We start from the raw sequence: 57,671 nt of genomic DNA on the forward strand, positions 1-57,671 counted from the left end.
TTTCTTTTGGGTTAAAATAGAGAGCAAGAGTGTACATCCTGTAAAAAAAGATCCTATTGAATTACTCAGGGAAGCTAGGTCTAAAAATTGTTTTTCAGAAAAGGACTATGATTGGATTATTGATGTAATGCTTGAAAACCAAAAAAGACTTATAGAAAATAAATTTAAAAAAAATTACTCTATCATAAAGCATCAGTTCTCTGAACAACTTGAAGAGCCTCTAGTTGTTTACAAAGATTTAAATAATAAAATTTATATAAAACCTGCGAAAGAAATTTATTCAAGCATAGAGAAACTAAGGAAATTTAACTCAGAAGATAGTGCTTGTATAGGTAATATTGTTGGTGGTCATGAAGCTGAGCAAGAATATAGACTGCGCAATAAAAGCAAAAATAGTAACGTGATTAAGTTCGATACCTCGCTCTTATCTGGTTAATAGGAATAATATTCCTATCTGGAATAGTAACTTCTTTTTGGATATGTTTTTTTACTAAACTTACTAGATAGGCATTAGGAATACAAATTATAAATGAGTATGCCATTTTTAGGATGTAATCTGAAATAATAATATTTGTTGTATCTATTAGACTTGCTGTGCTAAGCATATGAAAAGTAATTAGATTAGTAGATATTGTGAAAAGTAACTCTCCTACAGCCGTGGCTCCTAGACTTCTCCTAAAAAAGCCTGTTCCAAACCACTTTATTCCCCATTTATCCAGTACATAAGTATTTGCAAAAAAACCAATTGCTAAAGAAATAGAGTCAGCAATAGCAATATGAATAAAACCCGTCGTTAAAATAGGATATAAATCCTGATTTTGCCAATGAGAAGGTGATGGCAAAACTGCTAAAGCATGGGTAATGAAGCTAAACATAAACTCACAAATGATTATCGCGACAATCATTAAATATGAGATTTTTGCCCCAAGCAGTTCGGTTATTGAGTCATTAATCGGGAAAAGCAAAGGAAAAACAAATACGGAAGAACATAAAATTCTACCATATATATCAACTGTCTTATATCCCATAACAAATGAACAAAAGAAGATTGTAGCATACAGCATACCTATTAGAACTAAGTATGTACCTCTATCAATATTAATAAAATAAGATGCTATTTTATTGAAAAACAGATTTTTCAAAACATTCCACTTGTCTTTTCATTTTTTAAAATCATAAATTACATCATCATAATTTCTATTTGAACTAGGGGTGCCAAAATCAAATAGATTAGTTCTATAGTGAACTATAACTCCAATAAAAAAATAATTTTTTAAATTAATTTTCTTTAATTCGACAGGGAAATTTGAATTTAATACTTTTAAATAAAAATCATCTCCATCAGAAATAATTTGCCTAATTATCGGCTTTTCATTTTTGCTTTTATAAGTAATACAAAATCTTTATTAGTAATTTTACGTTCTGGATCAACGATAACAATGGAATTTACCAAAATGAAAGGCTCCATCATGTTATCTTGAGATAAAGTTGCAAAGCATTTGCTACTCAAAGGGAAATCAATAGGAACACTATCAATTTCAAGGTTTCTATCTTGGGAAGAATCTAAAAAGCAAAATATATCCATAGGTTTAATAAATGGAATTTGTTTGCATCCAATGGGATCTTCTCCGATTAATTGACTTACCGTGACTTGGAAAAAAGAAGATAACTTTTTAGAACATCTATAGTAGGGTTTCCACCTTTATCTTTCAACAATCTATAGATAGTACTAGACGGCACACCTGTAAGTCGCTCTAACTCCAGAGCGTTAAGGTTATATTTTTTTAATAATTCAGATAATACATCACCAATTGACATAATTCGCCATATATAGTAAATTTCCCATATATGGTGAATTCGCTATATATGGAAAAAGTTAATTAACCGAAAGTTTAAACAATTTTGTTATAAGAATAAACCTCAAAGATTGTAAATAATGGTTTTGATTTGAGTAGCAACTGATGGTTTATCAATAAAAATCGTTTGAAAAATAATAAGATTTTTACAGGAGTAAAAATTGGAATCGAAAAGCAATAATAAAAAATATCCAAAAGTTTATATTTCTTTCCAGCTTTCAGAGGAGGCTAATAAGCTTTTATCCGAATCTTGTATGAGATCTGGAAGAAAAAAGATTCCAGAAGCGGCATTACGACTTGAAGATCACCTCATACGATATCGCTCTATCTCCGAATTAAATCAAACCATTCCAAACCAACTAGAAGCAATGGACGCAGATCATGGCAGTACTTCGAATTCATAAAAACAACAAAACTTTGTAATTCTCGATAAGACGTGTCTGAATGATGACTCCTTATCATGGGGGGCTAAAGGACTACATGCCTATCTGATGTCATTACCTGATGATTGGAAGGTGCGGGTTTCTGATTTAAGAGAAAGGGCTACAAATGGAAGGGATGCGGTTCGAGGATTCCTTGGCGAATTAGAACAAGCCGGCTATATTCAAAAATCTGCTTGCCGAGATGATGCAAGTGGTCGTTTTGGTGGGATTGAGTACTTTGTTTTAGAAATTCCAGAGTGCCAAAATCACGATAGAATCCCAGAGCCTGAAAAGCCGTCTTCGGTAAAAAATGAGCAAACAACACCGAGCCCTGAAAACCCGTCTCCGGTAAGCCCGGCGACTGGAAATCCGACGCCGGAAAATCCGACACTAATAAATATTAATAGAATAAGTAATAAGAAACTAAATAATAAAACAGCAGCAGCAAGCAATAGTGCTCCGGGTAAAGCAACGACTATTCACGCTCAACCACAAGCTGCTGCTGTTCTTTTTTCTCAATCATCAAATCATGAAGAGAAACCATTTGCTAAAGTCGTTAAGGAACAACCTCCAGTTGATCGCTTATCGCAAGAGGATGCATTGATTGGCACTGAACTTACTCAAGCCCAGAAACACCGTGTAACCAGCCTGGTTAAAAGCCTCAACTCTCCGCAAAAAGAAGATTTAAGTGCAGAGATTGAATTTTGTTTGCTTAATCCCAAGCATTTCACTGCCTGTGGTAATGACTTTAGTCGAAAACTCAATGCCATTCGTGGGGTCATTTTGAGGGGAGGTTGGCAAACACCTGCGGGTATGGTGCGCGACGTTTCCACAACGAAAAAATCAAACACTTCAATTGTGAAGCAACTTGAAAATGAACTTAAGGAGGCACATGCCGAAGTCAGTCATTTTCAAAAGTTGCTTACAACTGCCAGGGAACATACACGAGCCCATTTTGAAACGATTATTAACCAGACTAAAAACAAAATTCATGACATTGAAGCACAGTTAAGACAAGTGATGTCTTCACAACAAGAGGCACCCTGTTGAGAACCTCTGGGGTGATTCGGGTACAGAAAAGAAAAAAGATAAGGAATAGCATGAAAAAAAACAGCAGAAAGTTATTCAAAGTGTTCGCAGTAAGTTCCGCAGCAGTGATAACAGGTTGTGCTGCAACACAAACAGCATTAGAGCATAGGTCACTGCAAGTCAGTACGAAGCAAAGTGAGACTATCTTTTTAGATCCTGTTTCTAAAGCGCAGAAAACAGTGTATGTGTCAGTGAAAAACACATCAGATGAAGAAATCAATATCGCGCCACAATTAAAAACAGCCTTGATGAAACATGACTACACGGTAGTCAATAATCCAAGTTCGGCGCACTACCTATTGCAAGCTAATGTGCTCAAGGTGGGTAAGATGAGTGTTGCTGCAAGTCAATCTGCACTTGGTGGGGGATATGGTTCAGTGATTGCAGGCGCTGTGGCAGGAACAGCGGCAGGAAGCTTAACCCAAACAGGCACGGGAATGATTGCTGGGGGTCTTACGGGTGGCCTTGTGGGCTTGGCTGCGGATTCGTTAGTGAAAGACGTCAATTACACCATGATTACCGACATTCAAATCAGCGAGAAAGTAGGGAAGGGGATTAAAGTAAGCGAACACTTCCAATCACGTTTAAAAAATGGAAATAGCACAATGACCTCTCAAACCTATTCGCGCAACACGCAATATCAGCGTTATAGAACACGTGTCGTTTCCAATGCAGACAAGGTCAATTTGAAGTTTGCCGATGCCAGGGGGGCATTAGAACAAGGATTAGTTAAAGTCATTTCGGGAATATTCTAATGAACCATCTAACCTAAAAGACGATTTAATTCGCAAAACTTATAACTTTAATTGGTGTTAAAAATTAGGCCATCCAAGTGCTTAAGGGATTTGTACAACCTAAAAACGGAGAAAACAATGAAAGTAGGTAAAAAAAGATTCAGTTTGATGAAGAGAGTAAGCTCAGCTCTTGTCGTTTTTTTGCTGTCAAAAAACGTACTGGCAAATGATTTATTGGCAAAAGCTTTGGAAGGGGATGTCAAAGATTCATTAGGAAGTGGCTCCATGTTTTGGAAAGTTTTTATTTTAGTAGACATCATTTTAGCCACCGCCATGGCTGTGAAGAGTAAAAATCCTATGGTGTTTGTTGGAGTAACTGCTGTTGCTTTTATTCCAGCCTTTTTACTTAAAACGTTTGTATTTTGAGAGGAAGGGAAGAATGAGCAACATGAACTATCAATTCTTAAACCATATTGATGCGCCTAAGAGAATCTTAACGTTAACCATGGACGAACTGGTGGTGGCAGGTATTGGTTTTATGTTGCTCATCATCTCGAATCAAAAAATATTGGTTTCTCTATTTGGATTAAGTTTGTTAAGTGGGTTGCGGTATTTGAAGAAAGGGGAGGGTCCCAAAGCCCTCTTAGTGTTGGCTTACTGGTCTTTGCCAAGCATGGTTACCCAGTTTTTTCTGCCCAAACTCCCTTTATCCCACCAACGTGTGTATGTGGCTTAAGGAGAAAAAAATGGATTTTAAAAGTTATCAAAGCCGCCTAAGCCAACTCTCTGCACGATTTAACTTAATGGTGGTTCTGGTGTTTGGTCTTTTAGTTTCTAATGTCTTGTTGTCCTGCTTTCTTAATAAGGCCTGGAACCATCATACCATCGAAGTAACGCCATTTTCTGGAAATCCGGGTTATTTTAAATCAGCAACCCGTGTCGACGGCCATTACCTAAGTCTGATGGCAGAAAATTTCGTTAATGAGCGTTTAAATGTGACGCCTGAAACGGTTGATGCCAACCACAAGCGCTTACTGTCTTTTGTGAACCATCAAAAGTACACCCAGATACTTAGGCTTTTAACGAATGAGGCGAAAGTCATTAAAGCCAAAAAGATGTCTTCTACGTTTGATATCACCGAAATTAAAACGAACCCCAATCAACTTACCGCTGTTGTTTCTGGGGTATTGAAACGCTATGTGGGGCTTCAATCGCTAAGCGATGAACGTAAAACCTACCTCTTGCAGTTTCAATATAAAGACAGTCGCTTATCCATCATTAAGTTTTCGCCTTTTAAGGATTTCAATCATGCGTAAACCATTAAGTGTCGCATTAGCATTAATATCTACGATGACTATGGGAGCTAATAGTATCCCGGTGAAAGAGAATAGTGACATCGCATTGACGCTTTCTCAAAATAATTACAACCGCATTGTAGTGAAGAACGATAAAATCATAGAAGCAGTATTTCCACCCAATAGCATGGCCATCAAACGCGACGAGCAAGATGGTTCGGTTTATGTGATGTTGTCTGCGACTAATCCATTTACTTTGTTTGTAACTACTGAGAAAGGCACGCATTTTTCAGTCACATTAAATGGTGAAGAGTCATTAGGCAAAACAATTGAGTTGGTTTCACCACCACAACCCAAAGTTGTCGCCTCTCAAGCTAACACTACAAAAGACAATATGAAAACGATAACTCAGGAGGCCGTACCCGAAGCAATTCTTGCTCTACTCACCCACATGGAGCAACATAAACCTTTTGCTGATGTGCGTATAAAACGTCAATTTGGAAAAGCACAGCGCTGGTCAAAAGGATTAACCCTCCTACCTAAAGAGTCCTGGGATGGTAAGCTTTTGAAGGGTGAAACCATCGAGTTATATAACAGGGGCAAGGAGCCTTTGGAGTTGTCTCAAGAATGGTTTGCGAAAGTTGGAACATTAGCGATTAAGTTCTCAAAGCCATCTATTGCGCCTGGTGAAAAAGCCATGTTGTATCGGGTTCAGGGAGTACGTCATGGCTAACTGGCAATTCAATAAAAAGATAAAAGGGCGTCAGGTTCGAACTCTAGTTGGTGTAGGATGCATCGTTTTCTTCATCATCGCCACGATGATTGTCTTGTTGGCAGAGGGTCATCCTAAAAAAACGACCACTACAAAAAATTCAGTCGATTTAACAGGAATCGTAGAGGAATCATTTACCGATGCGGTTGCAGACCAAGCGTTGACCACCCAACAAACAGAACTGGAATCATTAAAAAAACAAATAAGCGAATTAACACAAAACATTAAAACGATGGGGGAAGCACATCAAAAAGAATTGCAAGCACAAAAAGAAGAACTCACAGCACAAGTACACGAGCTAGTTTTAGCCAATCAGGAAAAACAAAGTCATTTGGAACACCAAAACAATCCTTCTGAATTAAACGAAGTACAAAACCCACAACTGTGGCATAACCCCAATACCTATGCCATGAACACGATGATGAATAGTGGCACTACTTTATCGGATGCAGCCCCTCGCATTCACACAGTCTCATTTCGACCTAAACGACGCATGAAAAAACCACACCCTAATTTTTATCTCAACCCTGCTCATTATGTTCCATCCAATACCTCAGTACGCGCAGTGATTTTAGGCGGTGCGGATGCCGATGCATCAGTGAATGGCCAGTCGAAAAACAATGGCGTGATGCTCTTTAAATTTTTGGAAGATGGCACATTGCCTAATGGCCAGCGTTCACGCTTAAGAGGGTGTCGCGTCAGCGCCAATTCCTACGGAGATATTTCCAGTGAGCGTGCGTTTGCCACATTGTATCGTCTGTCGTGTGCTCATCCTGGCCAGCCCATTATTGATAAGGAGGTTACTGGGTGGGTGTTTTTCAATGGCAAGGTTGGAATTAAAGGCAAGCCTTTGATGCGAGATAACAAGGTCATGACTTGGGCGGGTGTAAGTGGTGCCTTATCTGGAGTTGCCTCTGCTGCACAATACGCCCAAAGCGTCCAAGCCATTGGACCGTATGGCGCAACATCAGTTGTACCCAGCAGTCAAATCGCGCCCTTTGCAGCCTATGGAGGTGCCTCCAAAGCAGCAGATACCTTGTCGGCATACTATGTCAAACGCGCAGAGCAATACCATCCTGTCATTCAAGTAGGCTCGGGCAATGTAGTCACCGTGGTCTTTAAAGACGGATTTTACTTAGAGCCCGATGAAGATAAGAGTCAGCACGCAATGAATCAAGTAAAAGCCCAACACGAAACACAAGGATTGATTGCATCTCAAGACGAAAATCCAACTTCTGAGATGAACTTTACAGTTCCTCCCGAAGTCTTGGGGCGTATTGAGCGCCTAAATACCTTAAATCGAAATGAAACAGGAGGTTTACGATGAGGTCTGGTTTACTTTGTTTCATTTCAATACTGAGCGCATTGCTTACAGGATGCAGTACGATGAACTCCAATTTCAGTTGTAATGCTACAGCGGGGGATAGTTGTTTAACAATCGAGCAGGTCGATGCCATGACCCGTTTCGCCGATGATGCAAAACCCAATTCTGTAAGACGCGGCATGATGAAAGCAGAACACACTATCCCAAACCACCAAGGGAAAATCATCCAACAAAATAACAGTCAATCGTTGTGGGTTGCAACACGCCTTAAGGAGCAATCATGGGTTTAGACTTCACTGTTTGGCGTGATAAAGCGCGTCATTTATTGCATCGAACCAGCCAGATGCTGGGAGAAACCTCTGGAATTAAACCCGTTTCTCTTAGTGCCCAGGGTCAAGCGCATGAGTCAGTAACTATGGACTTACCCTCAATCAAAGGACTTCTACCCTATGAAACGGTGAATGAAGCCGGTTTTTTTGTTAATCGCAATTCGATGGGCTTTGGTTTACAGCTTTCGCCGATGTCTGGTGCCGATGAGTCATTAATGAACAGTCTGGCGCAACTTTTTAAGAATAAGCTGACGGTTGATACGGATTGCACCGTATTGATGTATAAACATCCATGGCTTGAGGGACGGCTTTCGCAAAACTACGAGCCCATTTTAAAACAAGGCGGGATTTATGCTGATCTTGCACGACTTAGCCTTAAGTATCATCTTAATGCCATTAAAAAAGGATATAAAAATGGCCGTAATGTGCCAGCGGGTTTGAGTGATTATTGTTGTTATCTTTTTATTTGCAGGCCCATGCAATCCGATGTCAAAGAACAGCTTCACCTGTTGCAAGCCGATTTTGAATCAGAACTTAAAGTGTCAGGATTTGGGTTTAGGCGACTTGATGCAGATGATTTTAAGGTGTTGATGCGTGCATTAATTTCGCCTGATTTCAACACGCTCTCTTGGCCAGTAATTAATGAATCCAATGGATTGATTGCAGAGTCGATACCCACTCCTTCCACGGTAATCGAAATAGAAGATGAGGCCATCGAGGTCTCCATTGCTGATTTAAAAGGAGAAACCCAGAGAACACGCGTCGTGAATTGTGAGGTCAGTAGTTATCCGAGCAAGCCTTTTGCTTTGTGGCAAACACCGGATTTATTCGCCAATCTTCTGGATACGGAGCAGGGCATTCAATGTCCCTTTTTGATTTCTTTTACTATTCGAGGCGTGAATCAGGAAAAGATGAAGGCAAAAGCAAAAGCTCGTGCAAAATCTTTAAGCTCCAATAATAATGCGGTTCAATCCTTTATTAATCCCTCCATTCGTGAGGAAACAGCCGAGTGGCATTTCGTTCACGACCATGCATCTAAGGGCGAATTGTATCTCTTGCCCACTTTTTATAATGTCGTGCTGTATACCACTGAAAGCAAAGAACGAGAACATGTTGCCAAAGCGATTGCGAGTTTCAGGCATTTAGGATTTACTCTCACTCAAAGTCGTTGCAAACAGTGGTTACGTTTCTTAGGTAGTCTTCCTTTTATACTCACTGAGGGACTTTTTTCAAGTCTTGAGCTTTTGGGCATGACTAAAAAACTAAGCCATTTCAATGTCGCTAATCTTCTGCCCGTCGTTGCGGATTTTAAAGGCGCAGGGCAGGGACTCATTGTACCTACGTACCGGCATCAACTGTTTTATTTAAATACCTTTGATGACAGGGCATTGCCGATTACCAATTTCAATCGTCTCACAGTGGCTTCTACGGGTGCTGGTAAATCCTTCTTTGAACAGGCGCAAATTTTAGACGGTTTATCACGGGGACAGCAGATTTTCGTTATTGATTTAGGCGGTTCCTATAAGCATCTATGTAAGATGGTGGGTGGCAGCTATATTGATGCATCCACACTGGCGCTTAATCCATTTACGCTATTTGATTTTGATGGGGTGACGGAGATTAATGGGCAGGCACTCAATGATTCCATTCAAATTAGGAATTTGTTGGCGATTATGGCAAGCCCTCATGAGGCTTTAGGAGAAGTACAAAAGGCGTGGCTGTTGGATGCCGTGACCGAATGTTGGAAAGTGCATGGCCGGCGCGCCAAAATGGACGATGTGTTGAGCGCGCTTCAAAGGATGTCAGAAAGGCCTCAATTTCAAGGTGACCAACGGCTTAAGGATTTGACTGTTTTGCTTGGCAAATATGGGAGTCAAGGAATTTACGGCCATCTATTTAACAGTGATACCCCTCTTTTGAACAGTTCCGATTTCGTGGTTCTGGAAATGGGTGAGCTGGAATCCAATCCAGAACTTCTGACCATCGTGATGTTTGTGATGATTGTGATTATTCAGGGACAATTTTATCACTCAGATAGAAAACGGGAAAAACGCTGCATCATTGATGAAGCGTGGCGGTTTTTGGCGCGTGGTTCGAATCCTGTGTGCGCAAGCTTTATTGAGCAGGGCTTTCGTACCGCAAGAAAACATAGGGGTGGTTTTGCGGTTATTACTCAGAATCTTTTAGATACCATGAATACCCTTCAGGGGCGTGCGATTGCGGCAAGTAGTGATACTAAAATCATGATGCGGCAGGGTTCGTTAAAGCAATACATGGATGAGCATCCAAAACATTTTAGCCCGCTTGAAGCACGTGTTATTGAATCCTTTGGGGAGGCGAAAACGCAAGGATTTTCCAATCTGATGATTCAGTTTGGAAATGTCACTACCTTTCATCGTTATTTTTGCGATCCGTTTTCCAGAGTGCTTTTTTCTACCTCAGGCGAAGAAGTGAGTGACATTGAATCATTAACAAACCAAGGTGTCACGCTAACCGATGCAATCCAGCGCGTGGCGCAAAAATACTATGGGGAGGAATTATGCGATTAATCCCTATTACTGCGAGTTTTGTATTAGCAATCTTTGGTTTTTTTATCCTTTCTTATGGTGTTAAGCCTAAAGAACCGATTGTCATTTTTAATAAAGAGGAAGTTCTGAGCCAATTCATTCGTCAATTGGCAGAAATAAAGGCGACTGAATCTCAGGTGGAGCAATCCACAAGAAGATTTAATGCGTTACTTAATAAGGTATTGGTCGAGCTTGCACAGCAAAAAAAGGTCATCATTTTAAGAAAGAATGATGTTTTTGCTGGAGGTATTGATATCACCGATGAGGTGCGGATTAGGTTAAGTCACGCCATGAGGAATAAATCGTGAACATCCTATGTTGCTTGATTCTTCTTATGATTTCCATGGGTCAGATTCATGCCAAATCCTTTGGAGTGATTGGCGAGGTTTTTCCTGTGGCTGAAAAGAGCTTTTTAAAGATCATTGAAGAGCGATTGACGGCTTTGAATGATAGTGGAGCGCTTGAGGCGATGAACCAGCGCTGGATTCAAACGGCAGCCGAGCATGCAAACAGGCCATCAGCCTTAAATCTTCCACGCACCAATCATTCAATAACACATCATTACGTGCCCGAAATCACTTTAAGCCAAGACATACGCGATGAGCGAGGTCGTGTTTTGTATGTACGCGGTACCCATGTGAATGCACTGTCGCAGTTACCTTCCTATCAACCCTGTTGGTTATTCTTTAATGCGGATGATGAAGCGCAGATAAATTGGGCTCAGCTTCAAAAAACAAGCTGTCCGAATCCTAAATTGATTCTGACGGGTGGCGCCATCAATGCCGCCGAAAAAAAGCTGCACTCAGTCATTTATTTCGACCAGGCTGGGAAAATTACGAGGCAGCTTCGTATCACTCACGTTCCGGCAATCGTTACACGCAAAGGCAATCGTCTTGTCATTGTCGAGCACGCAATCAAGGAGAATGGCGATGTCCTTTAGAGTCTTTTTTGTCGCAATCCTCTTCGTTTTTTCTTATCCGGGATGGAGCAAGCAATGCACAGGACATTTTGTAAATCCCATTCGTGATGTGTGTTGGCGATGCTTATTTCCTTTGTCGATTGGCAACATCAAGGTAGTGAATTCATCCCTACCCGATACAGATAATGCCTCAAGTCCTATCGGTGTATGCCCAAGCCCTATGGGTTTACGCGTAGGACTCAATATTGGTTTTTGGGAGCCAGTTGCGCTCACCGATGTTACCGACACGCCTTATTGCCTGGTGAATCTTGGAGGCATCAAACTCAATTTGGGTTTGAAACAGAGTAGGGGAGGGCGTCATGTGGTTGGTAATGGCCAACAGCGTGCGTTTTTTCACGTCCATTGGTATAAATACCCGCTTATGAGCTGGCTTAATCTCATCACTTCAATGGGTTGTATGCAAGGAGGGGATTTTGATATTGCTTACCTCACCGAACTTGACCCTACCTGGCAAGACTCTGAAATGAGCTTTGTATTAAGTCCTGAGTCGGTGTTGTTTGGCAACCCTGTGGCAGCAAGTTCTTGTGCCGCTGATGCGCTTTCCTCGACGCTGACCAAGAAGCCAATAGACAGTCTTTTTTGGTGTGCAGGTAGTCAAGGAACTCATTATCCGCTGACAGGGCATGTACATGCGCCTATTTCTCCGGTGCAAACGGCACTTTTATTGACTGAACGTATGAACTACAAAATGCACCGTGAATTGTTACTGTCTGATTCGAGTGCCGCATCGGGTGCGATTTGCAAAGAACATCACTATTCAGCAACCCCAAAATCGCGCTACCGCTATGAGATAGTGAATCAGGTAGCTGATGGCAAACATTGCTACCCAGGGGGTTTAAGCACTTTGGCTTGGGAGTTTGGAAAAATTAAACCGCATACGCCCGACCAATATGGGTTTTTAGTATGGCGAAAGAGGAATTGCACCTTTCTTTAAACGGAGATTTAAATGGTTAAAAAAGGATTTTTTTTATTACTCGGATGTCTTGCCAATACAGTACTTTTTGCCGCAACGGTATCGGTATTTGTCAGTTTTTCCATGCCGGGTAGGCTATTGGAGGAGACTCTCAAAGAAAGCAGCCGTTTACACATCCCCGCCTATTTAAATGGACTGCATCACAATTCAATGAAGGATACCGCACTGAAGGTTATGGAGTTGAGCCAGCGAATCCCCGACTTAAATTTGGCCATTGACCCCACCTTATTTGAACGGTTTGGCATTCAGCAAGTACCCGCTTTGGTCGTGGCAGAGGAGAAGAAGTTTGATGTGATTTACGGCCATTTAACGCTCCAAGAAGGATTATCGTGGATTGCAGGACATGGGGAAACCCACTTTACCCTGCATGATGCTCGGAGGATAAGCAGTGAGTAAATTCATTCTCATTTTGTTTTCATCTCTATTCATTACCGCGGGATTCGCTCAAACTCCAGCCGATGCAATAAAAGCACGTGAGCAAGCGTTGCAGGCTTTAAATGGATTTAATCCTGCCAACGTATTGAAGGGGTATACGCAAAATCCAAAAGAGACAGGTCTTCTCCCACAAGAAGGATCGGATACTTTGTCCTCTTCAGGCTTAAACGCACTGGCCAACAATCCGGATGCTTTAGAGGTGTATCAACATGCAGGAACCCGCACGAAGGGACGCTACAATCCGAATAGCCCTGAGATGCGTTACGCAGAACAATTGCTTGAACATCCAGAAGATGCGGTAAATGGCGTCTGCTATAAAGAACCAGGATTCTGTGAATCAACGCATGAGACCAAAACTTGCGAAGAAACCGTGGGCTACAAAAATATCGCCTGTGGGGAAACACTTAAGGTGACTTTAAGGCCACTCACACAAAATTTTACTCGCGAAGTCACGTTTCCTCGTGGAAGTGCAACCTTTAATTTAACCCAATGTGGCAAACATAATAAAGGATGCAGCCAAGCAAATCTTGCCGAAATAAAGCCTTCTTGTGAAGCATTAAACCTTGTAGTGATGTATCACAATAAAGTGCTGCAACTCATAAAAAATCCTACCTGCAAAGACCCCACAGTGACGGTATCTTTAGGAAAAATAATTAAGGCAGCGGTACCTCTTAAGATGACGTTAACACAACAGGTAAGTGAAGAGTCTTGGGTTACTCAAGCCTGTGAAAAAAAACCTTCGGATTCCTGTATTTTAACGAACACCAATTCATGTTTAGAACCTAATGCCACAAAAATTATTGACGGCATTGCCATTACCAGGCCTTGCTGGGGTCATGCTTCGAACTATCAATGCTCTTATTTAGAAAACAGTTATTGCATGTCTTTACTGCAAGGCGGATGTTCGCAAGTGGGTTCGCAGTGTCTTAATGCATCCAATGGATTGTGTACCCGTTTCTTACAAACATTTTCCTGTATGAATCAGGTGTGTTTTCCAGAAAAAACCATTTGTCCTGACAAAATACCCTGCAGCGATGGATCGTGTGACGTGTCATTTGAGGAAGAAAGTGATGATGCGGCGGAGGGATTATCACGCCTAGGGGCTTTGGCTGGTGTGGCATCCGATGTTGCAACCAAGCAAGTTCGCAGTGGTGTGCCTGCCATTTTTACCGGAACCAATTCAACCTGTCGCAAAGTGGTTGCCAATACACGTAATTGTTGTCATGGCAGCCACCAAATGACTCATTGCAGTGAGGATGAGAAGCGGCTTGCCAAAGCAAAGGAAGAGGAAAGGGCATATAAAGTCGGAACTTTTTGTGCTTTAAAAAAGCTAGGGCTTTGTTTGGAAGAAAAGGAGTCGTGGTGTGTTTTCCCCACAAAATTGGCTTCTATTCTGCAAATTCAAGGACGTTTTTATCAGTTAGGCATTCACTTTGGTTGGGCAAAAGATGAAGACAACAAAGCCAATTGCCGTGGTATTACCCCAGAAGAACTGGAACGTATTAATTTCTCTGCTCTTGATTTATCCCCCATTACCCAAGAGCTCATGAATCGTAAAGTACTGCCAGATGATGGGCAAGTCTCTGCAGTCAATCAGTCCCATATCGAGCGCTTAAAACAGATGGGGCGTGCACATGATTAAATGGGGCGTTTTTCTTTTGATAGTATTCCTTAATCCTCTGACCGTGTTCGCCGAGAAACCGGTCGGTTTTCTTTGGTACAGCATCGAAAAGGAACAGAAAAAGACAAAACGACCAAGCCCCCGAGGCACTTCCTTTAACCAACTTAGTTTTACTGAACGCGATGCGGTACTTCGTTTTTATACTATGGAAGCTTTGCATAAGGCACGGTACACCAAAAAGGTCGAGGACATGCGCGTATTTTTAAGCCTACAAGATTATTGGCTTAAAGAATCCTCACGATTTAAATCGTTGTTTCAACAAACGATGTTGGCACATCCTGAATATGATTACGCGGTGACTCATCCAACCTCCAATCTTGGTGCAAAAATCACCGATGAGGTGCGCGAATCCCAAACCGTAGAAATTATAAACCGATTGTCCAAAACGCATGGTTTGTTGTTTTTCTATCGTGGGAAAAGTCCTTATGACTTGAAACAAATCCCTATTATTGTTGATTTTTGTCGGCGATTTAATTTGCCCTTAATGCCGGTTAGTATCGATGGGGTAGTCTCTCCTGAGCTCATGAATTCTCGAATGGATCAAGGGCAAGCTAACCGACTTGGTGTTCGTTATTTTCCAGCATTACTTTTGGCTAATCCTCAAAGTCAACATGTTTCCCCTATAGCTTATGGTCTAATCACTCAGGATGTCTTGATGGAGCGCATCAAGCAAGTAGCCACCCAATTTAAAGGAGGGGAATGATGAGTACACGCATATTTTTAGGATTAGCTTTAGCCTTTATTGTTTTGGGTGCTCATGCCGAAGGGCCTCAATGGCTAACCAACATGATTGCTGAGCATGAACAGTCTTCTGAACAGGAAGTTGCGAAGGGTAGTAATAAAAAGGATCAGGGATTTTTTAGAACTCATGGATTAATTTTGTTTTATGGCAGCCAATGCCCACATTGCAAGCGGTTTGCACCGATATTACAACACTGGGCAACTCGCAACAAAGCAGAAGTGTTCCCTTTGTCGTTGGATAATCAACCGTTACCTGAATTTCCCAAATTTTTACCGGCGACTACCGAATGGATTAATTCTGCCTTTGGTGGTAATGCGATTAATTACCCAGCCATTTTTGTAGTAAGCCCCGAAACAAAAACATTGTATCCAGTTGGTTTTGGTTCAATGACGGAAACTGAACTGAATGACCGCATGGATGTACTCATTACAAAAATCAAAGCATATGAAAACAAGGGGAGGTTGTAATGAAAAAAGTCTTTCTTACTCTTTGTTTATTCGGTTTTTTCTCCACAGTTGAGGCTAATGTCAGTACCGATCTGGATAATTTTTTTAATGGGATGGGCTATGCGTCTAATGTGACCTCGCCTGCGGCCTTTGAATCCCAAGCCGCGGGATTTTTTGGTGGCGGTTCACTCTATGCCCGCAATCAGGTGCGTCAGTACCAGTTGGTGCAGCTGGATTTACCCAGTTATCGTGCCGGATGTGGGGGCATTGATTTATTCACAGGCAGTATGAGTTTTCTAAGCGAACAAAAGCTTGTTGATTTGGGAAAATCAGTGATGACCAATGCCGGTGTCTATGCAGTGGATGTGATGCTTGCTTCTACGGTTCCTGAACTCAAACAGGTAAGGGATTATTTACAGCAACTGGAACAAATGGCAAATCAGGCCAGTATCAATTCCTGTCAGCTTTCGCAAAACATGGTTGGCGGCATTTGGCCAAAAACGGCAGAAAGCCAGCAAAAAATCTGTAAAGACCAGGCTGCCATGGGGAAAGAAGGATTATTCAGTGATTACGTCAAAGCACGTATGGCTTGCTCTGGTAATGGTTTTGATAATGTGATGAATAAAGCGTCCCAAGATGAGACGCGTAAAAAGCAGGTGGTTTTAAATAAAAATCTCGTATGGTCCCTGTTGCAATCCAAATCATTCTTAAATAGTGATCGAGAACTGGCTGAGATGGTGATGAGTTTAACGGGAACGTTGATTATCGACAAAGAAGGAAAAGTAACTAATGTGCCATCCTTGGCTTCCAATGCTGATTTAATTAATGCACTAGTTGGTACTGGAAATGGTGTTCGTACTGCGAAAATTTGGCGTTGCAAGGATGTGACAGCGGGCAATCAATGCATGCAGGTCAGCCTGCAAGATATCACCATTGCCGAAAACTCAACGCTCACCTCTAAGGTGCGTGAGATTATTCGTACGATTAATACGAAACTAGCTAAGGATGAGAAGCCCACTTCAAGGGAGATCAATTTTTTAAGTATGACTTCTCTACCGGTTATGAAATTTTTAAGCGTATTAAACAGTACCCAATATTCAAGTGCAGCGGTGGATATTGAAGAGTATGCAACCTTGATAGCCCATGATTTATTAACCCATTATCTAACGGAATTGCTTGCTGAGGTAAGTAATGCGACAGCCGGTTCTGAACTCAATTCTGACTTGGTTAACGACATTCAAAAGCGAATTCATACAGCAACCTCTAAGGTGACAGCGCTTGATCCTAAAGTAGGTCGCAAATTAAAAGAAAAACTATCCCTTATAGAGCATATGGCTCGCATTGAAAAGCAAGTCGCTTCAACCATGAACAGCACAGTCAGTTAGAGGAGATAACCACGTGATCACAATCAATGTTCTTGCAGCTGGCGAATTATTTCAACTGGTGTTAAATGCGATTGCGGCTTTTATGAAGCAAGATGGCTTTGCTGGCCTTTTGCGTATCACTACATTGATTGGCATTGTTATGACAGCCGTAGGTTATGTAAAAACCCGTGATCCGATGGCGTTTGCCCGTTGGTTTTTAGGTTATGTATTCATGATTAATTTGGTTATTTTGCCTAAAACAACTGTAGAAATTTATGACATTTCCACACAAAAATCGAAGATTGTTGCTAATATCCCTGTGGTCTTTGCATTGAGCACAAGCCTTATAACGACTGTTGGATTTGGATTGGCACAAAGTTTTGATGCGTTGTTTGCAACGCTTCCTTTAGGCAATGGACCAATACCAGAGGATCTACTCTACACTCAAACTGGCTCTTTATTTGGAGCACGCCTAATACAGGCTTCAACCAGCTTTAGAATTATAAATCCAGAGCTTAAAGAGGAAATGAATCAATATTTTCGCTCCTGTGTGGTCGGTGATATTCGCTTAAATCGCAAATACAGTGTAGGCGATCTGGCCAATTCAACCAACCTTTGGGATTTAATATCAACTCATCCATCGCCGCTGAGGATGACGATGGTTAATGGTAAGTTGGTACCCTGTCTTGAAGCTGCTAAAACAGATGGTCAATACAGTCTTCGTAAAAAATTGGATGCCGAAATAAAAAGGGCGTATTCGTTTTTCGGCATTAATTTGTTCGGAAAACCAAAACAAACAACCTATGAGAAACTGTTTGAAACTCATTTGAAATCCGCATTTTCTTACTATCAGGGACTAACGGATACTTCAAGCAATATATTTTTGCAAAGCATGATGATGAATGCCATAAAAGATGGTGTGTCAAATTATCAAGCTTTTACTGATGCCACAGCAGGAGTTGTAAACCAACAATTTACCAAATCACAGGTTCAACATCGCTGGTCTTGGGAAATCGGAGGAATCAAAGCGTTATGGTTCTTGCCTTTATTACATACCTGGTTAACGGTGTTGTTGTTTGGTGTATTTCCTCTAGTGATTCTATTAGCCACAATACCGGCTCTGGGAAAAATTATTCTTTTTTACAAACAATTCTTCTTATCCTTGCAGTTATGGCCAGTGTTGTTTGCCATCTTAAATGCAGGAATGACCCTTTATGGGAGTAGCTCTTCTGGTGAATACGGTCAGTTCACCATGGTTAATTTGGATAAAATTGATGAGCTTCACAATGATATATCCAGTGCTGCCGGTTATATTATGATTTTTATCCCATTTTTGGCTTATGGCTTTGTTTCCAATGTGGGATCGGCATTCAACAATCTTGCAACAAGTATGACAGGACATGTACAAGGTTCTACAATGGCTGTGGCAGGGGAGGCGGCAGCAGCATCTTTTGGGCTTGGTCAAACCAGTTTTTATAACACCACGGCCAATAATTTCTCGGCAAACAAACACGATTCCAATTGGACGCATATGTACGGGATGCACACGGAGCAATTGGAAAGTGGCGTCTTAAAAACATTGACCGGCAGGGGGGATGCTATTTTTGATGTTAGTCCTGGTATGACTAAAAGTCATATTCATATTGCCGATGCCAAGGCATTAACAGGCTCATTGAATCAGGCGTATGAGCAATCAAATCAAGCAGCTGCTAATGAAAGTAAAGCGTATCAATCCGCCTTAAGTAATTTTGCCCATCGGGCACTAGCACTGTCTCAATTATCAGGACACGATATGCGTCTTGGCAATGGAATCAGTTCTTCCGATTCAGCTCACTATTCCAGTGCGCTCTCTCAAATGTCACGGATTGCCGAGGATGTTGCCCATCGTAACGGCATAAGCAAAGAAGATGCCTTTGCGGCGATGACCAGTGGCGGGCATGGGATTTCAGGTGGGGTTGATCTTCAAAAAAGTATTGCCGGAAAAATCTTTGGTATTAAAGGCGGATGGGATGCTCATATTAAATACGAACGAGCATCAACTAATGCGTATCGTGCGCATGAGGGTTATGACAAGGTGGTTTCTGCCCAAGAAGCGGAGGATTTTAATAAAGCAAGCCAATATGTGGCCCAATTTGCTAGAACCCATCATTTTGATGATAGTCATTCCGAGGCAGCATCGCTATCTAATCAAATGGGAGTTGATATCAGAGAGGCTGAAAATAGAAGCCATAACTATGATGTATCGCATACTCGCGCTATGCGAATTGCAGAGGCCAAACACTATGTAGAATCAAAATCGGAGCAAATTACAGCCGATCTCAATCAAGCGTTTCCATCTTTTGTTGTATCGAAGGTGGGTAGTTCTCATCGCGATGAATTGTTTGCACGTCCTGGAGATATGAGTTCAATACAAGAGTTAGAGGGATTGGCTGGTGCCTTTGTTCATGCCAAGCGCGAACAATTAATCGCAGAATACAGCCCGAAAGAATCCTCTTCTTCAATGGATGCCTTCTATCAGAGTGAAAGCCAATCTTTAAACCAGAAGAGCAATAATATTGGCAAAAATTATCAAAAAAATCATGATACGTTAACCGATAGCGCCAAAACACTAGATGTTGGGATTGCTAATGACAAGAAAAATCATCTGGTGAATCAGGTGGATACACAAGTAAAAAAGATTCATAACGACCATAAAACCAATGTAACGCCAAGCAATCCCGAGCATATTTTAAAAACCAAAGCTGATCGAGTGAACGAATACAAAGAAAAAGAACCGGATTGGAAGTATGATGCCGCAACAGGGGTTATCCCAGGGCATGCCGTGGATAAAGGGAAAAAGACTCTAAGCGAGCTATTTGAAGGAGAAAAAGGACATGATAACTGATTTAAAAAAAGCACTGGCAATGGATTTAGAGACGCTAAAACATCTGGATTTAGGCATTATTTCCGCAGGAGCGTATTATAAGCGCTTGTTTGCAATATGGTTCCATTTATTTGTGTTGCTTCTGGCGATTCAATCTGCGGCCTGTTTTTTTGCTGTTCGAATCAATGCCTGGGATTATGCACCCCATACTGAACGATGGGAAAAATCCAATATGGAACGTGCTAATAGGGAAGAGTCCACGCTACATAGTCCATCCAGTCTTTATGATTTGGGAGAGCAGTTTCCTGATGCCAGTCAGGAAGAGCTTAAAATGATCCAAAAGGAAAAGGAGCGCAAATGGCAAGAAGGTTTTCTTAAACGCAAGAAAGAACGTCAGCTCAAATATGAAGAGGCACGCCTTGATGAGCATGCCTTGCTAAGAGCAAAAATGGTGTTTGGCGTGTTTTTTTCATCATTGCTGATATCGCTGTTTGGTCTGGGATTTATTAAAAACTACATCATTTTCAAACTCCAAATCAGTCCAAAGCTTCGAACAGGCGCATACCTTATTCAAAAAACGCAATGGGCTCTTACAGGATTCTTTTTTATCTTTGGAATGTTCGCTTTTCTTTTTATTCCGCTCTTTGAACAGGATGTCGTATTTTTCTCAAGTATTCCCTGCTTGATCCTAGCAGCCATTGCAACCAGTATCGTTATTAATATGGAGGCAAGCCGAATCGGAGTGAGAGTTCTCTCAAAAGCTATTTCTAATTTCTTTCATAAAGAAAAAGAGAGTGTTTGATGAACAACGAGCCTAATTTCAAACACTATACTCGTGGCGGGCAAATCAGTTTCCATAATCTTCGCATGTGGGATCAAATCACCAAAACATTGAGCATGATTTGTCTTATTTTTTGGATTGTTTTCACATTGGTTTTTGTCTGGTTTTTTATTTCTTTAGAAAAAATAACGCATGCAGTCATTTTTTATTACGCCCAATTTTTAGAGATTGTAGGCCAAAAGCACACTTTTGAACTGTCATTTCATGGTAAAACGTACAAGCAAACAGTTGATTCCATTCTGAACTATGCTTACTACCAGGATAATGCAAACCATGTGATTCATAGTCTTGGCAAGTCTGCTTTATGGGCATTCTGCCTGTCTTTTATTCTTGGATTATGTTTGGCCTATTATTTTATCAAACGGGGAAAAGCACAGAGCGATAGCCAATTTGTGCGTGGAAGCCAATTCAAACATTCAAATGTAGTAAAAAAGAAAATCCTGCGCGATAAAGCTCATTCTGATATTACGATTGATACATTTCCCCTCATCAAAAACAGTGAGGTTCAGCATGTACTGGTACATGGAACTGTAGGCACCGGAAAAAGCCAGCTCATTATGAAAATAATGGATTGTCTTCGTAAAAGAGGCGATCGGGTGATCGTCTACGATAAAGGTTGTTCATTTATTGCTCATTATTACCAAGACGAGTCAGATGTGATTTTAAATCCATTTGACAAACGTTGTGCCAATTGGGATATGTGGTTAGAGGCACCTCGTGACTCGGATTTTGAAAATATGGCCGAAAGCTCAATTCCCATGCACGGAGAATCTGATCCCTTTTGGGTTAATGCCTCACGAACTGTTTTTTCATGCTTAGGATCCGTGATGCGACATCATTCTGATCGCTCAGTTGAAAAACTATTAAAATTGATTTTAACCGATGAATTTTCTGATTTGGAAGAGTATTTACAAGGAACTCCCGCAGCAACCCTTGTCAGTAGTAAAATTGAGAAAACTGCAATTTCTATTCGCGCAACACTTACAACCTATTTGAAATCCTTTTCTGCATTAGCTGAACTGAATCAGGAGGGGAAACCCCCTTTCTCTATTCGGGACTACATTCTTGATGAGCAACAAAAAGGCTGGCTTTTTATTTCATCCAATGGTGAAACGCATAAGTCACTCAAACCTTTAATTTCTATGTGGTTAGCGCAAGCCTCGCTAGCTCTTTTAAGTCTTACTCCTGATAGAAACAGGCGTATCTGGTTTATCTGTGATGAATTGCCAAGCCTTCATAAATTACCTCTGCTTGGTGAAACCATTGCCGAGGTACGCAAGTTTGGCGGTTGCTTTCTTCTTGGAATGCAAAGCTTTTCACAGCTTACCAAAGTCTATGGTCAGGCAGGAGGCAGAGAAATTTTTGATTTATTAAATACCCGCTTTTTCTTTCGTAGTCCGAGTAGCGATATGGCGCGTCTTGTGGCCTCGGAACTTGGTGAAGAAGAAATCGAAGAATCACGGGAAAATTATTCCTATGGCGCCAACAGTATTAGAGATGGGATTTCATTAGGCGCACAACGAGTTACACGCCCAATAGTTTCCTATCCGCAAATTATGGAGCTTAAAGATTTGCACTGCTTTGTCCGTTTGCCAGGACACTATCCCATTACCCAGTTAACACTTGATTTAGGCTTTCGGACAATAAAAACTAATGGTTTTATTGAGCGCAATATGCCCACAACCTTTAATTTCTCTCAATTAACATCAATTGATGAGGATTGGGAATCGGGTACCGATGGTCATGTGGGGAGCAAGCAACCAAACAAGAACAAAATAAATGCAGAACATCAATGCATCGAGGAACTTAATCTTGAGCCTTTGTAGATTTTGCATCCCAGCAAGTTTCCGCTGACACAATTGATTCATTACCAGTTTCGCTTGGATACGCGGAAAAATCAGAATCCTTATTCAGCTTTTGGATGGGAATATCTTTTCTTGCTCGGCTTTAGTTAATTTGTTCCATGAGCGCATTAAAGCTTCTCCTGCGGCTAACTTCACTTTAATCTCTTTGGATGGCGCTGTTAAATAATGGAGAGTAAAACCGCTTACAACACCTCCTAATAATGCCGCAGATAGGAATAAGGCCGTACTCCATCGTTTTGAGCTTTTTTTTCGTGCTCGGTGCTCCGTTAGTTCTTTACTCAACTGACACAACGAATTAATACTGTGATTAATGGATTCATAAGCAAGATGAGTCACTTCTTGGGCTATTGTTTGAGCGCTCTCGCGGATATTTTGTTTTAACTCGGTTTTAATACGCTCAATCACACTTTGTTTGCATGCTTTTTCAAAAGATTCGAATTGAATCAGGTGCTGTTCAAATTGCTTCACAGAATGTGCCATTTGGCCAGAAGCCAATGTAATGACTTCACGTTCTTCATTCATTTGTCCATATAACCCTTTTAACAAAAGAGCTACCGATTTAAGGGTTTGCACTGCATCAAAAAATTCCCTATCAGCACCTTTTAGATGTTCATTAGTCGACTGATTGATTAATGCTACCTCGTCCTCTTCCCTATCCAACATGGTTCACCCTTTATATGTCTAATTCTTTATCAATGGCTCTTGTTCGTTGCACGTGTTGTTCATTCATTTTTATGAAGTGCTCAGCTTGCTTTGCAAACTCAGGATAATCCTTTTTAAATGCATTCATTAACTGAGAATCACCCGGTAATTGCCCCATCAAACGGACTAATTCATCCTTTTGCTCAGAAGAGAGTCGATTTTGTGCCAAAGCCTTACTGTAAGGCTCAAAAGAACGCGCTAAGGATTTAGCTTGACGCTCAGCAATGGATAATAAGCTATCGGCAATGTGCAGGACTTGGTTGGGGTTTTCTTTCAAGCACAGCTGCTCAAACGCATCAAGCTTTTGTTGCTCTTTTTGCAAGTCTCTGCCCATCACCTGATTCAGCAAGGATTCAAGAGAACGTTCTGATGTTTTAAAGTGTTCTTTTGATGAAATAGAAAGGGTAGGGGACTTATCCAGAATAAGCCCGCGCTGGCGTGCAAATTCTCCCTGCATTTGGGTGTAATCTAAGGTGATGTCTTTCGCGCGATTTCTACTAAGTGCTTGAATGAGTGCTTTATCATAGGCAAAAATTTCTCTGCTTACAAAGACATCACAGCTGTTGCGATGGCGCGTCATCGCCACGTAGGTTGAATGGGCATCATAATGCGCTGTAGGTAAGACATACGCTCGGTCAACGGTCACTCCTTGTGCTTTATACACAGTAGCCGCATAGCCATGTTCCATGTGTTTGTAGTAATTGGTGTTTACCTGAACGATTTGCGGCTTTGTTTTTAAGTCATCACCGTCAAGAGCGACGGTGATGATACCTGATTTGGCATTGATGCCTTGAATGGTACCTAAGGTGCCATTAATCACTGAAAGACTGTCTTCTCGTTTTAAGAAGTACACGCGGTCATTCACTGCAAAGGCGCGCTCCCCACGCTCCATATTGAAAACAACATCCTCACCAAGTTGTCCGTCTTTTCGTTTCATCACACGCGCCATTTCATTGAGTTCTTTCACATCCTTGCGGGTGTAGGCAAGAATGATTTGAGAATCTGAGGGGCTTGCAATGCGCACATCGTTCCATTGCTCAATCAGAGCGTGTTTGGCATCATGCGTACTTATGAATCGATGAACATGGTCATGGGCATCATAAGCTAGAAGGGCTTTATCTACTGCGCCTTGGGCTAAATCCAAGGAAGCATCCACTTGCCAAGGGGTTGTTTGTCTTCGGATTTGATTGAGTTCAACGTACTGGTAATTTTCTGCAATCGCTCGAAACGATGCGCCGGCTTCAATGGCCTGCAGTTGCTGCCAGTCGCCCACCAATACCAGTTTTGCACCTGCTTGTGCTACTTCACGTGTCAAACGCTCCATGGTACGCGAGCCAAGCATTCCCGCTTCATCCACCACTAAAATATCGCGTGACGTGAAATGAAACATGCCCTTATCCAGGCGATAGAAGAGGCTAGCAATGGTACGTGATTCAATACCTGAGCTGTCCCTTAAATTAAGTGCTGCAATACCGGATAGAGCAGCTCCATGTACTCGATATCCTGATTGCTCCCAGATTTCTCGCGCAGCGCCCAAGAGATAACTTTTTCCTGTTCCGGCGTAGCCTAAAAGGGATTTTAAATCACCTGATTGTGTTAAATAACAAAGCGCTGACTCTTGCTCTTCTGAGAGCGTACGACTCGATTGCGCAAGCAAAACCGTCTTTTCGCATACCTCATGACCTAAACGATGATGAAGCATATCGGATTGGTGCATCATTGAGGATTCTATGTGCAACATATTCTGCGTTGAAAATCGTTGTTTTCCGTCTTTATCCAGCCCTAAATAAACCAACTCAGATGATAATTTAACCCGCTCAAACACCAAATTAAATTGCGCTGCATTTTCCGTATGCCGGTTAATGAAACGAGCCAAATCTTGATGGGTAAATGTCGATTGGCATCGAGTAATTGCATCCAAAGCGATTTCAGGCTGCTCAAAAATTAATTGCCCATTTTCACGGGCAATGCGTTGGTGGTCGGCAAGCCGCGCCATGCGCTCTTGGGCGTCCTTGGGTCCAATTTTATATTGGGGTTCTAAGGCAATGCCTTGTTCTTTATAGCTGCGATGGTCTACCTTTTGGTCAATTCCATGCAAGGCCAAATGACGATTTTCACAATTTGCCCATTCTTCACGCCAATGTTCTAATAAGGCATTATCGTTCCAACTTCTTTCTTTAAGACCAAATCCTTCTTCTTGAGCTTGCCTTAAACTTAAAAGGACATGGGCATGCGGTTGATAGAGCCCATCATCATCTTTGGGATTATGCAGACATACATCGGCAACCATGCCACGTGCTACAAATTCATTTCTGACAAACTCACGCACCAATTCGATGTTTTGTTCTATGCTCAATTCACGAGGAAGGGCGAGCTGTACTTCACGGGCAAGTTGGGCATCTTTACGTTTTTCAGAACGCTCCACTGCATTCCATAAATCGGAACGGTTGCTCATCCATTCTGGCGCGTTGGGAGGTAAGAAAATCTCTTTATGAACCACTTCGCTTTTATCGGTGAAATCATGAATTACGCCGGTGCGTTCATCAACAAGTTCTTCGCCAGAACGATAGGCTGAGGCCGCAATAATACTGCGCCCTTGAGAACGTGAAATGATTTGCGCGCTGAAACGATAGATGGCCATGTCCCTATACCATTTTGGTGATTTTAATTCTTGTTTTGCTCCCTTGATGAATTTCAGAATACCAAAGCGCACGTTGCAACGCAACGTATAAGCGCGCACTTCTGTCGCCAGTGCGGCATTCGGGTCGCTTCGCTCCAATGTTAATTTTTATTATTTATTATCCTCTTGATATTTATATGAAACATCGTAAAATCTGAGTACTAGGACGACTATGAACCGATAATAAAATGAGCGAAAAACAATCGCGGCTGGATGCCTTAAAGAAAAAACAAGAACAACTCAGAGCGCAAATTCAAAAACTGGAATCACTTGAAAAAGCCCGGGAGCGAAAGCGTGATACACGTCGTAAAATTCTCATTGGTTCCTATTTCATTGATAAAGCCAATCAAGAAGGGGTTTCACCGCATATCCAGCCCAAACTGGCAATGAGATAGCTAAGCGACTTTAAGTGCCAATATTTTGTCCATATCAAACACCATACCCTGCTCTTCAATATCCTGGGTAAAATCATATTCCCCATGCAAATTGACATAATGCCAGATTAAAGTCGATCCATTGCGAATAATGGTTAGTAGTGCTTTCCTGCTTGCTTCATCCTCTAACAGAGCCAATTTTTGCGAAAGGTATAGCTCATTCCATAATACAATTGCATTCTGGATTAAGCGCTGGCAACCAACAACCATTTCTTGTTCCTCCTTGCTGCTGTATTGAATTTCCTGGTTGTTACCAAACAGAATGGCTTTTGAGAATTTATTCGATAACTCAATACGATTTAACTGTTTTTCAACAGCCTGTCGTAATTCTACATCATCAATATATCGAAGAATAAACAGACTTTTAATAATCCGTCCAAATTCCTTTATGGCGCAGTACAATGGATGTTGTTTTGAATATGAACTGAGACGCTTGAACAGTTGTGATGCCGTTGTGGCTTTAAGTTTAATCGTAACCATCAAACGCAAAATATCATCCCAATGGGTTTTAATTAAATCAGTGTCAATATAGCGATGCGGGAGTATTTTATATCCTTTGGTTTCATAGGTGCTTCTGGAGTTAAAGCTGTATAGGGTGGCTTTCTTCAGACCTTTAATTCTGGGTGCAAAATAAATCCCAAGCATGTTCAATATCCCAAAAATTGCTTCAGAATAACCATGTGTATCAGTGGAATGGATTGTGCTCTTGATCGAAAGATTATGTAATAATCCATCAGCAACATAGGCTGCTTCTCGTTCAGAACTACTGATGGACGTAGTATAAAACAGGCGGTTTAGCTCATCAATAAAGCTGTAAAGTGAAGATCCTGAGCCGCTTCCAAAGTATTTGAATGATTTATTGGCGTTCAATGACTCAACAACTACGCTGACTTTTCGTCCATCGCTGGATGTATGTAATTCACCAGGATTTTTTTGATAGATGCTGGCTAATGATAGCTTGCCGAGCAGCTCAAGAATGCATTGATTTGCTGCGTTAATATTATTAAGACTCATGTGCCAGTTTACAAAGTTTTCCAGGGCATCTTCCGTAATCCCTTTGGAGACATTGGCCATCTTGCTGATGCCTATATTGCATCCCATTCCTAAAATCGATGCATAAAATATGGATGTTTTGGGCAAGATCTTCTTGTCTTTAACGCTGTGATGGCGAAAGCAATCAAGGTAACCAGTTAACCGCTGAATATCACTCAACATTTTTAGTACCGATGTATATTTCTGATCAGCAAACAGAGAAGATACTGACTGCGTATTTATTTTTTCGACTTTGGGTGTTGCCAGCACCATTCGTCCCTTTGAATCAAATTTGATGTGAGGATTTTTGTCTGCCTTGATACGGCGATTAGTTTTATGGTATGCCCCGTGGAGCTTTTTATGAAGGGTTTCCATTAATTGATCAATGTCTGCAAAATCGAGTAACCCTGCTTCTTCCAGTAACCTGTTCCTGTTAGCCTGCCAATGTTCTTTGGGGTGTAAATAGTTTTCCAGTGACAGATAGCGATAGGCTGGCTTCAGACTGATAACACCCGCTTTTAAAGCATCAGCCGTATAAAAATACAGCAACACCTTATAAAGGGAGATCCTGAATTTACCTTCACTGGAATAAAGTGCAGCCTGTTCATTTTCAGATAAAAAGCTGACTGGCGCCTCTTTCCCCACATTACCTGTTTTGGCCTGATAGTGTTTGATGGCCACTAAAATGGCAGGAATATCCTGATTTTCCGGGATATCAAATGCAATATTGCGCAAGATATCAGCCACCCTGTTCTGTAATTTAAGGGACAAATCCTCCAATATCTGGTAATAGTTCTGTGCATTCATTTCATCAAGTGCCTGTTTTGTATATTCATCCAGTTTTGGTTCCGGTGGATAGATTTCCAGGTGCTGGTGATAGTCCTCCAGCAATTGCCTGATTTGCTGAACTTTCTCCGAATCGCTTAAAACAGGTGATGTTGCCAGCTTTTCAATTTTTTTCAGTTGAGCCTTATAGGATATTCTTGCATCTGATAATAATTGCAGGGTTTCCTTTTGCTGGTCTTTCTGTTTAAAGATCTGTTCCTTTTCATTTTTTGTAGCGGCGTTTTCTGTTGCCTTCACACAGTTGAGTAAAATATCTGCAAAATTATCCTGTCTTAACTGATATTGATGAACCAGAAAACAAATGATATGGAGATAGCGTTTATCAGGCTGAAGCTGATTAATCTGAAACAGACTGGCCTTGCGAACCCAGGTTGCATAATGCTTGACGGTGTCATTGTGCAGATTTAGTTTATCGAGCAAGGGACTAACACTGTTATAAATACTTTGGATTAGTTGAAAATCCTCGATACTTTTCTTAATCTCCTTTGGCTTTCTTGAGTGACTGATGGTTTTAAGTCTGGCAATGGTTGAAGAATCAGCATCATCTATTTTTAGAAGAGCATCCATACTGATTTTGTGACCATCGGATAATTGATCCTCAATCAAATGAATCAGATGTTTATCATAATCACTGATTATCTCTGTGATGTTCAGGGCAAATCGATTATAGCGGGGGATCTCAATACGCCTGGCTTTCAGCAGATCGAATACATCCTGTAAAATCTGTTTTGGTGGGTAGCGACGGGCAACGCGATCATGAATACTCTCCCTGAATAATGTTTTCGCCTCTTCATCAAAGGGTTTTATCGCCAGATATTCACGAATTATCTGTTTGTGGTAATTAAACGTCCGCTGATTATATTTTTTTAGTTGCACTTCATTGTTGTCAAAGCCGTATAGCTGGCATATGGCCTTGAGATCAGATTCATAAAACTGTCTTGGTTGGTAGAATCGCGCTCCTACCAGGCAATACCCAAACAATAAAATAAATCCAGCTTTATTGGTGACGCTATCCACGCTTTTCAGCCAGACGGCTAACTCTGGTGGTAAACAAAAATATTTATTTTGTTCATCAGGGGAAAAATTTGGCGGACTATTAAAAATAATTTGTTCTGCAGGGGTCATTATTTCAAGCTTTGCCATTAAGGTACATCCGGGACATCAAATTTAATTCTTTTAACGCTCGTTTTATTAGGCGATAAATTATATCATTAAGGTGCATTATAAACGATTAACAATATGATGGTGTTATATGTGCAAAATACCTTAATACAAAACCCAGTGAAAATTAGGTGGCATTAGCATGATTTATGGATATGTTCGGGTGAGTACTCAGGATCAAAGTGTTGAAAGTCAGAAAAACAGCATTAGTCGTTTCTGCATTGAGCAAAAACTCATGGTTGACGAATGGATTGAATTAGAGATGTCCTCCCGTAAGTCTACTAAGTTACGTCGTATCGATGAGTTGTTAGATAAATTATCACCTGATGATGTGGTTATTGCCTCTGAATTATCAAGGCTTGGTCGATCAATAAAAGAAACGTTGAATACTATAGAAATAATTATTCATGATAAAATGTCCAGGTTGATACTTATCAAACAAAATCTGGATTTAAATCCTAATGCCAAGAATAATGTGGCAAATAAAGTGCTCATCACGATCTTTTCAATGTTGGCTGAATTGGAGCGAGATTTTATTTCAGAACGAACCAAGGAAGGGTTACGCGCACGAGTTGCTAAAGGTATTAAGCTTGGTAAACCGAAAGGGATAATACAAGCCTCAATGTACGATAAAGACAAAGATAAAATTTTACATCTATATCAACTGGGTGTTCCTATTCAAAAGATTATTGCAACACACTTAGGCTATGGCAAGTATTTATCACTAAAAGCTTTTATCAATAAATGCAGGGATTTTTCATGAATCAAAATTTAATCGACTCAATATGTTTTGAGAAAGCTAATCTTCAACACGAAAAAATTATATTTGACTGGCTTAGCTTACCCCATATACAAGATTTTTGGGATAACAGCAAAGAACATAAAGATGACATACTCAACTTTATCTATGGACGTAAGCAACACTATTTTTACGGTACCACTAAATATTGGGTAGGGTTTGTTAATAATGAGCCATTTGCTTTTCTGCTAAGCGACGAAATATTAGAGTCACAAAATGATGTAACTGATCTTCATAAATATTATTTATCAAAAGATGGGCATACCGTCTCTCTTGATTTTGGCATAGGGAATAGGGATTTTTTAGGAAGAGGATTGGCTGCACCAACCTTGAAGAAATTTACTGCATTCTACCACAATCAGATCGATAATCTGGCTGATACTTTTTTCATTGATCCTGATGAAAACAATCCTAGAGCTAAGCATGTTTATGAGCAAGCTGGATTCGAACCAGTAGGTGAATACTCGATGCAAGGCGGTTTTTTTACAGGCCATAAAACTCATTTAATGGTAATGAAATTACCAAAGAGAACTTAATATGGAAAAGAACATTACTGGTATCAATTACACTCAATTCTTGGATGATCTTAAGACGAAAGTTGCTGCAAGTCAGTACAGAGCGGCTCTGAGTGTAAATAAAGAACTTATTCTGCTTTACCATCATATTGGAACAGAAATTATCAATTCTCAGAAGCAACATGGGTGGGGGGCTAAAATTATTACGCAGCTAAGTCGTGATTTACGTAGTGAATTTCCAGAAATGAAAGGGTTTAGTCCGCAAAACCTAAAGTATATGCGACGTTTCGCTGAAGAATATAACCTAGATGAAATTGGTCAACAAGCTATTGACCAATTACCCTGGGGGCATAACATTACACTGATGTATGAAGTGCCAGATAAAAAGGAAAGAGAATTCTACATCCAAAAAGCAAAAGAATACAGCTGGTCTCGAAATGTATTATCAATGCAAATTGAATCCGATTTATATAAACGAGAAGGGAAAGCTATTACTAACTTTAACAAAAAATTATCATCTCCTCATTCTGATCTTGCACAAGCAACACTTCGAAACCCATATTTATTTGATTTTTTAAGTTTAGGGAAAGATGCTCATGAAAGAGAAGTAGAAAAAGGATTGGTTGCTCATATTGAACGATTTTTGCTTGAACTTGGAGAAGGCTTTGCTTTTCTGGGACGTCAATACCATCTTCAAATTGAAGATCAAGATTTTTATATCGACTTGTTGTTTTACCACATCAAGTTAAGGGCATTTGTTGTGATTGATTTAAAATCAGGTAAGTTTAAACCAGAATACGCCGGTAAAATGAATTTCTATTTATCAGCTGTAGATGATTTGTTACGCCAACCAGGGGACAACCCTTCTATAGGGTTAATTTTATGTCGTTCAAAAGTTGGGGTTGTTGCTGAGTATGCTCTTCGCGATATGACTAAACCAATTGGACTTGCAGAGTATAAACTTACTGAGTCATTGCCTAATGATATTAAGACTGCATTACCCACAATAGAGCAGATAGAAGAAGAGTTGTCGAAAGACTTTACAGAAAATGAATAAAATCTCAACCCCTCATATCATTGGTATTAGTGGAAACATGGGCGCTGGAAAAACAACACTTACCCTAGAATTAGCCAGTTATTTACATAGTCCTTTTATATCTTGGGATGATTTTGATGAGATCTCAAATGGACCTGAAGATTATATCGATTGGTACAAAAGGGGAGAAAATTACACTGAATGGGACTATCCAAAATTAGCTGAAGTTCTTAAAGTCCTTAAATCTGGGGAAGCAGTTATTCATCCAGTAAAGAATAGTGTTGTTAATCCCAAGCAATATATCATTTTTGATGCACCTTTAGGACGTTTTCACCAGCAGACTGGCATCTATATTGATACTTGGATTCATATTAATGTGCCATTAGATGTATCTTTGTGTCGCTGGGTACTTAGAAACTATAAAAATACTGATAAAACTAAAGAAGATCTTTTAGACGAGTTAGAATTTTACTTAAGTGAATCAAGACCTTTATTTGAAGATCGTGAGTTTAAGAGTAAAGCCGATTTCATTATAAATGGTATGGATTCAACAAAACACCAAGTTGAATTAATTAGAGAATATTTGGGAATTTAGAGAACAGATTAAAGTTCATTGCCAGTTTGGGCTGGATATGCGGTAAAACCCAAGAAGGGACGTTGTTTGATTTGTACCAACAAATGAAACACTACATTAAACGAAATGCCGATAGAGAATTATTTCATTTAGAACCAATTCAGGAAGAACAAAGTGTTCTCGAAACCGAACCGATGGAATAACAACACATTAAGGATGCATCATGAAATGGATTAAACTGGTGTTCAAACCCTTTATCTGGATTTCCAACAATCTTGATTCAAAAGATGAAGAATCATCTCATTTTAATCCATGCAGAAAAGATGACACCCGAATTAACCCGGCCACAGGTCTTCCTATGAGAGGCGCTTTTGATAGTTCGGGAAATACCTTAGGTTCTAGTTCATCAAGTTGGAATAATGATTACGGTCGAAGTCACTCATCCTATTCCAGCTTTAATTCTTTTAACAATCGTTTTTAAATGTTTTATGAAGTCATTGACGCTCTCAGACCATGATAAAGAATTGATTCGATTAATTGATGCTCAAGCCAAACAGCTGATGGAAAGAAATGCGCCTGATCATGTCATCGTAACCACATTAATGGATTTTATTCCAGATGTACGGTGCATGGTTAATGCAACATGCGAAAAGCAATTGGATTTGTATTGTAGAGAATATCCGCATTTCAATTATTTTCTTCAATTAATTAGCCAAGAAGTAATTTAAGATGGATTAACACAAATAGGTTTACACGTATTATGTCTTCTCATTCAATAAAAATGCTCTTTATTTTGCAAGAGGAAGTTGCCCGTTTAGGTAATGCCAGCGATTACGAGCTCTTCATTTTAAAAAGTCATATCGAACAGATAATTTATACCAAACGAAAGCTTGAAAGCTTAACCTCCCAAATTTCTGTTGGCTCAAGCTTACTCTATTTCGATGCCCAACTTTTAAAAGAAGATATCCTTTTAGTCACCGAATTAGGAGCGCTTATTAAAGGAATTCGCCAATCGGATAAACAAAGTATTTGTGTTGAGCCACAATCGTTTAATTTTGATCACAAGACAACCATCTCATTAATTGCAGAAAAGAGAACACGTATACACGATGAGTGGAAGCTTCCTTCCTATCATAGAGTTATTGTTGACTGTCACTCTTATGTTTTAAAGGGGTACTTTATCAAATACAACCATAATGGGTGCAAATTAAAATTGCTTGGCGGTGAAACAGTGAAGCTGCCTGCAAGCGCTCTATTCTACGAGCCTACCAAAGACGATTTGAAGGATTTTATGCGCATTGAACAAGATCCTCATCATCAAAATCTGGAGTATGAAAGGACACTCAAAGCAGTGCGAAGTAAAATAGGGCAACTAGACCCTTCTAATAATCCTATAGATTATCGAAAACTGCTTCGATTCATGACCGGAAGAGGATATCTGCTCCATTATATTGAAAAAGCCATTGAAGAAACTTATGGAAAGAGGCAAGAAAAATTTCATTGTTAGTGGAGACATTATATGTGCGAAATAAATGTATACTATAAGTTTTTTCCAGAAACTTCATTGTGGTAATTTTTAATGGCTCTACGCAATACCTCTACAACGGGAACGGCTAAGGATTCAGCATCTGCTCTGAGCATATCCATATAAAACTTTTCAATAGTACACATGTATCGCGTCATTTTTGTCCTTTCTACGGAAGCAACTAAACCCCTTTGGTATGCGCCTCAATCGTCCTCTGATGGTGTTTGGGTACCTTTTTCCACGCGGACACATTAGACTGAGCGACTCCTAGAAATTCAGCAAGCTTTCTTTGACTTCCAAACCATGCAATAGCCTCGCTTTTTTCCATTGATACAACCTTAATTTATACAAAAGCGTTGCAGTATACAGATTGTACCCTGTAAAAAGAAGGATATTAAAAAAGATTATTTGTGTTCACAATTCAATCAGGCAACACGAAGCCGATAATTGAAGACAATAAAAGACCTAGAAAAACACTAGGCTTTAAAACTCCTAATATGTTATTTTTGCCGCTGACAACTAGTTAAATAGTGGTTGCATTAGCGAGTTGAATCCGCGTCACAGGCAACGGTATTAGGTCTGATTATACGATTAATCAGACCTATTAAAATGTTATTTGGGCGTGGCTCCTTCCCTATTCCTAGTTTTTTCAGATTAATCAGTTTTAATGAAGATAATTGCTTCCTTCACTAAAATTGATACGACTTGTGAATCAAACATAGGATTTTGAATTAAAATAGATACTGTTCGCCAAGAAACAGAACGCCGATTTAACTGAAGAATAAGCCCTTTGATACAAATCAATAAGTTATGGTGAAGACGCGGGAAAATTGAACCCGTTACCAAAGGTTTTGATAATTTCATGAAATACTATAAAAGACTAAGAAAAACCATGTTGATTCTGGACTATCGCCTGTTTTCCAAAATACACAAGATGTCTTTCTTGGTGTGCAATTGTCTACGTATGGTGTCGTATTGGTGCCGATAATTAGAACATAGATACTGTTTGTTTAATTGTTAATGCATTATGATTTAATATTCGGCTCACATATACAATTAATAAAAGGATATTTTATGATGAAGGGAATATTTTTTTCAATTATATTAACCCTACAATTAATTGTAGGCTGTGTTCCTAGATCATTAGAACCAAATGCGAAAAAGGTGATGATTATCTATAATCGAAGTACTAAAATGGCCAACTCATGTGAGTTTTTAGGGAAAATATCTAATAGCGATGTGCATGGAAAAAAACTTCAATTCACGCTTGGTTTAGAAAAAAATCTAAAAACCGATGACCTAAATTTTCTTAAAAATGAAGGAGCAAAATTAGGAGCCAACCTGGTTGTATTTGAAGAGCATCATACATCAATAGAAAGGTACCGCTCTCAACCTGGTCATATAACCGACATTAGTATACATGCTATTTATGCTAAGGCTTATCGATGTCCTCCTAATTTACTCAAAAACATGGAACAATTGAATGAATATCATCAGGCATATAAAAATCCAGTGATCACTAAAAATAATTAATTATTGAACTAAAACATAATTCATTGATGGAGTAATGGAATAGCAATAAGTCGATGTATCTTTTAAAAAGCATCTGTAGATATATAACCGCATTAAAAATAATGCTCTGCAATGAATTAATTTAATGAAACCTTTTAAACTTTATAAAGACTGATATCCTCTTTTAGATGTTTAACAATATCATCTAAATGATGAATAAATGTCATCATCTCTTCTATGCCAGTAGAAAAAGTTGCGGTAACACGATTAATTTCATTCATACTTTCAACGATTTGCTCAATTCCAACTGCTTCTTGCCTAATAGATACCTCAATGTGTTGGCTTGAAATGGATGCTTCATTGATCATTTTACTTAGCGCATGAATAACGTCGCCTGCTTTCTCAATAAGCTTAATTCCTGAATCAAGAGTGTTAGCTCCTTCCTCGGTGACGATAACCGCTTTTTCAGTGCTACGTCGTATGTCCTCAAGAATTTTTTGCACCTGCACCGTGGACTGTTCTGATTGCTCTGCTAGGTTTCTTACTTCAGTTGCCACTGCGGCAAAACCTTTACCAGATTCTCCTGCTTTTGATGCTTCAATTGAGGCATTCAATGCTAACATCTTGGATTGTTGGGCAAGCGTATTTACTACTACAGTAATTTCACCGATTTGTTGCATGTGGTTACTTAAATCAAGAATAGTTTGCGCAATAAGCTTCATCTTTTCTTCTGAAGCCCTAATGCCCAGAATGCTTTGTTCTACTGAGTGCGCCCCTCGTTTTCCCTGTTCATAGGTATTTTGAGCCACTTCTCGTAAAACTTGAGCTTTAGCCATAGTTTTTTTGGAGCTATTGTCTATTTCTTCCAATGAAGCACTGATTTGATTAATCGCAGATGCTTGGGAACTAATTTCTTTTGCTTGTTTATTAGCAGAAGTGAGCACCGTTCCAACCATTGTAACGATATCACTGCTGGCTTGTGTAATTTTTTTTGTCATCGATGAAAGCCTATCCGTCATGGAATTTAAATCTCGCCCCAGATCTTGTAATATGCCTTCATTTTCTATTTCAAGACGATGACGAAGATCACCGGAAGCAACTTTACTGCTATGTAGACTAAATTTTTTCGAAGAATTAATCAGTGTTTCCAATAACACTCGAGTCTCCTCCTCTTTATTACGAAGCATTTCTTCATTCTTTTTTATTGCATCTTGCATGCTGTTTAGGGATAAAAGCAGCTTCCCTAATTTATCTGATGACATGATTTCTATTGTTACGTTTCGCTCTCCTGCTGCAATTCGCTCAGCAGCATTTATTGCATTATCTAGTGGAATGGATAATGCTCGCTGTGTGATATAAGGGACAATCACTGTTAAAACAATTGCTAAAATCAAAAGCCACAAAGCGGATTCCTTTAAAGAAATTAAATTCTTATCTATTTCATTTATATGAGATTCAATTTCTTTGGATAAGTCTCTAAATAGCCCACCTTCTCTTTTACCGGTTATCTCCGAATAAGGACCATCAATGAGATCTATCATTGATTTTTGAATGGCTCGAGTTTTGTTCCTGATATTTTCTACATTATCTGGATTATTAGGATCTCTTGGCGCATTTATTATTGATACTTGAGCTTGATGCAACGATTTATAAAGCTGTTGAAGCTTTTTCCATTTATGCTGTATTTCTTGATTATCTAACACTTGGATTACTTTATCACCCTGGACTCTAACTTGATGAATTTCATTCCATGTATTATCAAAATAAGTCTTATCTTTTGGGTCTCCTGTCATTGCCCAATGCTCCAAGATGTCTTGGGATTGATAAATTTGGGCATCAAGAATAGGAGGTAAATTCTCATTTTGAATTTTATGATTCAAGTGGATTATATAGTTTACTTTAGGCACTAAAAGCATAATCAATATTAATAAAGGTAATCCAAGAGTCATAAATCCAATAAACAATCGAGTGCCCAATGGAATCACAAAACGTCGTGGGATTGCATCAGTGTTCATTACCGCCTCCTATTCAGCACGAGATCTTAAAATCCCTCTGCACATTATCGCCTCACTAAATTCTTTAATAGAATTTTTCAGGTAGCTATTCCAAAAATCATACAAAATGACCTGTATTTTGCTTAAGTCAGCATGTTCAATTAATTTAAAAATCGGAATCGATTTCTTTAATATTCCATACCTCATTGTCTATAATGTGTAATAAGCTCATACAGAAAGAAAATATATATGACAAAACATATCTTATTAAAAAATTGGAGATGCTGTCTTTTAATTTCTGTCACTTTATTATGCTCCTGTGAACATTATGTCTCTAAGAATGACCCCAAAAATAATACATCCGTTAATAAATCGTTCATTGGATATCATCCTCATGGACATGGACATGGACATCATTAATTCATTGACATGACAAAGAAGAGAAATTTGCTCATTCAGAAATCATATCAATGCAATTGAAACGATACTCCATGAAAAAAAATAGCTGCCAAGATTAGGAGTATGATTAAAAAAGAATAAAAGTGGATGGTTTTCTTATGTTTTTTGAGAAAAACCAAAACACCCACAAGCACAATACTCAACAACCCTAGCAGTACCCAAATCCAAAAATTCATTTCCATCCTTAGTGTTCCTGAACTTTCTTATTCTTATAATGTAATTCATGCACATGCTCCCCATTACCGCCAAAATCCCCAACATACTGACTTTCAGAATGCATCTCCTTAACAGTTGATTGAGTCGAAGCACATGACACTAACCCCACTCCAAAAAAAATAATGCTCATTCTTAAAAAAAGTCTCAAACCCAATATAGTTCCTGTTTTCATTTTATTCCTTAAAAATAGATGCATGCTACAACCCTCCCTCGATAACAACACAAATAGACACTTTATATATTTCGTTTCAACCGGTTTACTGAATCAATTAGTTTTAAAGTATCTTGTTTCGTAAAAGGCTTCACACACTGCATTGCTTCTTGCATTTTATGCATGTCATTGTGTTGAGTCATGATTATGATTGGTGTGGCGTGATTCAGCTCCGAATCCTTTTGAATACGTACAATAAGTTCTTGGTAGTTAAATCCTTGTGTTAAATTTTTATCAATTAAAATTGCATCATAACGTCTCATTAAAGCAAGTTCCAAACCTGAGTTCCCATCACAGGCCATATCCACCTTATGGTTCAAATTTTGCAATTGTGCACGCAAGAGAATGCGTTCACCTAATGAATCATCGATTACTAAAAAAAGTAAAGTATCGACCATAAGACACCTCATATCACTCCCTTGCACCATCGAGTTATCCCTCTTTCGTTATTCCTATGCCTCTTGAATGTCTGCATGTCCTTTATGAGAATTCAAGAGTCGCAATCCATTTGCTACAACAATTAAACTAGCCCCCATATCCGCAAAAACAGCCATCCAAAGAGTGGCAATACCTCCAAGTGCTAAAATAAAAAATACTCCTTTAATAGCGATGGATAAACTAATGTTTTGTCGAAGAATTCTTGCTGTGTTGCGGCTCAAATCAATATATAAAGGCAGCATGGCCAAATTATCATTCATTAACGCTACATCGGCCGTTTCCAATGCCGTATCCGTCCCTTTCCCCATAGCAAAACTAATGCTTGCTTTAGCCAGTGCGGGTGCATCGTTAATCCCATCGCCAACCATGCCTACCGTTTGATACTGTGTCAAGAGTTGATTAATTGCTTGCAGTTTATCCGTAGGCAATACATTGGCCTTCACTTCATCAATACCCACTTGTTTCGCAATGGCATGCGCTGTTACTGCATTATCACCAGTCAGCATTGCTGTTTTTATCCCTTGCTCATGAAGCCTTGAAATAGCCCACTGACTGGATTGGCGTAACGTATCAGCCACCGCAAACAGAGCAAGCACTGTAGTGTTATTGCTTAAAATGACCGTGGTCTTTCCTTCTTCCTCCAATCGCTTCAACTCTTCTTCTACCTCAGGGCTGCATACTTTATTGTCTTCAGCAAGTTGATGGTTTCCTACATAAAACAATTCATTTTGCACCAAACCCTTGACTCCACGACCCGGAAGTGCTGAAAACGCACCAACCTCTAATAAATCAGCTGAGGGTTGTTGTTGCTGGAAATAGGTTACTAAAGCATGCGCGACAGGATGCTCGGAATGACTATCAAGGCTTGCTGCAATGAGCAGCAATTCTTCTTTTGTTCTACGCGTGTCATGAACAATAAAATCAGTCACTACTGGTTTACCTTCCGTTAAGGTGCCGGTTTTATCTAAGGCAATTAATTCTAACTGATGCCCAGTTTCTAAGTAGCTTCCGCCTTTAATTAAAAGCCCATGCTTTGCCGCAGAGGCTAATCCGCTCACTACCGTTACTGGGGTCGAAATAACCAAAGCACAAGGACATGCAATCACTAATAAAGTGAGCGCTTTATAGATCCAATCATAAAAAGGATAACCAAAAACCAACGGCGGAATTAATGCGATAAGAACTGCAATTATCACCATAATCGGCGTATAATATTGAGCAAATACATCGACAAAACGTTGTGTCGGCGCGCGCTCTGCTTGCGCCTGTTCAATGGCCTTACCAATTTTGGCAAGAAGGGTATCTCCCGATGCCTTAGTGACTTTGACCTCAAGTACCCCATACTCATTAAGCGTACCTGCAAAAACCGTATCATCTATCTCTTTACTCACCGGCATGGACTCGCCCGTAATCGGCGCTTGATTAACCGTGCTTTTACCTAAAACAACCACTCCATCTAAAGGAATACGCTCTCCAGGCTTTACTTTAAAAACAGCATCTAAGTGCACTTGCTCAATAGGAGTCGTTTGCCATTGCCCATTATCCTGTTTTACTCGTGCAATTTCCGGTGCGATTTGCATTAAACTGCGAATAGCAAGACGAGCTTTATCTAAAGAATAGCGCTCAATACGTTCAGCCAAGGCAAACAATACCGTCACCATCGCCGCTTCAGGCCATGCACCAATAAATACGGCGCCAATAATGGCAATCAACATTAAACTGTTAATATTCATTGCCTTGGTACGCAACGCCAACCACCCTTTTTTAAAGGTCGGAGGACCGCTTAAGCCAATCGCCAATAAAGCAGGAGCAATAATCCAGACTGAAAATTCCGTATTCAGATAATAGGCCATAATTTCTGAAAACAACGCCAAAATACCCGCTAGTAGAATGATTTTCCAAGAAAAATCAGAGACTGCTTTTTCGCCTTCTTTAGCTAAACGTCGTGTACCTTGGCTGCGAACACTCATGCCTAATGATTCAATGCGCTGCTGCAATGCATCAATGACAGGGAGACGATGGTGAATCGTGACCTCTTCTGCAATAAAATTAAATTCCATATGCTCAATTTCAGAAACATCTTGTAACTGTTTTCTAATGAGCTGCTCTTCTGCAGGACAATCAAGCCCAGCCACAAAAAAGGTGGTTGCTGTTAATGGTGTTGTCATAAGGAGCTCCCACATTGGCCACAAAATTTAGCTTCAGCAGGAATGGATGCACCACAACGGCACACTGTATTTTGGATTGCCTGACCACATTGTCCACAAAATCGAGCTCCTGGCTCATTGCGACTTTGACACCGTGTACATATAACTCCCTGTGATTCATTTTGAGACATGTAGTTGTTGTTATGATTTTTTTGCTTATGATGGAAATTACCGTATCCATTTTGATGAGAACTACGATTTTGCCCATGATGCCCATTCAAGTAGTTACCCAGAAAGCGTTTTAAAAGGTTCATGTTAATTCTCCTCATCATCTTCAGCAAAATGGCGCAACATGTCGTCCAAAATACAACGTACATGCGTATCAAAAATACTGTAATAAATATGTTTTCCCTCACGATTGGCCCTCAGTAACCGTGCAGAACGTAACAAACTTAAATGATGGCTTGCTAAGGGAACGGAAAGGTTCAATTGCTCTGCTAATTCAGAAACAGATTTAGGCCCTTCTTTAAGACATGTGAGTAGAAGTCGCAAGCGATTGGGCTCACCCATTAAATGCAGTGTTTCGCTTAAAGTAATCAGTTGATCGTGGGTTAGCATATTGAGTTCAACGGTTAAATAAGTATTTAACTATAAATATAGCCGAGCCTTTCATTTTGTCAAATCACGGGCAGAGAGCGTTTTTTTGTACTCGTAAGAAAATTAACTTACACTAATTAAAAATCACCTACTTCGGGGAGTAACAATGAATGTTCTATTCGTCCATATGCCTTTGCTCATCGCAAGCTTTGTCTTTCTTTTAGGAATCTGTTTACTGGTGTTGACGCACCATCAACGCATGCAAAGAAAAACCTATATATTAGGAACTGCTGGTTTTCTCTTGTCCTTTTTCGGCTTAATAGCAATTATCATTATTCTTTATCTCGCTTATTTTCCCAGGCTGAGGTGAACTGAGTCAAAGGCGGTTTAGTCTTCGCCTCCCTGTGGGATTATCCCTTTTTTCGCCGCTCATGAAACACATAATACAAACCGGGCAATACTAAAAGCGTCAGAAAAGTCGATGAAATAATTCCCCCAATCACCACCGTCGCCAAAGGTCGTTGCACTTCAGAGCCAGTGCCTGTTGCCAGTGCCATTGGCACAAATCCCAAAGAGGCCACTAATGCCGTCATAAGGACCGGTCTGAGTCGAGCCAGCGACCCTTGCAATACAGCATCTTTTAAATAAAATTTTTGCTGTTCATGAAGCTTATTGATAAATGTAATCATCACAAGGCCATTGAGCACCGCCACCCCTGATAAGGCAATAAACCCGACACCTGCCGAAATAGATAATGGGATATCCCGGATCCACAAAGCAAAAACACCGCCAGTTAAAGCCAAAGGAATGCCTGTAAACACAAGCAATGCATCTCTTGCCCTGCCAAAACTCATAAATAGTAATAAGAAAATGCCAAGTAGCGTCACGGGTACTACAATCTGTAATCGTTGTGAGGCAGATTGCAATTGCTCAAACTGTCCACCCCAGTCTATCCAATAACCACTAGGTATTTTAACGTTCTGTTCAATGCGCAGTTTTGCATTATTCACAAAGGTACTTAAATCACTACCTCGAACATTGGCACTAACCACCACTCTACGTTTGCCCATTTCACGACTAATTTGATTGGGTCCTTCACTTCGTACCATTTTCGCGACTTCACTTAAGGGAATAAAATGCCGCTCACTGTCTTTAGATGGAGGAAGTGGTACAAAAACTTCACGCAATACATCAGGATCGGCACGGAACGACTCAGGTAATCGTACCACGATATCAAAACGCTTATCTCCTTCAAAAAGCTCACCACCCTTTTTCCCGCCGGTAGCAATCACAATGGCATCTTGCACAGCGCCAACTTGCAAACCGTAACGCGCCAAAGTATCGCGATTAATTACCACCGTCCAAAGAGGTAATCCACTCACTTGTTCGATTTTGACATCTGCAGCTCCTGGTACTTTTTTAAGTTGTGTACTAATGTTTTCTGCGATCTCCAATAAAGTATTCATATCATCGCCAAATACTTTGACCGCGACATCACTACGAACCCCCGAGATCAGTTCATTAAAACGCATTTGAATGGGTTGAGTAAATTCATAATTATTTCCTGGAATTTGCCTCACTGCATTTTCAATTTCCTGTACCAGTTCCTGCTTGGGCTTTTTGGGATTAGGCCAATCCTTGCGCTTTTTTAGAATAATAAAGGTATCGGCAACATTAGGTGGCATCGGATCGGTGGCTACCTCTGCGGTTCCTAATTTTGCAAATACCGCTTTGACCTCTGGAAATTGTTTCACCCTCTGTTCAACCAAATCCTGCATGGCGATGGCTTGAGTCAAGCTTGTCCCAGGAATACGCATGGCATGCATAGCAATATCACCTTCATCAAGGCTTGGAATAAATTCGCCGCCCATACGCGATGCAATAAACAAACTCAATACAACTAAGACAACGGCAGCCCCTATAACCGAACGCCGCGCATGAAAAGATCGCCGCAAAACACGTGCATAGCCAATTGAAAGATAATGCACCAGCCAATTTTCTTTTTCCTGAACACGTCCTCGCAAAAAAATTGCAATTGCTGCTGGTACAAAAGTAAGTGCAAATAACATCGAGGACATGAGGGCAATAATCACGGTTTCTGCCATAGGCAAAAACATTTTGCCCTCCACACCCGTTAATGTCAGAATAGGAAGATACACAACGGTAATAATAAAAACCCCAAAAATACTGGGCCGAATGACTTCGGTGGTGGCATAAGAAATCACTTTTAAACGCTCTTCAAGCGTTAATAGTCGTTGTGCATTATGTTGCTTTTCCCCTAAATGCTTGATGCAGTTTTCTACGATAATCACCGCACCATCTACTATCAATCCAAAATCCAGCGCACCTAAACTCATAAGGTTCGCACTGATTTTATTAGTCACCATGCCCGTGATGGTCATTAACATGGATAAGGGGATGACCATAGCAGTAATCAATGCAGCACGAATATTTCCTAAAAATAAAAAAAGAATAATGCAAACGAGCAGTGCACCTTCAAGTAAATTGTTTTTAACCGTGTTGATCGTTGCATTAACCAGCAAAGTGCGATTATAAACAATAACGGCCTCAACGCCTTCAGGAAGTGACTTGTTGATTTCTTTCATCTTCTCAGCAACCCGCTCAGAAACCGTTCTACTGTTTTCGCCCATCAACATGAACACGGTACCCAAAACCACTTCTTGGCCATTTTCTGTAGCAGCCCCTGTACGTAGTTCTTTGCCGAAGACAACTTTCGCTACATCCCTCATGCGGATTGGAGTTCCTTCAAAGTTGGCAATCACAATGTTTTCAATATCAGGAATGTCTTTTACTTGTCCAGGAACACGAATCAGATTTTGTTCTCCATTGCGCTCTATATAGCCTGCACCAACGTTGGCATTATTCCGCTGGAGTGCTTCAAGCACATCGTTTAAACTCAGGTTGTAACGCACAAGCTTTGAGGGAACGGGCGTAATATGGAATTGTTTTGCATAACCGCCAATCGTATTGACCTCCGCAACCCCTTCTACATTGCGCAATTGCGGCTTAATAATCCAATCTTGAATGGTGCGAAGTCCCGTGGGGTTATAACGTTGACTTTTAGGCACATTAGGTTTATTCGTCACCGTATACATAAAAATTTCACCAAGACCTGTAGAAATAGGTCCTAATGTAGTTTCAGACTCTGGCGGCAATTTATCTTTAACTTCTTGTAAGCGCTCATTAATAAGCTGTCTTGCAAAATAAATATTAGTTCCGTCTTTAAAAACCACAGTCACTTGGGACAATCCATACCTAGATAAAGACCGGGTATAATCGAGATTGGGAAGGCCGCTAAGAGCTAATTCAATAGGAAAAGTGATTCGCTGTTCTACCTCAAAAGGCGAGTATCCAGAGGCTGCTGTATTAATTTGCACCTGAACATTGGTAATGTCAGGTACGGCATCAATAGGAAGCTTTTGATAATTATAAACACCAAACGAAGCAATAATCACTGTAAACAACAGAATAAACCAACGATGTTTTAAAGAAAAACGTATTATTTTTTCCAGCATCTCTAATCCTTAGTGCTCATGGCTTGCGCCTTCCTTACCCAGCTCCGCCTTTAGATAAAAGCTGTTTTTAGTTACATAATGCTGGCCTGCATCAAGCCCGGATAGAACCTCAACCCATTGTTTGTCTCGTTGGCCAAGTTCTACAGGTGTCGCTTCAAAATAATCGCCTTGTTGGACAAATACTACGTCTTGGTCGCCCATGCGTTGCAATGCCGTAAGAAGCACCGCTACCGGCACGGTTTTTTCTTTAATAATAATATAACCGTTGACATACATGCCGGGAATCCACAAGCGCTGCTCATTGGGTAAGACTGCACGTGCCAAAGTGGTTTGACTGTCTTCTATCCCAAGAGGTGCGATGTAGGAGATATAACTTGTCGTTTTTGGTTTTCCTTCATCACCAATTACATCAATAGTCATTCCCTTTTTTACTAGCGGAGTTTCTTTGCGATATAAGGTAAAGTCAGCCCATACGTTGGTTAAATTCGCCACATCATAAATGGGTTTATTATTTTGCGCTAGTTCGCCATTGGTTGCATATTTTTGTACTATAGTTCCTGTGATAGGTGCATTTATGTTGTAATTTTGTAAGCTTTCATTGCTTTCAATTGTCGCCAATAAATCGCCTTTAATCACTTCATCGCCTAAGTTTTTATTCATCAGTTTAATAATGCCTGCATAGCGAGCATAGATGGGGGCCATAGTATCGCGATTAGGCGCAATTTTTCCCACTACTTTTAATTGAGTTTTAATGGTTTGGCTTTCTGCTTTTTCGGTTTGTATATTTGCGGCTTGAAGTATGGCAGGAACTAATTTAAGCCGTCCCTCATAAGTGTTATATTGCCAATTGTAGGATTTTTCTGAAATCCGTAATTGAAGGGACACATCAAATGAATGAGGCTCTTTAATCATCTGATTGCTTTGTAAAAAATTCTCAACCGGCCTAAATGTAATAACCTCCTTCTTTCCATTAAATCGGGTTAATTCTGCAGTAAGTTGCGATGAATTAGGAGAAATTGTTTTTCCTTCTTGATAAAGATAGGCACGAAAATGGGGTGGCATCCCGCGTTCAAAGAGGAGCAACTCAAGGGTTATACTGTCTTTTTTAAAAAGACGACCTCCTTGTGGCCCTTTTTCAAACTCTTCTTGAGCCTCGCTCTGTTGGTTATCATCTTCTGACCCAAACACCATGGGAGTAACTATTGTTGATAAAAAGATAATTAAGAAGAACAAGGAGACACATTTTTTTATAAGTTTCATTTACTTTCCTTTGTCGGATGTAACCCTAAAAGACCAGTCAATTGAATGAGTGTTTTATGAAAATCGGCATGGGCTTGTTGGTAATGGCGCTCTTCTTCGTATAAATTATTTAACGACGTAGATAATTCAACATACGTATACCGCCCCATTTGATACCCATCTTGAGCGAGCTTAATTGACTTGCGCGCTAATGGCAGCAGAGATTTTGTCACCAATTGTGCCTCAAACTTAGTTTGCTGCGCCTGTAAAAAGGCATTGTATGCATTTTGACGTACCTCAAGACGCGTCCCTTGAAACTCATAGGTTGTTTGGGAGTATTGTGCTTCCGCAGTCAAAATCTTCCCCTGATTGCGGTTATAAACAGGTGCATCTGCAAAGACGGACATTACCGCAGCATTACTGTCGTCATCCTCAAAATGCCGACCACCCAATTGAATGTTTAAATCAGGCCATACTGATTTTTTAGCCGCAGTAATGGCGGCGCGCTTAGCTTGCAATTGCAGCTGCATTTGCAGCATTTGCGGGCTTTGCGGTACTTTTTTCAACAACTCAGACCAGTTTAACTCCACATCGGGCAAGCCTTTGTCAACCAAAGGTCTGTCCACACGTAAACCATTACCCAGTAACCGTGCCAATTTTGCCCGTAAGAAGAGCGCATCACGCCCTGCTTTTTGCTCTTGAATACGTGCGTCCCCCAAGCGAATTTGCGCTAAGCGCAAATCAAGCTCCGCACCTACCCCGGCTTTAACTCGTTTATCGATGGCAGTCACAATATCCTGATTCAAGCGAACAAGTTTTTGGGTCACCTGATGCCATTGAACTGCATAAAATGCATCGACATAAGCACCTCCTACAGCCATATACAATGATGCTTTCTGAACATTTATTTGAGCTAGAGATGCTAAATAATCTGCATAGGTTGCTTTTTTCAGATACTTAAGACGACCGCCTAAAGGAATGGGTTGTGTTATAGATGCGGTCGTTTCTGCGGCCTCATAACTTGAATAACTTCCAGACCCGCCAAAATTTTCCGCAGTTAAGGTCAGCTGGGGATTAGGATACAAGCCACTTTGAATAAAGGCACCACGCATGGCTTGTGCTTTATCCATTTCTGCTTGTAACTCAGGATTATTGCGACTGGCAATTTCCAATGCCTCTCGAAAAGTCAAGGGTGTTGCCTGCACTTCCGCAAACATAAAGCCTAGCAACAGTGTCATTGATAATTTAATGAAAAAACGCATCCTACTTTCTCATCCCATTTTAACTATTGCATGTTTTATCGATTTGTATCTTCTCTGTACGTACACAGCATAATATTTTATTCATAATAACTGATATCACATGGAAAAAGTAGCTAAACTCTTGTTAACACAGATAAGATAACTTTTATTAATTATGGCTATGCGTTATTGATGTGTATTTAAAGACTCTCACAAGATAGATAATCAAACCGATATTGCTGCTTTTAAATCATCTAAGGTTACCATTAGCGTCATCGGATCTATTAAAGAAGGTTCAAAACCTAGTTTTTCATAAAACTCTTTTGCTTTGGTAGAAATGGCTTGAACTAGCATCCCTCTAATACCTATAGTTTCGGCTGCTTGAATAACTCTAAGGCCTGCATCACGTACTAGTGCTCTCCCTATGCCTTTATTCTGATATGCTAAATCTATAGCAAGCCTACCAAGTATAACTACTGGAACAGGATTTGGCATATTACGTCTAAAACGACCAGTGGCGGAACTTCCATCTACCGAGCTCGAGGCTAAAACATAATAGGCTACAACACGTTTATTATTGCAAGCAACATAAGTACGAGAAGCATTTGCTTTTTGGTTTTTAATTGCCTTAGTTTTCAGCCAGATATCAAGACTTTCTTCACCCGAGTTAAATCCCTGTATATTATGGTGTTCATTTATAGGCTCTGGCTGTAATATCATTTTTTATCCCAAGGAGCCTTTGTCTGCATAGTTTTAATCAAACGTTCATTAGGCATTGGCGTTTTATCCAGTCGTTGTAAAAAATCAGCATATGCTTCAGGACTAGCTTTTAAAATCGTTTGCTCCAAAATCGTTTCTTCAGCTTCTCGACGCGCTGCACTTAAGATAAAATCAGACCTGTTTTTACCTCTGATTTTTGCCGCACGATCAATAAGTCCTCGTTCTTCACTATTAATTCGCATATTTATTTTTTCTTGTTTTACATCATTATGTAACGTAGCCATATTTTTCTCCCATTTAAAGTTATTATAACATAATGTACATACATTGTCTTCACCTATGGATTTTTAATATAACTTATATAGTGCATAACGGGTAAATAAAACGGGGGTTTTCTTTACTTTTTTTATGAGGATAAAAAAACACTTTATTTTATAGGAAGAAAGGTAAATAAATATTGTAAAATATTCTAAGTTAATTTATTATTTATATAATTGAGTTATTTAACCATAAGAACTATATGCTAATTGGATATGCACGAGTTTCAACCGATGATCAAAATTTGGATTTACAGCTCGACGCATTAAATAATGTCGGATGCAATAAAATTTTTCATGACCAGGTTACAGGGAGCAAAATGCTACGACCTGGACTGGAAGCAGCATTGGAATTTGCACGTGAAGGAGATGTTTTTGTTGTTTGGCGTTTAGATCGACTAAGTAGATCTCTTAAACATTTAATTGAAATGATCGCCCTACTCGATTCCAGAAAAATTGGTTTACGAAGTCTTCATGAATCAATTGATACATCATCAAGCTCAGGAAAATTAATTTTTCATATATTTGCAGCACTGGCAGAATTTGAACGCAATCTTATCCGCGAAAGAACTTATGCGGGATTGCAGGCCGCAAGAGCACGAGGGCGAAATGGTGGCAGACCTAAAAAGCTATCAACTGATAAGGCTAAACTAGCGATTCAGCTTTATGAAGGAAGGCAGTATAGCATTAAGAAAATTTGTGAGTTAGTAGGTGTTTCAAAGCCTACCCTCTACAAATACATTAAAAGTTAACTGCTGATGATTATATGAGTTACGAATTAAAAAGGAGTATTGAGAGAATTGGGTAAATCTGAAGAAGTAAAATTAGAAAAAGGCATGGATTCTGGTCCTGTAAATGAAAAAATCAAGCGCCAATTATTTGTAAGTTCAATAGGAATTTGCTCAGCACCGAATTGTAACCAACGTCTAACCCACTCCAAGACTCTTCTTGCAGAATGCGCACACATAATACCTCGGAGGATTGGAGGAGGACCTAGAGAAGACTACATCACGTCTCTTGAAGATAGAAGCAAACTAACTAATCTTATATATCTCTGTGAGAAACATCATACAATTATTGATGATCCAGAACATGAGAATACATATACAGCAGACATTTTAAGAAAATGGAAACAAGATCATGAGGATTGGGCTGCGAAAATTAAAAAAAGCTCTCCTTATTTATCTTCAGAATTTAAGCAGCAATTCGAAGACCTAACCGCAAAAATTGCTAAAGAAGCGAACATTGGCGAGGATATAATAAAAAAACTTCTGGACACTTGCGAACAGCTTTTAAATAGTAAACTAATAGATGAAGCACGAGTATTCTTATCTCAAATAGACATCCTTCTTTTAAATTCAGACAACACTACTTTAATTAATAAAGCATATTTTCTTGATATATTATTATCAATAAATTGTGAGCAGATTCTTGAAGCGAAAAAGAATCTGTTGCAATTGATTCAGGAAAGTCCACTCAATATTGAAGCAATGCTTGAATATATAGAAATTTGCGAGAACGCACCGGAACCCGATGATGAATTAGTTAGAATAGAGAAACTAGCCCGTGCGATTGATAATAATCATCCTCATCTTCGTATTATCGATCTCACAAGAAAATTAAAAGATAAAAATCAATTGATAACGGTAGACGAGCATGACAAACCATTTGCTGAGGATAATTGGCTTAATGCTCGATTAATATGCCTACATTCATTGCTTTACAATCTTAATGGGGAATTGGAACAGCGAGATAACTTGATTATTGAATGGCAAAAAGTCTTACCACGTTCACCACGTCCTCATCTTTTTAAAGTACTATACAAAACAGAAGATCAATTCCGCGCCAAAGCACAATCAAAAAAATCATTTATCGAGGCATTAAAGTTTTCTGAAAATGAAAGGAAAACCATCCAAGCTAAAAACCCTTTAAGTTTGCGTGATAAAATCTTCTGGTACTTACAGGAAATAAAATTAAACCTTGGATATATAAATATTACCTGTAATGACCACGAATATAATATAGAAAATTTAAATAATATCATTAAAGATTTGTGCTTATTAATTAACCAATGTTATTTTGATAATTTTATTGATTTTGCGCTAACAGAACTTCTATGGAATATACAAATAATTCCTGATACGTTGAGGTTATTTATACGCAAGGTTTTTGAGTCCAAAGTATTGCCCTCTCAACAACTCCTGGACTCTATCTTTCTACAAGCCCTGCCCTACGAAGAATTAAAGAGTGACTTAGAAGCATTTGTAAAAAAATATGATTACGAATTATTGAATATTTTACAGGCTATAAATAATCAAGATGCACTACAAGCAGCAAAATATATAAATAAAAAAAATCACTTATTTTCCTTAACTCTACTTCAATCAATTATTAAGCATGCAATATCAATTCAATTAATTTCTTTATTAAAATTTGAAGACGAATATCAGCAGGATTTTATTTATGCAAAACTCAAAGTACTGGAATATCACAAGCAAAATTTTGAAGCATTAGATTTAATTTCAAGCCTTGAAATAAATGGAGCTTCTCCACTCGCATTAAGTACGATTGAAAAAATTGCCTACAGAAATGAAAAATGGTATCTATTTATTCCTCCTGCTTTAAAATTACTGCAGCTTGAAATCTCACTGGAATACAAAACATCGCTTCATGGAAAACTTGCAGCAGCCTATTTCCATCAAGGTGATGATACTAATGCTGTAGTACATGCAGAATATGCTTTGTATCATCATGATAAATTAGATGAAGAAAATTCATGTATTATTCTCGCCATATTAGGAAATGCTCTTTTAATGAAAGGTGAGCCAGATAAAGCCTGCCAATACTTTGCAAAGTATCAACATATAAAACGTTCCTTTCCTCTTTTATTAGAAGAAGCGGAGATATACCTAAAATCTAATCTACCCGATAAATATGAAAAAACACTTTCCTTAATTTTAAAAGCATTTAAAGAAGTAGATACCTATAATGATAGAACCTATCAGTCCTCCTATGCGCTATTAATTGAATTAAGTAATGCTAATGTAATTCTTCTTAGAAATGAACAAAATATAGAAGATGAATGTTTTGTAAAATTAGATGGTTTCCAAAATGGATGGTTTTATATTGGGGAAGAAGAAAAAAATTGCCTTGGTGCAATACATATTAAACCAGGGACAGCTAATTATAATGCACTAATCCATAAATCTTTAACCGAAGAAATTGAGTGGCCAGCAGAAAGGTTTTCTAGCCGCAATTCTAAACATAAAATTTTACATATAGCTTTAGCCCCTGCATTTCTGCATCAAAGAGCACATGAAGCAATGGCAACTCTTGCACAATTAGGAAGTGAAAATGTCGTTGCCATCCAAATGATAAATGAGGAAGGAAAACTCGATCTGGAAAATTTAAATAAATTTTATGAAGAACAATATTCCCCCGGCAATAAATTTTTTGAGATGTACATAAAATCTCATTTACCCTTTTCTTTTTTATGTACAATGGCAGGTGGTCTTATCCCTGCCATTAACAAGATAATTACTGAAGAAAAGGGATTTATAAGATGTAATAATGGTACTCAAGCGGATATTGATAACCAAAAAAATACCGCTAGTGAAGCCATTCAAGGACACCCGTGCTTTATAGAGGCTTTATCTACACTCATGTTAATTGAAGCAAATTTGCTTGAAGCAGTTATAAAAAACCTTCCCAATATTGGAGTATCAACATCTGTTATTAGATTCTTAAGAAAAATAGCAGCCAGCATAGAAGCATCTTCCAGTAGCCTAGGAAAAGGTGGGTTTGTTAAAGGTAGTTTTGAATTTCGTCCTAAAGATGAAGAAAAAGAGGAAGCCTTTAGAAATAAACTTCTTCAAGCTGCAAACTTACTTGATAAACTTCCTAATAAGGTTGTTGGAAAAACTCATAAAAAGGATAAGAACACTAAAAATCTTGATCAAGTACTCCCAGACTACTTTGTAGATGCTTTCAGATTTGCACAAGAGAATGGCGCTCATATCCTCACAGACGATACATTGTTTGTGCAAGCTTACAGCATTCTAGAAAAATCATTAACACCAAAACTTTTTTCATCACTCAGCGTGATAAGACTTCTTGCTGAGAACAATAAAATTACCTGGGAAGAATATCTAAAATATTTTTCGTTACTATCCCACTATCGTTACCATTTATTACCATTTAGCGTAAATGATATTATACAAGCAATTCTGCCTACTACACCCGGAGGACTGATAACTCCAACTTCTAAAAATCTAACTTTTTTTAATCTTAAACTTACACTATCACTCGAATATGGTGTGAATGACAAAGTAGTCTTTAATATTTTATTGAGCGTTTTTATTAAACTTCTATTAGATGATTCCGTGACATCTGAATTAGCCGAAGAAATTTTTAAACCACTCATTACAGGAGCTCTCTTGAACCGGGATAAAATATTGGCAAAAGCATTATTTCAAGGATGTCTTCAGCATATACAAAATACAAATTGGTTTGGCTTGAGAATTCATCAGAAATTAGAAATTCTTAAAAATCAATTAATTAGATTTTCATCGGAAACATATCCTATTATCATAGAAAAACCGTCATTAATTTTGCCTAATTTACCAACTTTATAAAGCAATCATTTGCGAACTGAAGACTTATAAAATAAGTATTCTGATAGTATCTTCCTGAAAGCACTAACGCCCGTCGGAATTCTGCGTTACCATTTAACCAATCAGAAAATTTTTAAATGATCCTAAATAGCCATATGATTGAACAATCCTTCGATGAACTATCACGACACCCCGACTTTCAAGTTTTAAAGCGGGTGCCTATGCAACTTAAAGAACGTGCAGCTCAACCTTCATCCAAAGTATTTATGACAAGTATCATTGATTTGGAAACAATGGGGATGGATGCAACCCAAGATGAAATCATTGAAATAGGTATGCTTTCATTTTCATTTTCCAATGAAGACGGAATTCTAGGAATTAAACATACTTATAATGAACTGAATGCCCCAGGCAAACCAATACCCCCTGAAATTACAAAAATTACAGGTATTCGTAACGAAGATGTAATTGGCAAGACAATTAATTGGAACTTTGTTTTGCAAGTGCTAAAAGAAAGCCATTTAATAATATGTCATAATGCTGGATTTGATCGTAACTTTTTAGAATTGCAAACGCCTCAGGATATCCAGAAACAAATTATCACCCTCCCCTTCGGCTGCACCATAAAAGATATCGATTGGAAAGAGCGGGACTATGAAAGCTCAAAGCTTGATTATCTGAATTGGAAATTGGGATATTTTTATGATGGACATAGAGCGATTAACGACTGCTGGGCTACTCTGAATCTACTTCTTCAAGAACAAGGCGCTTTCGATGAGCTAAAAAATAGAGTCCGTAAGAGGCAAACTCTTATTTGCGCTGAAAATGCCCCTTTTGACAAAAAGGATTTGTTAAAAAATCGACTTTATCGTTGGTCTGATGGCACAGGAAAACTTCCAAAAAGTTGGTGGACGATAGTAGATAACGATGTGTTAGCCGATGAAAAAGCTTGGCTTGATGCCGACATTTATAGACAAGAAAACAAAAGCCATACTCTTCCTCAAAGCGAAATTACTGCTCGGAATCGTTATTCCTTTAGATCTGACGTAATTAAGTAATAAATTAGCGGGTCTTATGCTTGGGTTGAAAGTTTGCTATTTGGATTGGATGTGTAAATTTTTCAACCATTTTATTATCAGCTATCTTTCACAAAATAGATCTTCTTTCAATCCTGACCAAATATTTACATCAAATAAAAACTCTTGTAAGGTCACCTTCATTTAGATTTATAAGAATTAGCATGACTCACATCAAAAATTATTTACCTAATAGCGAAGAAGAATTGAACCAAGCTTTTATCCAAACAATGATTGATGCCACTCCTTTTAAGATTGGTGATAGCGTAAAAATTTCAGAACAGAGTACCGATGAAAAATGGGTGATTACTGATTCGGACGGTGAACCAGCCGCTTTATTAGAAAATGATACATTTCATACTATTGCTCTAATTAGAGACATTCACTTCTATTATTGCTAAGAGTACACATGACTAATAGCCATGGTGAATAATAATGAGTGTTTATGTGTTCAATACAGAAGCAATACAAAGTTTGTCCTCTGTAATTTGTTTTCATACAGGTAAAGAGCTGCTACCCCCTCTGATGTTACAAATCACCTTTCGTAATTTTTTTCTAAAGGACTATGATGCCTGGGATAGAAGCGCAGACGGTGAAATTTCAATTGAAAAAATTGTTGATACTTTGACTCAAAACCTTTTGAGCTATGAGAAATTTCCCTTCATTGCTCAACTGGATATCCGTTGTCGCTGCTATGATTATCTAAGAACTAATAACTTATTACGCTATCCTAATGTCATCCCCTTTCAATCTGTTCCTTATCGCATGCCATCTTTTTCAAAAGACTGGCCTAATCAAATGGCAACAATAATTCCCTTTCCCCCATTGATTTGATTCGTAAGACTACAACTCGCTAATAACATCAGTGAAAGTCATTTGGGAAAAATTTTAATGAATACATTGAAGAAACAGGATTGTACTTTCGATGATATTCTTCATGATCACAGTACTCCATTATTGACTGATTAAACTAGATTGGTGTTTTATATGACAAATACTATCTAATTCATTTTGATCTAAGTTTAATTCAAGTTGAATACCCTCATGAATTCTTTCTTGTTTCAATTTAATTCCTATACCTAACAATCTTACCGGGATACGTTTTCTCAAAAAACCTTCGTGTATCAGTTGGCATAAAATATTTAAATCAAGACTGCCATGGACACATTCCACCGTGGTTTGCTGAAAATCATTAAATTTTAATTTAACAAAAAGAGTGTGTATTGAAGACAATGTTCCCGCACGCTTAATTCGCGCCTCAAGACGTACCATTAATTCAGGTAAAGCAGCAAAGCAGGCTTCCACATCCGGTAAGTCCTGCAAATAAGTTTCTTCAACACTAATGGATTTGCGAATGCGCTCAGGATTAACAGGACGCTCATCGACTCCGCGCGCTAAATCATAAAGTCGCTGCCCCATTACACCAAATTCATTGGTTAAATACTCCATGGAATAATGGTGTAAATCACCACATGTTTTAATATTTAACGTTTTTAGTTTTTCCTCCATTTTAGGACCGACCCCAAATAATTTGCGTACCGGTAAATCGAGCATAAATGCCGCAATTTCCTCGGGTCGAATTACCTTCTGTCCATTAGGTTTATGCCAATCACTGGCAATTTTTGCCAAACTCTTGTTCGGGGCAATTCCGGCACTCGCGGTCAATTGTCGTGTCTGATAAATTCGCGCGCGCAATTCTTGTGCCATCCACGTAGCGCTTCCTTTGCAATTAGAAGAATCTGTTACATCAAGATAAGCTTCATCCAAGGATAAAGGTTCAATAAGATCGGTATACTCTTCAAATAAAGCTCTAATGTACTGACTTTCGTTTCGATAAACCTCCATGCGTACAGGGCGCAAGACGAGGTGATGACACAATTTTAAGGCTTGAGCTGTGGACATGGCTGAGCGTACACCAAAGGCTCGTGCAGCATAATTGCACGTGGCAATAACCCCTCTTCGGTCAGCCGCCCCTCCTACGGCGATGGGTTTATTCGCAAGCTCAGGAAAATCACGCATTTCGATTGCAGCATAAAAACAATCCATATCAATATGAATGATTTTTCGTGTTGGAATCCTCTTTAGTTCATTCATGATAGAACCTTTCAATACAAGCGAACTTGAGGAACCTCAGACCATCGCGTGGTGTAAGCAGGTGATTTAAGCTCAGCGCGCATTGCCCAGGGTTTGGAATATCCTTCAGCTGCCAGTCGAATCGTGCTTCTTCCATACTTTTGATTGATTTGATCAAACACACTCATTAGTTGTTCCGTATGATGTAATTGCGCATCACTTGGCTGATGAAACATATCAATCTGTCGTGGGTTTTTAGGAATTAAATCCTCAAGACAAACCCCCGCTTTTTTATAGTAATATCCTGGTTTATAAATACGTTGCAGACATCGTTTGGCAATTTTGGTAATGAGGCGCAAATCATCAGTTGCATTAACAAAACGAAATTCCATGGCCTGAAAGTGTTGTGCCAAATCCTCCCGAAACCGATTAGTATGTACAAAAACATACATGCGCTGAGCTACCAAGTGCTGGTAGCGCATTTTTTCAACGGCGCGGGCACAATGGCTACTCACCGATTCGGCAATAGAGGCGTATCGGGTTTGCATCTGCCCAAAACTTTTTGACGACATGATACTTTGTTTTGCCTCAACTTCTTCTAAACCATTACAGGAGATTCCTTGAAGCTCCATGGCCGTACGCATTAACACGACATTAAAACTCTTCTTCAAAAGATGAGTATTGGTCATTGCCAAATCATAGGCCGTATGAATACCCCGCGATATTAATTTATTTTCCCATTGCCGCCCTACTCCCCACACATCCCCTACTCCAATTTGCTTTAACAATTGCTCACGGTTTGACGTGATATTAAATACTGGAATCTTAAAGACCTTTTTACATAAATGATTCGCCACTTTAGCCAGGGTTTTGGTGGCTCCAATACCTATAGAAGTAGGTATTCCTGTATGTTGTAGAATTATCTTCTGTAATTGTTCACAAAAGGAATCATGGCACTCAATAGGTAAGCTACTTAAATCAAGAAAAGCTTCATCAATCGAGTAGATTTCCACGTGGGGCCAGTTTTCCTCAATAGTACACATCACCCGATGACTCATGTTGCCATAAAGCGTATAATTTGAAGAAAAAGCCTTCACTCCATGCTGTTTGCATAAATTTTTAATTTTAAAATAAGGTTCACCCATCGTAATGCCTAAGGCTTTGGCCTCATTCGAGCGCGCAATGCAACAACCATCGTTATTGGATAACACCACTATGGGGATATCCTTTAAATCAGGACGAAACAAACGTTCGCAACTGGCGTAAAAATTATTGCAATCGACAAGGGCAAACATATTAGACAAGCTCATGAAGGACTAAAGTGACCACACCCCAAATCACCATCTCACACTCTTGGGTAATATCAATGGGTTTAAATTTGGGATTGGCAGGAAGTAATTG

The 57,671-nt window shown here is 39.4% G+C and carries 59 protein-coding genes (1 of these 59 running past the window's edge); 37 read left to right on the forward strand and 22 right to left on the reverse strand.

The features are described from left to right. Window positions 1–436 (forward strand): hypothetical protein (locus DY223_RS19175; RefSeq protein ID WP_160116296.1); only part of this gene is annotated, 436 nt, incomplete at its 5' end. Here DY223_RS19175 and DY223_RS17870 read toward each other — a convergent pair. From DY223_RS17870 to DY223_RS19840, 3 genes are all read right to left on the reverse strand, one after another. Continuing rightward, window positions 405–1,142, reverse strand: a complete 738-nt coding sequence (locus tag DY223_RS17870; RefSeq protein WP_012187508.1) for a VUT family protein — start codon at window positions 1,140–1,142, stop codon at window positions 405–407. The two genes, DY223_RS19175 and DY223_RS17870, sit on opposite strands and share 32 nt — an antisense overlap. A 218-nt stretch (window positions 1,143–1,360) precedes the next feature. After that, window positions 1,361–1,585, reverse strand: coding sequence for a S24/S26 family peptidase (locus DY223_RS19180; RefSeq protein ID WP_115684396.1), 225 nt, complete (start codon window positions 1,583–1,585; stop codon window positions 1,361–1,363). A 56-nt stretch (window positions 1,586–1,641) separates the two neighbouring features. Then, window positions 1,642–1,818: a helix-turn-helix domain-containing protein gene (locus DY223_RS19840; RefSeq protein WP_115684397.1), complete on the reverse strand. Its 177-nt coding sequence runs from the start codon at window positions 1,816–1,818 to the stop codon at window positions 1,642–1,644. Between the two features lie 199 nt (window positions 1,819–2,017). On the opposite strand from DY223_RS19840, the gene DY223_RS17885 reads away from it, so the two are divergent. The 21 genes from DY223_RS17885 (at window position 2,018) to traD (ending at window position 22,538) form a co-directional block, all read left to right on the forward strand. Continuing rightward, the gene (locus DY223_RS17885; protein ID WP_012187510.1) at window positions 2,018–2,260 is read left to right on the forward strand and encodes a TraY domain-containing protein; all 243 of its coding nucleotides are present in this window, start codon (window positions 2,018–2,020) and stop codon (window positions 2,258–2,260) included. An 87-nt stretch (window positions 2,261–2,347) separates the two neighbouring features. Next, window positions 2,348–3,328, forward strand: a complete 981-nt coding sequence (locus tag DY223_RS17890; RefSeq protein ID WP_115684398.1) for a replication protein — start codon at window positions 2,348–2,350, stop codon at window positions 3,326–3,328. Between the two features lie 50 nt (window positions 3,329–3,378). Then, window positions 3,379–4,122: a complement resistance protein TraT gene (locus DY223_RS17895; RefSeq protein WP_012187512.1), complete on the forward strand. Its 744-nt coding sequence runs from the start codon at window positions 3,379–3,381 to the stop codon at window positions 4,120–4,122. A gap of 117 nt (window positions 4,123–4,239) precedes the next feature. Continuing rightward, window positions 4,240–4,527: a hypothetical protein gene (locus DY223_RS17900; protein ID WP_012187513.1), complete on the forward strand. Its 288-nt coding sequence runs from the start codon at window positions 4,240–4,242 to the stop codon at window positions 4,525–4,527. Window positions 4,528–4,540: 13 nt separating this feature from the next. Further along, complete coding sequence (gene traL / locus DY223_RS17905; protein WP_012187514.1) at window positions 4,541–4,837, forward strand: type IV conjugative transfer system protein TraL; 297 nt, start codon at window positions 4,541–4,543, stop codon at window positions 4,835–4,837. 10 nt (window positions 4,838–4,847) lie between these two features. Beyond that, window positions 4,848–5,417, forward strand: a complete 570-nt coding sequence (gene traE, locus DY223_RS17910; RefSeq protein ID WP_012187515.1) for a type IV conjugative transfer system protein TraE — start codon at window positions 4,848–4,850, stop codon at window positions 5,415–5,417. Beyond that, the gene (gene traK / locus DY223_RS17915) at window positions 5,410–6,129 is read left to right on the forward strand and encodes a type-F conjugative transfer system secretin TraK (RefSeq protein ID WP_012187516.1); all 720 of its coding nucleotides are present in this window, start codon (window positions 5,410–5,412) and stop codon (window positions 6,127–6,129) included. The genes traE and traK overlap by 8 nt, the downstream gene beginning before the upstream one ends. Beyond that, complete coding sequence (locus DY223_RS17920) at window positions 6,122–7,495, forward strand: TrbI/VirB10 family protein (protein ID WP_012187517.1); 1,374 nt, start codon at window positions 6,122–6,124, stop codon at window positions 7,493–7,495. Before traK ends, DY223_RS17920 begins: the two co-directional genes overlap by 8 nt. Beyond that, window positions 7,492–7,782 carry a TraV family lipoprotein gene (locus DY223_RS17925; RefSeq protein ID WP_019350379.1) on the forward strand — a complete coding sequence of 97 codons (291 nt, stop codon included), beginning with the start codon at window positions 7,492–7,494 and terminating at the stop codon, window positions 7,780–7,782. Before DY223_RS17920 ends, DY223_RS17925 begins: the two co-directional genes overlap by 4 nt. Continuing rightward, window positions 7,773–10,370 (forward strand): type IV secretion system protein TraC, encoded by a 2,598-nt coding sequence (gene traC / locus DY223_RS17930; protein ID WP_012187518.1) that lies wholly within the window; start codon window positions 7,773–7,775, stop codon window positions 10,368–10,370. Before DY223_RS17925 ends, traC begins: the two co-directional genes overlap by 10 nt. Next, window positions 10,361–10,696: a type-F conjugative transfer system protein TrbI gene (trbI, locus tag DY223_RS17935; protein ID WP_012187519.1), complete on the forward strand. Its 336-nt coding sequence runs from the start codon at window positions 10,361–10,363 to the stop codon at window positions 10,694–10,696. The genes traC and trbI overlap by 10 nt, the downstream gene beginning before the upstream one ends. Then, window positions 10,693–11,328, forward strand: a complete 636-nt coding sequence (gene traW, locus DY223_RS17940; RefSeq protein ID WP_012187520.1) for a type-F conjugative transfer system protein TraW — start codon at window positions 10,693–10,695, stop codon at window positions 11,326–11,328. The genes trbI and traW overlap by 4 nt, the downstream gene beginning before the upstream one ends. Continuing rightward, entirely contained in the window at window positions 11,318–12,301 is a 984-nt protein-coding gene (traU, locus tag DY223_RS17945) for a conjugal transfer pilus assembly protein TraU (RefSeq protein ID WP_058460577.1), read from the forward strand. The genes traW and traU overlap by 11 nt, the downstream gene beginning before the upstream one ends. Window positions 12,302–12,313: 12 nt before the next feature. Further along, the gene (trbC, locus tag DY223_RS17950) at window positions 12,314–12,736 is read left to right on the forward strand and encodes a type-F conjugative transfer system pilin assembly protein TrbC (RefSeq protein ID WP_012187522.1); all 423 of its coding nucleotides are present in this window, start codon (window positions 12,314–12,316) and stop codon (window positions 12,734–12,736) included. Next, on the forward strand, window positions 12,729–14,417 hold the full coding sequence (gene traN, locus DY223_RS17955; RefSeq protein WP_012187523.1) for a conjugal transfer protein TraN: 1,689 nt from the start codon (window positions 12,729–12,731) through the stop codon (window positions 14,415–14,417). Before trbC ends, traN begins: the two co-directional genes overlap by 8 nt. Beyond that, window positions 14,410–15,159 carry a type-F conjugative transfer system pilin assembly protein TraF gene (gene traF / locus DY223_RS17960; RefSeq protein WP_012187524.1) on the forward strand — a complete coding sequence of 250 codons (750 nt, stop codon included), beginning with the start codon at window positions 14,410–14,412 and terminating at the stop codon, window positions 15,157–15,159. The genes traN and traF overlap by 8 nt, the downstream gene beginning before the upstream one ends. Next, window positions 15,156–15,665, forward strand: a complete 510-nt coding sequence (gene trbB / locus DY223_RS17965; RefSeq protein ID WP_012187525.1) for a type-F conjugative transfer system pilin assembly thiol-disulfide isomerase TrbB — start codon at window positions 15,156–15,158, stop codon at window positions 15,663–15,665. The genes traF and trbB overlap by 4 nt, the downstream gene beginning before the upstream one ends. Continuing rightward, window positions 15,665–17,029, forward strand: coding sequence for a conjugal transfer protein TraH (locus DY223_RS17970; RefSeq protein ID WP_012187526.1), 1,365 nt, complete (start codon window positions 15,665–15,667; stop codon window positions 17,027–17,029). Before trbB ends, DY223_RS17970 begins: the two co-directional genes overlap by 1 nt. A 13-nt stretch (window positions 17,030–17,042) precedes the next feature. Continuing rightward, on the forward strand, window positions 17,043–19,892 hold the full coding sequence (gene traG, locus DY223_RS17975) for a conjugal transfer mating-pair stabilization protein TraG (RefSeq protein WP_012187527.1): 2,850 nt from the start codon (window positions 17,043–17,045) through the stop codon (window positions 19,890–19,892). Continuing rightward, window positions 19,882–20,673: a hypothetical protein gene (locus DY223_RS17980; RefSeq protein WP_058387442.1), complete on the forward strand. Its 792-nt coding sequence runs from the start codon at window positions 19,882–19,884 to the stop codon at window positions 20,671–20,673. Before traG ends, DY223_RS17980 begins: the two co-directional genes overlap by 11 nt. Further along, window positions 20,673–22,538: a type IV conjugative transfer system coupling protein TraD gene (gene traD, locus DY223_RS17985; RefSeq protein ID WP_012187529.1), complete on the forward strand. Its 1,866-nt coding sequence runs from the start codon at window positions 20,673–20,675 to the stop codon at window positions 22,536–22,538. The genes DY223_RS17980 and traD overlap by 1 nt, the downstream gene beginning before the upstream one ends. A gap of 84 nt (window positions 22,539–22,622) precedes the next feature. Here the strand turns inward: traD and DY223_RS17990 are convergent, their stop codons facing one another. Beyond that, window positions 22,623–23,240, reverse strand: a complete 618-nt coding sequence (locus tag DY223_RS17990; protein WP_012187530.1) for a hypothetical protein — start codon at window positions 23,238–23,240, stop codon at window positions 22,623–22,625. 10 nt (window positions 23,241–23,250) lie between these two features. Further along, window positions 23,251–26,058: a Ti-type conjugative transfer relaxase TraA gene (gene traA / locus DY223_RS17995; protein WP_236942460.1), complete on the reverse strand. Its 2,808-nt coding sequence runs from the start codon at window positions 26,056–26,058 to the stop codon at window positions 23,251–23,253. Window positions 26,059–26,147: 89 nt separating this feature from the next. Between traA and DY223_RS18000 the strand changes: the two genes are divergently transcribed. Next, complete coding sequence (locus DY223_RS18000; protein WP_235810562.1) at window positions 26,148–26,354, forward strand: hypothetical protein; 207 nt, start codon at window positions 26,148–26,150, stop codon at window positions 26,352–26,354. On the opposite strand, the gene DY223_RS18005 is transcribed toward DY223_RS18000, so the two are convergent. Continuing rightward, a complete protein-coding gene (locus DY223_RS18005; protein ID WP_058461001.1) occupies window positions 26,355–29,414 on the reverse strand; it encodes a Tn3 family transposase in 3,060 nt (1,019 codons plus the stop codon). A 160-nt stretch (window positions 29,415–29,574) separates the two neighbouring features. Here DY223_RS18005 and DY223_RS18010 point away from each other — a divergent pair, with 160 nt between their 5' ends. The 7 genes from DY223_RS18010 (at window position 29,575) to DY223_RS18040 (ending at window position 33,863) form a co-directional block, all read left to right on the forward strand. Continuing rightward, on the forward strand, window positions 29,575–30,195 hold the full coding sequence (locus DY223_RS18010) for a recombinase family protein (protein ID WP_058461002.1): 621 nt from the start codon (window positions 29,575–29,577) through the stop codon (window positions 30,193–30,195). Beyond that, the gene (locus DY223_RS18015; RefSeq protein ID WP_058461003.1) at window positions 30,192–30,767 is read left to right on the forward strand and encodes a GNAT family N-acetyltransferase; all 576 of its coding nucleotides are present in this window, start codon (window positions 30,192–30,194) and stop codon (window positions 30,765–30,767) included. Before DY223_RS18010 ends, DY223_RS18015 begins: the two co-directional genes overlap by 4 nt. Before the next feature lies 1 nt (window position 30,768). Further along, window positions 30,769–31,803, forward strand: coding sequence for a PDDEXK nuclease domain-containing protein (locus tag DY223_RS18020; protein ID WP_058461004.1), 1,035 nt, complete (start codon window positions 30,769–30,771; stop codon window positions 31,801–31,803). Further along, complete coding sequence (locus DY223_RS18025; RefSeq protein ID WP_058461005.1) at window positions 31,796–32,377, forward strand: nucleoside/nucleotide kinase family protein; 582 nt, start codon at window positions 31,796–31,798, stop codon at window positions 32,375–32,377. Before DY223_RS18020 ends, DY223_RS18025 begins: the two co-directional genes overlap by 8 nt. A gap of 202 nt (window positions 32,378–32,579) precedes the next feature. Further along, window positions 32,580–32,837 carry a hypothetical protein gene (locus tag DY223_RS19015; protein ID WP_035749192.1) on the forward strand — a complete coding sequence of 86 codons (258 nt, stop codon included), beginning with the start codon at window positions 32,580–32,582 and terminating at the stop codon, window positions 32,835–32,837. A gap of 7 nt (window positions 32,838–32,844) precedes the next feature. Continuing rightward, the gene (locus DY223_RS18035) at window positions 32,845–33,084 is read left to right on the forward strand and encodes a hypothetical protein (RefSeq protein WP_035749195.1); all 240 of its coding nucleotides are present in this window, start codon (window positions 32,845–32,847) and stop codon (window positions 33,082–33,084) included. A 32-nt stretch (window positions 33,085–33,116) separates the two neighbouring features. Continuing rightward, window positions 33,117–33,863 (forward strand): regulatory protein RecX, encoded by a 747-nt coding sequence (locus DY223_RS18040; protein ID WP_012187534.1) that lies wholly within the window; start codon window positions 33,117–33,119, stop codon window positions 33,861–33,863. A 32-nt stretch (window positions 33,864–33,895) separates the two neighbouring features. Here DY223_RS18040 and DY223_RS19185 read toward each other — a convergent pair whose 3' ends face one another. Further along, window positions 33,896–34,039 (reverse strand): hypothetical protein, encoded by a 144-nt coding sequence (locus DY223_RS19185; protein ID WP_154669252.1) that lies wholly within the window; start codon window positions 34,037–34,039, stop codon window positions 33,896–33,898. 23 nt (window positions 34,040–34,062) lie between these two features. Further along, window positions 34,063–34,209, reverse strand: coding sequence for a Cro/CI family transcriptional regulator (locus DY223_RS18045; RefSeq protein ID WP_019350396.1), 147 nt, complete (start codon window positions 34,207–34,209; stop codon window positions 34,063–34,065). Between the two features lie 746 nt (window positions 34,210–34,955). Between DY223_RS18045 and DY223_RS18055 the strand changes: the two genes are divergently transcribed. After that, a complete protein-coding gene (locus tag DY223_RS18055) occupies window positions 34,956–35,414 on the forward strand; it encodes a DUF4156 domain-containing protein (protein ID WP_019350398.1) in 459 nt (152 codons plus the stop codon). Between the two features lie 134 nt (window positions 35,415–35,548). Here the strand turns inward: DY223_RS18055 and DY223_RS18060 are convergent, their stop codons facing one another. The 6 genes from DY223_RS18060 to DY223_RS18085 all read right to left on the reverse strand — a co-directional run bounded on the left by DY223_RS18060 (window position 35,549) and on the right by DY223_RS18085 (window position 41,476). Continuing rightward, window positions 35,549–37,408 (reverse strand): methyl-accepting chemotaxis protein, encoded by a 1,860-nt coding sequence (locus tag DY223_RS18060; protein WP_115684399.1) that lies wholly within the window; start codon window positions 37,406–37,408, stop codon window positions 35,549–35,551. 622 nt (window positions 37,409–38,030) lie between these two features. Then, on the reverse strand, window positions 38,031–38,234 hold the full coding sequence (locus DY223_RS18065; RefSeq protein WP_019350405.1) for a hypothetical protein: 204 nt from the start codon (window positions 38,232–38,234) through the stop codon (window positions 38,031–38,033). A 62-nt stretch (window positions 38,235–38,296) separates the two neighbouring features. Next, window positions 38,297–38,671, reverse strand: coding sequence for a response regulator (locus DY223_RS18070; protein ID WP_019350406.1), 375 nt, complete (start codon window positions 38,669–38,671; stop codon window positions 38,297–38,299). 54 nt (window positions 38,672–38,725) lie between these two features. After that, window positions 38,726–40,879, reverse strand: a complete 2,154-nt coding sequence (locus DY223_RS18075; RefSeq protein ID WP_115684400.1) for a heavy metal translocating P-type ATPase — start codon at window positions 40,877–40,879, stop codon at window positions 38,726–38,728. Further along, window positions 40,876–41,172 (reverse strand): zinc ribbon domain-containing protein, encoded by a 297-nt coding sequence (locus DY223_RS18080; protein ID WP_019350408.1) that lies wholly within the window; start codon window positions 41,170–41,172, stop codon window positions 40,876–40,878. The genes DY223_RS18075 and DY223_RS18080 overlap by 4 nt, the downstream gene beginning before the upstream one ends. A gap of 1 nt (window position 41,173) precedes the next feature. After that, window positions 41,174–41,476, reverse strand: coding sequence for an ArsR/SmtB family transcription factor (locus tag DY223_RS18085; RefSeq protein WP_012187544.1), 303 nt, complete (start codon window positions 41,474–41,476; stop codon window positions 41,174–41,176). Between the two features lie 145 nt (window positions 41,477–41,621). On the opposite strand from DY223_RS18085, the gene DY223_RS19020 reads away from it, so the two are divergent. Further along, entirely contained in the window at window positions 41,622–41,825 is a 204-nt protein-coding gene (locus tag DY223_RS19020; RefSeq protein ID WP_019350409.1) for a hypothetical protein, read from the forward strand. A 40-nt stretch (window positions 41,826–41,865) separates the two neighbouring features. Here DY223_RS19020 and DY223_RS18090 read toward each other — a convergent pair whose 3' ends face one another. The 5 genes from DY223_RS18090 to DY223_RS18110 form a co-directional block, all read right to left on the reverse strand. Further along, window positions 41,866–44,991 (reverse strand): CusA/CzcA family heavy metal efflux RND transporter, encoded by a 3,126-nt coding sequence (locus tag DY223_RS18090; protein ID WP_012187545.1) that lies wholly within the window; start codon window positions 44,989–44,991, stop codon window positions 41,866–41,868. Window positions 44,992–45,000: 9 nt separating this feature from the next. Then, window positions 45,001–46,182, reverse strand: coding sequence for an efflux RND transporter periplasmic adaptor subunit (locus tag DY223_RS18095; RefSeq protein ID WP_244944219.1), 1,182 nt, complete (start codon window positions 46,180–46,182; stop codon window positions 45,001–45,003). Window positions 46,183–46,247: 65 nt separating this feature from the next. Further along, a complete protein-coding gene (locus DY223_RS18100; protein ID WP_374939095.1) occupies window positions 46,248–47,468 on the reverse strand; it encodes a TolC family protein in 1,221 nt (406 codons plus the stop codon). A 228-nt stretch (window positions 47,469–47,696) separates the two neighbouring features. Then, window positions 47,697–48,191, reverse strand: coding sequence for a GNAT family N-acetyltransferase (locus DY223_RS18105; protein ID WP_012187548.1), 495 nt, complete (start codon window positions 48,189–48,191; stop codon window positions 47,697–47,699). Further along, window positions 48,188–48,475, reverse strand: a complete 288-nt coding sequence (locus tag DY223_RS18110) for a type II toxin-antitoxin system TacA family antitoxin (RefSeq protein WP_012187549.1) — start codon at window positions 48,473–48,475, stop codon at window positions 48,188–48,190. Before DY223_RS18110 ends, DY223_RS18105 begins: the two co-directional genes overlap by 4 nt. Before the next feature lie 236 nt (window positions 48,476–48,711). Here DY223_RS18110 and DY223_RS18115 point away from each other — a divergent pair, with 236 nt between their 5' ends. The 5 genes from DY223_RS18115 to DY223_RS18135 all read left to right on the forward strand — a co-directional run bounded on the left by DY223_RS18115 (window position 48,712) and on the right by DY223_RS18135 (window position 55,031). Continuing rightward, window positions 48,712–49,260, forward strand: a complete 549-nt coding sequence (locus tag DY223_RS18115; RefSeq protein ID WP_012187550.1) for a recombinase family protein — start codon at window positions 48,712–48,714, stop codon at window positions 49,258–49,260. A gap of 48 nt (window positions 49,261–49,308) precedes the next feature. Beyond that, entirely contained in the window at window positions 49,309–53,142 is a 3,834-nt protein-coding gene (locus DY223_RS18120) for a tetratricopeptide repeat protein (protein ID WP_058461037.1), read from the forward strand. Window positions 53,143–53,258: 116 nt separating this feature from the next. Beyond that, window positions 53,259–54,179, forward strand: a complete 921-nt coding sequence (locus DY223_RS18125; protein ID WP_012187552.1) for a 3'-5' exonuclease — start codon at window positions 53,259–53,261, stop codon at window positions 54,177–54,179. A 182-nt stretch (window positions 54,180–54,361) separates the two neighbouring features. Continuing rightward, window positions 54,362–54,598, forward strand: a complete 237-nt coding sequence (locus DY223_RS18130) for a hypothetical protein (protein WP_064115140.1) — start codon at window positions 54,362–54,364, stop codon at window positions 54,596–54,598. A 34-nt stretch (window positions 54,599–54,632) separates the two neighbouring features. After that, window positions 54,633–55,031 carry a hypothetical protein gene (locus tag DY223_RS18135; RefSeq protein WP_012187553.1) on the forward strand — a complete coding sequence of 133 codons (399 nt, stop codon included), beginning with the start codon at window positions 54,633–54,635 and terminating at the stop codon, window positions 55,029–55,031. A 120-nt stretch (window positions 55,032–55,151) separates the two neighbouring features. Here the strand turns inward: DY223_RS18135 and dinB are convergent, their stop codons facing one another. The 3 genes in view from dinB to DY223_RS18150 are tightly spaced (at most 11 nt apart) and all read right to left on the reverse strand, a layout consistent with a single transcriptional unit that may run on beyond the window. Continuing rightward, complete coding sequence (gene dinB / locus DY223_RS18140; protein WP_012187554.1) at window positions 55,152–56,291, reverse strand: DNA polymerase IV; 1,140 nt, start codon at window positions 56,289–56,291, stop codon at window positions 55,152–55,154. 11 nt (window positions 56,292–56,302) lie between these two features. Then, the gene (locus tag DY223_RS18145; protein ID WP_012187555.1) at window positions 56,303–57,580 is read right to left on the reverse strand and encodes a Y-family DNA polymerase; all 1,278 of its coding nucleotides are present in this window, start codon (window positions 57,578–57,580) and stop codon (window positions 56,303–56,305) included. Further along, on the reverse strand, window positions 57,567–57,671 hold the end of the coding sequence (locus tag DY223_RS18150; protein WP_012187556.1) for a LexA family protein. It continues 402 nt past the right edge of the window; only the last 105 of its 507 coding nucleotides appear in the window; the start codon falls outside the window, past its right edge; it ends in the stop codon at window positions 57,567–57,569. The genes DY223_RS18145 and DY223_RS18150 overlap by 14 nt, the downstream gene beginning before the upstream one ends.

Origin of the sequence: Legionella bozemanae, from assembly GCF_900450575.1 — a bacterium.
Taxonomy (GTDB): Bacteria; Pseudomonadota; Gammaproteobacteria; order Legionellales; family Legionellaceae; genus Legionella; species Legionella bozemanae.

Excerpts from the sequence above, each read along its gene's own strand:
- DY223_RS19180 (WP_115684396.1), bottom strand. The coding sequence starts at position 1,585 with ATGGATATATTTTGCTTTTTAGATTCTTCCCAAGATAGAAACCTTGAA.
- DY223_RS19840 (WP_115684397.1), bottom strand. The coding sequence starts at position 1,818 with ATGTCAATTGGTGATGTATTATCTGAATTATTAAAAAAATATAACCTT.
- DY223_RS17890 (WP_115684398.1), top strand. The coding sequence starts at position 2,348 with ATGTCATTACCTGATGATTGGAAGGTGCGGGTTTCTGATTTAAGAGAA.
- DY223_RS17895 (WP_012187512.1), top strand. The coding sequence starts at position 3,379 with ATGAAAAAAAACAGCAGAAAGTTATTCAAAGTGTTCGCAGTAAGTTCC.
- DY223_RS17900 (WP_012187513.1), top strand. The coding sequence starts at position 4,240 with ATGAAAGTAGGTAAAAAAAGATTCAGTTTGATGAAGAGAGTAAGCTCA.
- traL (WP_012187514.1), top strand. The coding sequence starts at position 4,541 with ATGAGCAACATGAACTATCAATTCTTAAACCATATTGATGCGCCTAAG.
- traE (WP_012187515.1), top strand. The coding sequence starts at position 4,848 with ATGGATTTTAAAAGTTATCAAAGCCGCCTAAGCCAACTCTCTGCACGA.
- traK (WP_012187516.1), top strand. The coding sequence starts at position 5,410 with ATGCGTAAACCATTAAGTGTCGCATTAGCATTAATATCTACGATGACT.
- DY223_RS17920 (WP_012187517.1), top strand. The coding sequence starts at position 6,122 with ATGGCTAACTGGCAATTCAATAAAAAGATAAAAGGGCGTCAGGTTCGA.
- DY223_RS17925 (WP_019350379.1), top strand. The coding sequence starts at position 7,492 with ATGAGGTCTGGTTTACTTTGTTTCATTTCAATACTGAGCGCATTGCTT.
- traC (WP_012187518.1), top strand. The coding sequence starts at position 7,773 with ATGGGTTTAGACTTCACTGTTTGGCGTGATAAAGCGCGTCATTTATTG.
- trbI (WP_012187519.1), top strand. The coding sequence starts at position 10,361 with ATGCGATTAATCCCTATTACTGCGAGTTTTGTATTAGCAATCTTTGGT.
- traU (WP_058460577.1), top strand. The coding sequence starts at position 11,318 with ATGTCCTTTAGAGTCTTTTTTGTCGCAATCCTCTTCGTTTTTTCTTAT.
- trbC (WP_012187522.1), top strand. The coding sequence starts at position 12,314 with ATGGTTAAAAAAGGATTTTTTTTATTACTCGGATGTCTTGCCAATACA.
- traF (WP_012187524.1), top strand. The coding sequence starts at position 14,410 with ATGATTAAATGGGGCGTTTTTCTTTTGATAGTATTCCTTAATCCTCTG.
- trbB (WP_012187525.1), top strand. The coding sequence starts at position 15,156 with ATGATGAGTACACGCATATTTTTAGGATTAGCTTTAGCCTTTATTGTT.
- DY223_RS17970 (WP_012187526.1), top strand. The coding sequence starts at position 15,665 with ATGAAAAAAGTCTTTCTTACTCTTTGTTTATTCGGTTTTTTCTCCACA.
- DY223_RS17980 (WP_058387442.1), top strand. The coding sequence starts at position 19,882 with ATGATAACTGATTTAAAAAAAGCACTGGCAATGGATTTAGAGACGCTA.
- traD (WP_012187529.1), top strand. The coding sequence starts at position 20,673 with ATGAACAACGAGCCTAATTTCAAACACTATACTCGTGGCGGGCAAATC.
- DY223_RS17990 (WP_012187530.1), bottom strand. The coding sequence starts at position 23,240 with ATGTTGGATAGGGAAGAGGACGAGGTAGCATTAATCAATCAGTCGACT.
- DY223_RS18000 (WP_235810562.1), top strand. The coding sequence starts at position 26,148 with ATGAGCGAAAAACAATCGCGGCTGGATGCCTTAAAGAAAAAACAAGAA.
- DY223_RS18005 (WP_058461001.1), bottom strand. The coding sequence starts at position 29,414 with ATGGCAAAGCTTGAAATAATGACCCCTGCAGAACAAATTATTTTTAAT.
- DY223_RS18010 (WP_058461002.1), top strand. The coding sequence starts at position 29,575 with ATGATTTATGGATATGTTCGGGTGAGTACTCAGGATCAAAGTGTTGAA.
- DY223_RS18015 (WP_058461003.1), top strand. The coding sequence starts at position 30,192 with ATGAATCAAAATTTAATCGACTCAATATGTTTTGAGAAAGCTAATCTT.
- DY223_RS18020 (WP_058461004.1), top strand. The coding sequence starts at position 30,769 with ATGGAAAAGAACATTACTGGTATCAATTACACTCAATTCTTGGATGAT.
- DY223_RS18025 (WP_058461005.1), top strand. The coding sequence starts at position 31,796 with ATGAATAAAATCTCAACCCCTCATATCATTGGTATTAGTGGAAACATG.
- DY223_RS19015 (WP_035749192.1), top strand. The coding sequence starts at position 32,580 with ATGAAATGGATTAAACTGGTGTTCAAACCCTTTATCTGGATTTCCAAC.
- DY223_RS18035 (WP_035749195.1), top strand. The coding sequence starts at position 32,845 with ATGAAGTCATTGACGCTCTCAGACCATGATAAAGAATTGATTCGATTA.
- DY223_RS18040 (WP_012187534.1), top strand. The coding sequence starts at position 33,117 with ATGTCTTCTCATTCAATAAAAATGCTCTTTATTTTGCAAGAGGAAGTT.
- DY223_RS19185 (WP_154669252.1), bottom strand. The coding sequence starts at position 34,039 with ATGACGCGATACATGTGTACTATTGAAAAGTTTTATATGGATATGCTC.
- DY223_RS18045 (WP_019350396.1), bottom strand. The coding sequence starts at position 34,209 with ATGGAAAAAAGCGAGGCTATTGCATGGTTTGGAAGTCAAAGAAAGCTT.
- DY223_RS18055 (WP_019350398.1), top strand. The coding sequence starts at position 34,956 with ATGATGAAGGGAATATTTTTTTCAATTATATTAACCCTACAATTAATT.
- DY223_RS18060 (WP_115684399.1), bottom strand. The coding sequence starts at position 37,408 with ATGAACACTGATGCAATCCCACGACGTTTTGTGATTCCATTGGGCACT.
- DY223_RS18065 (WP_019350405.1), bottom strand. The coding sequence starts at position 38,234 with ATGAAAACAGGAACTATATTGGGTTTGAGACTTTTTTTAAGAATGAGC.
- DY223_RS18070 (WP_019350406.1), bottom strand. The coding sequence starts at position 38,671 with ATGGTCGATACTTTACTTTTTTTAGTAATCGATGATTCATTAGGTGAA.
- DY223_RS18075 (WP_115684400.1), bottom strand. The coding sequence starts at position 40,879 with ATGACAACACCATTAACAGCAACCACCTTTTTTGTGGCTGGGCTTGAT.
- DY223_RS18080 (WP_019350408.1), bottom strand. The coding sequence starts at position 41,172 with ATGAACCTTTTAAAACGCTTTCTGGGTAACTACTTGAATGGGCATCAT.
- DY223_RS18085 (WP_012187544.1), bottom strand. The coding sequence starts at position 41,476 with ATGCTAACCCACGATCAACTGATTACTTTAAGCGAAACACTGCATTTA.
- DY223_RS19020 (WP_019350409.1), top strand. The coding sequence starts at position 41,622 with ATGAATGTTCTATTCGTCCATATGCCTTTGCTCATCGCAAGCTTTGTC.
- DY223_RS18090 (WP_012187545.1), bottom strand. The coding sequence starts at position 44,991 with ATGCTGGAAAAAATAATACGTTTTTCTTTAAAACATCGTTGGTTTATT.
- DY223_RS18095 (WP_244944219.1), bottom strand. The coding sequence starts at position 46,182 with ATGGTGTTTGGGTCAGAAGATGATAACCAACAGAGCGAGGCTCAAGAA.
- DY223_RS18100 (WP_374939095.1), bottom strand. The coding sequence starts at position 47,468 with ATGACACTGTTGCTAGGCTTTATGTTTGCGGAAGTGCAGGCAACACCC.
- DY223_RS18105 (WP_012187548.1), bottom strand. The coding sequence starts at position 48,191 with ATGATATTACAGCCAGAGCCTATAAATGAACACCATAATATACAGGGA.
- DY223_RS18110 (WP_012187549.1), bottom strand. The coding sequence starts at position 48,475 with ATGGCTACGTTACATAATGATGTAAAACAAGAAAAAATAAATATGCGA.
- DY223_RS18115 (WP_012187550.1), top strand. The coding sequence starts at position 48,712 with ATGCTAATTGGATATGCACGAGTTTCAACCGATGATCAAAATTTGGAT.
- DY223_RS18125 (WP_012187552.1), top strand. The coding sequence starts at position 53,259 with ATGATCCTAAATAGCCATATGATTGAACAATCCTTCGATGAACTATCA.
- DY223_RS18130 (WP_064115140.1), top strand. The coding sequence starts at position 54,362 with ATGACTCACATCAAAAATTATTTACCTAATAGCGAAGAAGAATTGAAC.
- DY223_RS18135 (WP_012187553.1), top strand. The coding sequence starts at position 54,633 with ATGAGTGTTTATGTGTTCAATACAGAAGCAATACAAAGTTTGTCCTCT.
- dinB (WP_012187554.1), bottom strand. The coding sequence starts at position 56,291 with ATGAATGAACTAAAGAGGATTCCAACACGAAAAATCATTCATATTGAT.
- DY223_RS18145 (WP_012187555.1), bottom strand. The coding sequence starts at position 57,580 with ATGAGCTTGTCTAATATGTTTGCCCTTGTCGATTGCAATAATTTTTAC.